This is a genomic window from Arthrobacter halodurans (assembly GCF_041877255.1).
GTDB classification, from domain to species: domain Bacteria; phylum Actinomycetota; class Actinomycetes; order Actinomycetales; family Micrococcaceae; genus Arthrobacter_N; species Arthrobacter_N halodurans.
Window position 1 is genome coordinate 56,788 of record NZ_JBHDLJ010000013.1, and the last position, 45,377, is coordinate 102,164.

The 45,377-nt window shown below is 66.7% G+C and carries 46 protein-coding genes and 1 pseudogene (1 of these 47 running past the window's edge); 12 read left to right on the forward strand and 35 right to left on the reverse strand.

Annotation, left to right across the window (positions count from 1 at the left end; translation table 11 throughout):
* Nucleotides 1–1,600, reverse strand: partial view of a hypothetical protein gene (locus ACETWP_RS14030; protein ID WP_373972883.1) — the 5' portion only. The gene continues 1,832 nt to the left of window position 1, outside the view; the window shows 1,600 of its 3,432 coding nt (coding positions 1–1,600); its start codon is at nt 1,598–1,600; the stop codon falls past the left edge of the window.
* 847 nt (nt 1,601–2,447) lie between these two features.
* On the opposite strand from ACETWP_RS14030, the gene ACETWP_RS14035 reads away from it, so the two are divergent.
* Together ACETWP_RS14035 and ACETWP_RS14040 are read left to right on the forward strand one after the other, a co-directional pair.
* Complete coding sequence (locus ACETWP_RS14035) at nt 2,448–2,603, forward strand: helix-turn-helix domain-containing protein (protein ID WP_373972925.1); 156 nt, start codon at nt 2,448–2,450, stop codon at nt 2,601–2,603.
* Nucleotides 2,600–2,722, forward strand: coding sequence for a hypothetical protein (locus ACETWP_RS14040; RefSeq protein WP_373972884.1), 123 nt, complete (start codon nt 2,600–2,602; stop codon nt 2,720–2,722). Before ACETWP_RS14035 ends, ACETWP_RS14040 begins: the two co-directional genes overlap by 4 nt.
* Before the next feature lie 256 nt (nt 2,723–2,978).
* Here the strand turns inward: ACETWP_RS14040 and ACETWP_RS14045 are convergent, their stop codons facing one another.
* From ACETWP_RS14045 to ACETWP_RS14060, 4 genes are all read right to left on the reverse strand, one after another.
* Nucleotides 2,979–3,350, reverse strand: coding sequence for a hypothetical protein (locus ACETWP_RS14045; protein WP_373972885.1), 372 nt, complete (start codon nt 3,348–3,350; stop codon nt 2,979–2,981).
* A 106-nt stretch (nt 3,351–3,456) separates the two neighbouring features.
* Nucleotides 3,457–3,900: a hypothetical protein gene (locus ACETWP_RS14050; protein ID WP_373972886.1), complete on the reverse strand. Its 444-nt coding sequence runs from the start codon at nt 3,898–3,900 to the stop codon at nt 3,457–3,459.
* An 8-nt stretch (nt 3,901–3,908) separates the two neighbouring features.
* Nucleotides 3,909–4,526: a DUF433 domain-containing protein gene (locus tag ACETWP_RS14055; protein ID WP_373972887.1), complete on the reverse strand. Its 618-nt coding sequence runs from the start codon at nt 4,524–4,526 to the stop codon at nt 3,909–3,911.
* Nucleotides 4,527–4,819: 293 nt separating this feature from the next.
* The gene (locus ACETWP_RS14060) at nt 4,820–5,743 is read right to left on the reverse strand and encodes a type I-E CRISPR-associated protein Cas7/Cse4/CasC (RefSeq protein ID WP_373972888.1); all 924 of its coding nucleotides are present in this window, start codon (nt 5,741–5,743) and stop codon (nt 4,820–4,822) included.
* A gap of 1,002 nt (nt 5,744–6,745) precedes the next feature.
* Here ACETWP_RS14060 and ACETWP_RS14065 point away from each other — a divergent pair.
* Together ACETWP_RS14065 and ACETWP_RS14070 are read left to right on the forward strand one after the other, a co-directional pair.
* A pseudogene (locus ACETWP_RS14065) lies at nt 6,746–7,183 on the forward strand (zinc-ribbon domain-containing protein); the annotation flags it as partial.
* Nucleotides 7,184–7,216: 33 nt separating this feature from the next.
* Nucleotides 7,217–8,065 (forward strand): zinc-ribbon domain-containing protein, encoded by an 849-nt coding sequence (locus ACETWP_RS14070; RefSeq protein WP_373972926.1) that lies wholly within the window; start codon nt 7,217–7,219, stop codon nt 8,063–8,065.
* A 243-nt stretch (nt 8,066–8,308) separates the two neighbouring features.
* On the opposite strand, the gene ACETWP_RS14075 is transcribed toward ACETWP_RS14070, so the two are convergent.
* The 4 genes from ACETWP_RS14075 to ACETWP_RS14090 all read right to left on the reverse strand — a co-directional run bounded on the left by ACETWP_RS14075 (nt 8,309) and on the right by ACETWP_RS14090 (nt 16,470).
* A complete protein-coding gene (locus ACETWP_RS14075; protein WP_373972889.1) occupies nt 8,309–11,503 on the reverse strand; it encodes a type I restriction endonuclease subunit R in 3,195 nt (1,064 codons plus the stop codon).
* 172 nt (nt 11,504–11,675) lie between these two features.
* On the reverse strand, nt 11,676–12,794 hold the full coding sequence (locus tag ACETWP_RS14080; RefSeq protein WP_373972927.1) for a restriction endonuclease subunit S: 1,119 nt from the start codon (nt 12,792–12,794) through the stop codon (nt 11,676–11,678).
* A gap of 2 nt (nt 12,795–12,796) precedes the next feature.
* Nucleotides 12,797–14,365 (reverse strand): class I SAM-dependent DNA methyltransferase, encoded by a 1,569-nt coding sequence (locus tag ACETWP_RS14085; RefSeq protein ID WP_373972928.1) that lies wholly within the window; start codon nt 14,363–14,365, stop codon nt 12,797–12,799.
* Between the two features lie 50 nt (nt 14,366–14,415).
* Complete coding sequence (locus tag ACETWP_RS14090) at nt 14,416–16,470, reverse strand: hypothetical protein (protein ID WP_373972890.1); 2,055 nt, start codon at nt 16,468–16,470, stop codon at nt 14,416–14,418.
* Between the two features lie 241 nt (nt 16,471–16,711).
* Between ACETWP_RS14090 and ACETWP_RS14095 the strand changes: the two genes are divergently transcribed.
* Genes ACETWP_RS14095 through ACETWP_RS14105 form a run of 3 tightly spaced genes read left to right on the forward strand, consistent with a single transcriptional unit; the run spans nt 16,712 to nt 18,669 of the window.
* Complete coding sequence (locus ACETWP_RS14095; protein ID WP_373972891.1) at nt 16,712–17,233, forward strand: hypothetical protein; 522 nt, start codon at nt 16,712–16,714, stop codon at nt 17,231–17,233.
* Nucleotides 17,230–17,883 carry an Rv1352/Rv1906c domain-containing protein gene (locus tag ACETWP_RS14100; RefSeq protein ID WP_373972892.1) on the forward strand — a complete coding sequence of 218 codons (654 nt, stop codon included), beginning with the start codon at nt 17,230–17,232 and terminating at the stop codon, nt 17,881–17,883. The genes ACETWP_RS14095 and ACETWP_RS14100 overlap by 4 nt, the downstream gene beginning before the upstream one ends.
* Nucleotides 17,884–17,928: 45 nt before the next feature.
* Nucleotides 17,929–18,669 carry a TM2 domain-containing protein gene (locus ACETWP_RS14105; RefSeq protein ID WP_373972893.1) on the forward strand — a complete coding sequence of 247 codons (741 nt, stop codon included), beginning with the start codon at nt 17,929–17,931 and terminating at the stop codon, nt 18,667–18,669.
* Between the two features lie 458 nt (nt 18,670–19,127).
* On the opposite strand, the gene ACETWP_RS14110 is transcribed toward ACETWP_RS14105, so the two are convergent.
* From ACETWP_RS14110 to ACETWP_RS14130, 5 genes are all read right to left on the reverse strand, one after another.
* Nucleotides 19,128–20,345 (reverse strand): site-specific integrase, encoded by a 1,218-nt coding sequence (locus ACETWP_RS14110; protein ID WP_373972894.1) that lies wholly within the window; start codon nt 20,343–20,345, stop codon nt 19,128–19,130.
* Nucleotides 20,333–20,542 (reverse strand): helix-turn-helix transcriptional regulator, encoded by a 210-nt coding sequence (locus ACETWP_RS14115; protein ID WP_373972895.1) that lies wholly within the window; start codon nt 20,540–20,542, stop codon nt 20,333–20,335. Before ACETWP_RS14115 ends, ACETWP_RS14110 begins: the two co-directional genes overlap by 13 nt.
* 865 nt (nt 20,543–21,407) lie before the next feature.
* Nucleotides 21,408–25,193 carry a hypothetical protein gene (locus ACETWP_RS14120; RefSeq protein ID WP_373972896.1) on the reverse strand — a complete coding sequence of 1,262 codons (3,786 nt, stop codon included), beginning with the start codon at nt 25,191–25,193 and terminating at the stop codon, nt 21,408–21,410.
* A 122-nt stretch (nt 25,194–25,315) separates the two neighbouring features.
* Nucleotides 25,316–25,903: a hypothetical protein gene (locus tag ACETWP_RS14125; RefSeq protein ID WP_373972897.1), complete on the reverse strand. Its 588-nt coding sequence runs from the start codon at nt 25,901–25,903 to the stop codon at nt 25,316–25,318.
* The gene (locus ACETWP_RS14130; RefSeq protein ID WP_373972898.1) at nt 25,900–26,364 is read right to left on the reverse strand and encodes a hypothetical protein; all 465 of its coding nucleotides are present in this window, start codon (nt 26,362–26,364) and stop codon (nt 25,900–25,902) included. Before ACETWP_RS14130 ends, ACETWP_RS14125 begins: the two co-directional genes overlap by 4 nt.
* An 807-nt stretch (nt 26,365–27,171) precedes the next feature.
* Between ACETWP_RS14130 and ACETWP_RS14135 the strand changes: the two genes are divergently transcribed.
* Nucleotides 27,172–27,441 (forward strand): hypothetical protein, encoded by a 270-nt coding sequence (locus ACETWP_RS14135; protein ID WP_373972899.1) that lies wholly within the window; start codon nt 27,172–27,174, stop codon nt 27,439–27,441.
* A 115-nt stretch (nt 27,442–27,556) separates the two neighbouring features.
* Here ACETWP_RS14135 and ACETWP_RS14140 read toward each other — a convergent pair whose 3' ends face one another.
* The 11 genes from ACETWP_RS14140 to ACETWP_RS14190 all read right to left on the reverse strand — a co-directional run bounded on the left by ACETWP_RS14140 (nt 27,557) and on the right by ACETWP_RS14190 (nt 33,894).
* A complete protein-coding gene (locus ACETWP_RS14140; RefSeq protein ID WP_373972900.1) occupies nt 27,557–28,075 on the reverse strand; it encodes a hypothetical protein in 519 nt (172 codons plus the stop codon).
* 61 nt (nt 28,076–28,136) lie between these two features.
* Nucleotides 28,137–28,775, reverse strand: a complete 639-nt coding sequence (locus ACETWP_RS14145) for a hypothetical protein (protein ID WP_373972901.1) — start codon at nt 28,773–28,775, stop codon at nt 28,137–28,139.
* A gap of 96 nt (nt 28,776–28,871) precedes the next feature.
* Complete coding sequence (locus ACETWP_RS14150; RefSeq protein ID WP_373972902.1) at nt 28,872–29,606, reverse strand: hypothetical protein; 735 nt, start codon at nt 29,604–29,606, stop codon at nt 28,872–28,874.
* Nucleotides 29,599–30,009, reverse strand: a complete 411-nt coding sequence (locus ACETWP_RS14155; protein WP_373972903.1) for a hypothetical protein — start codon at nt 30,007–30,009, stop codon at nt 29,599–29,601. The genes ACETWP_RS14150 and ACETWP_RS14155 overlap by 8 nt, the downstream gene beginning before the upstream one ends.
* 97 nt (nt 30,010–30,106) lie before the next feature.
* Entirely contained in the window at nt 30,107–30,568 is a 462-nt protein-coding gene (locus ACETWP_RS14160) for a hypothetical protein (RefSeq protein WP_373972904.1), read from the reverse strand.
* Nucleotides 30,565–31,122 carry a hypothetical protein gene (locus ACETWP_RS14165; protein ID WP_373972905.1) on the reverse strand — a complete coding sequence of 186 codons (558 nt, stop codon included), beginning with the start codon at nt 31,120–31,122 and terminating at the stop codon, nt 30,565–30,567. The genes ACETWP_RS14160 and ACETWP_RS14165 overlap by 4 nt, the downstream gene beginning before the upstream one ends.
* Nucleotides 31,123–31,157: 35 nt before the next feature.
* On the reverse strand, nt 31,158–32,342 hold the full coding sequence (locus ACETWP_RS14170) for a type II toxin-antitoxin system HipA family toxin (protein WP_373972906.1): 1,185 nt from the start codon (nt 32,340–32,342) through the stop codon (nt 31,158–31,160).
* Nucleotides 32,342–32,539, reverse strand: a complete 198-nt coding sequence (locus ACETWP_RS14175) for a helix-turn-helix transcriptional regulator (protein WP_373972907.1) — start codon at nt 32,537–32,539, stop codon at nt 32,342–32,344. Before ACETWP_RS14175 ends, ACETWP_RS14170 begins: the two co-directional genes overlap by 1 nt.
* A 167-nt stretch (nt 32,540–32,706) precedes the next feature.
* Complete coding sequence (locus ACETWP_RS14180) at nt 32,707–32,973, reverse strand: hypothetical protein (RefSeq protein WP_373972908.1); 267 nt, start codon at nt 32,971–32,973, stop codon at nt 32,707–32,709.
* A gap of 64 nt (nt 32,974–33,037) precedes the next feature.
* On the reverse strand, nt 33,038–33,217 hold the full coding sequence (locus ACETWP_RS14185; RefSeq protein WP_373972909.1) for a hypothetical protein: 180 nt from the start codon (nt 33,215–33,217) through the stop codon (nt 33,038–33,040).
* A gap of 101 nt (nt 33,218–33,318) precedes the next feature.
* Nucleotides 33,319–33,894 (reverse strand): hypothetical protein, encoded by a 576-nt coding sequence (locus ACETWP_RS14190; RefSeq protein ID WP_373972910.1) that lies wholly within the window; start codon nt 33,892–33,894, stop codon nt 33,319–33,321.
* A gap of 95 nt (nt 33,895–33,989) precedes the next feature.
* On the opposite strand from ACETWP_RS14190, the gene ACETWP_RS14195 reads away from it, so the two are divergent.
* Complete coding sequence (locus tag ACETWP_RS14195; protein WP_373972911.1) at nt 33,990–34,265, forward strand: hypothetical protein; 276 nt, start codon at nt 33,990–33,992, stop codon at nt 34,263–34,265.
* 306 nt (nt 34,266–34,571) lie between these two features.
* Nucleotides 34,572–34,760, forward strand: a complete 189-nt coding sequence (locus tag ACETWP_RS14200; protein WP_373972912.1) for a hypothetical protein — start codon at nt 34,572–34,574, stop codon at nt 34,758–34,760.
* A gap of 305 nt (nt 34,761–35,065) precedes the next feature.
* Here ACETWP_RS14200 and ACETWP_RS14205 read toward each other — a convergent pair whose 3' ends face one another.
* Both ACETWP_RS14205 and ACETWP_RS14210 read right to left on the reverse strand, forming a co-directional pair.
* Nucleotides 35,066–35,230, reverse strand: coding sequence for a hypothetical protein (locus ACETWP_RS14205; protein ID WP_373972913.1), 165 nt, complete (start codon nt 35,228–35,230; stop codon nt 35,066–35,068).
* Nucleotides 35,231–35,325: 95 nt separating this feature from the next.
* Entirely contained in the window at nt 35,326–35,574 is a 249-nt protein-coding gene (locus tag ACETWP_RS14210; protein ID WP_373972914.1) for a hypothetical protein, read from the reverse strand.
* A 360-nt stretch (nt 35,575–35,934) separates the two neighbouring features.
* Between ACETWP_RS14210 and ACETWP_RS14215 the strand changes: the two genes are divergently transcribed.
* Complete coding sequence (locus ACETWP_RS14215; protein WP_373972915.1) at nt 35,935–37,596, forward strand: catalase; 1,662 nt, start codon at nt 35,935–35,937, stop codon at nt 37,594–37,596.
* A 75-nt stretch (nt 37,597–37,671) separates the two neighbouring features.
* Here the strand turns inward: ACETWP_RS14215 and ACETWP_RS14220 are convergent, their stop codons facing one another.
* The 8 genes from ACETWP_RS14220 to ACETWP_RS14255 all read right to left on the reverse strand — a co-directional run bounded on the left by ACETWP_RS14220 (nt 37,672) and on the right by ACETWP_RS14255 (nt 43,677).
* Nucleotides 37,672–37,923: a hypothetical protein gene (locus ACETWP_RS14220; RefSeq protein WP_373972916.1), complete on the reverse strand. Its 252-nt coding sequence runs from the start codon at nt 37,921–37,923 to the stop codon at nt 37,672–37,674.
* A gap of 24 nt (nt 37,924–37,947) precedes the next feature.
* A complete protein-coding gene (locus ACETWP_RS14225; protein ID WP_373972917.1) occupies nt 37,948–38,286 on the reverse strand; it encodes a hypothetical protein in 339 nt (112 codons plus the stop codon).
* A gap of 214 nt (nt 38,287–38,500) precedes the next feature.
* Entirely contained in the window at nt 38,501–39,067 is a 567-nt protein-coding gene (locus ACETWP_RS14230) for a hypothetical protein (RefSeq protein WP_373972918.1), read from the reverse strand.
* A 215-nt stretch (nt 39,068–39,282) separates the two neighbouring features.
* The gene (locus tag ACETWP_RS14235; RefSeq protein ID WP_373972919.1) at nt 39,283–40,470 is read right to left on the reverse strand and encodes a glycoside hydrolase family 26 protein; all 1,188 of its coding nucleotides are present in this window, start codon (nt 40,468–40,470) and stop codon (nt 39,283–39,285) included.
* A 131-nt stretch (nt 40,471–40,601) separates the two neighbouring features.
* Nucleotides 40,602–41,675 (reverse strand): alkene reductase, encoded by a 1,074-nt coding sequence (locus tag ACETWP_RS14240; RefSeq protein WP_373972920.1) that lies wholly within the window; start codon nt 41,673–41,675, stop codon nt 40,602–40,604.
* A gap of 127 nt (nt 41,676–41,802) precedes the next feature.
* Entirely contained in the window at nt 41,803–42,252 is a 450-nt protein-coding gene (locus ACETWP_RS14245) for a hypothetical protein (RefSeq protein ID WP_373972921.1), read from the reverse strand.
* 103 nt (nt 42,253–42,355) lie between these two features.
* Entirely contained in the window at nt 42,356–43,264 is a 909-nt protein-coding gene (locus ACETWP_RS14250) for a hypothetical protein (protein ID WP_373972922.1), read from the reverse strand.
* A complete protein-coding gene (locus tag ACETWP_RS14255) occupies nt 43,261–43,677 on the reverse strand; it encodes a hypothetical protein (RefSeq protein WP_373972923.1) in 417 nt (138 codons plus the stop codon). The genes ACETWP_RS14250 and ACETWP_RS14255 overlap by 4 nt, the downstream gene beginning before the upstream one ends.
* Nucleotides 43,678–44,045: 368 nt before the next feature.
* On the opposite strand from ACETWP_RS14255, the gene ACETWP_RS14260 reads away from it, so the two are divergent.
* The coding region (locus ACETWP_RS14260; RefSeq protein WP_373972924.1) for an SH3 domain-containing protein at nt 44,046–45,377 on the forward strand (1,332 nt) is incomplete at its 3' end.

A 45,377-nucleotide genomic window follows, 5' to 3' on the forward strand; every position in this document is an offset into this window, starting at 1 on the left:
CGCGGAACGTGGCGGAGCGGACGAAGAAACTGCCGTCCGTACGGTACACCCGCCAGGACGCGGTGCCGGAGATGTGCTTCGTCCGCGGGACTCCGGGGTACGGGGAGGAGACGACGCTGACCTCCTCGATGGCGACCGCGGCTTCGGCGAGGGCCTGGTACTCGTGCGAGCCGTCGGGCAGCTTTGCCCGCCTGTACGTCAGGCCCTGGTCCAGGTCCACGTCCGCGACGCGGATGCGGGCGACGCTGACCCCGGCGGGCGCGGCGGGCATCGCCCCGAGCAGCCCCACGATTCCGGACCAGGAGCCGCCGGCGGAGAGGTAGTCGTCGATCCCGGTCTTGTCGTCCTTGCCCTCGGTGGGCAGGGTCAGGATCCTCACCGCGGCAGCCTTCTTGGGGCCCGAGAGGAAGACGCGGAGCTTCTCCGCCTCGTTCCACACGGCGCGGTTCGTGGAGATGTCCCCGTCGAGGGCGACCCACGCCTCGCGGCCCGCGAGGCGGATCGAGTTCCACTCCGGGTGGGCGTGCCAGGTGCCGCAGCTCACCGAGGAGAGGATGAGCACGCGCTCCTCGGCGGGGATGGCGGCCAGCTCCTCGGCCAGGGCGGCACGGGCCGCGGCCGGGTTGCCGCCGTGCTCGGCAGAGAGCACCTCGACGGTCACGCCCTTAGCGGCAAGGTACGCGGAGAAAGCGGCGTCGGCCTTCAGCATGCCCTCGCACAACATGTACACCGGGGCGGTCACGAACCAGTTGGCCGGGGTCGCCGGGTGCACGCCCAAGACGGTCGGCAGGTCGGCCGGGTTCATGTACTTCTGGGTCTTGCCCTTCGCGTTCACCGGGGCGACCGCGGGGCGCAGCTGGTAAGACTCGGCGACGAGGTCCCCGCCCTCGGCGACGGTGGAGATCGAGTACCAGGGCATCACCATCGCGTCCCCGTCGGTCACCGCGGTCTTCAGCTGGCGGCCGCGCACCGCGTTGAGTTTGGTGCCCAGCGCCTCGGCCTCCGCCTTCAGCGTGGCGGGGGTGGCGGTGCGGTATCCGCGGGCGGCGGCGACGACCGGCGCGACGGCCGAGGCGGCGAGCTTCTTGGCGCCCGAACCGGGGGCGATGTAACCGTACGCGTCTTCGCCCCAGACCGGCGCGGGGACGTCGGCGGCGGCATCGGCCGTTGCTTCGGAGGTGAAGTCGGGGATCGTGAAGCCGGACACGACGGGCGACCCGGATACCGTCGTGAGTGCCACATCGGGATCGGTGTCGGAAAACACCCAGATCTGGGGGGCGCCGAGGTAGACGAGCAGCGCGGCGAGCTCGTCCACCCGTTCGGCGGGCGTCTCCGTGCCGGGGCGGATGACGAGGTGGGTTGTGACTCTGAAGCATCGAGCGATGGCCGCGCTTTCCTCATCGGTCAGTTGTGCGGCGTGGGGAACGAGCGAGAGCCGGTGAGGCAGCATCCCGCCTCCCTCTTCCTTCGTGGCGTCCGCGGTGGCGCGGTCCATGGCGAAGGTCATGATGCGGTGGCCAGAGGCGACGGCCGCGGCTCTCTTGGCCGGCCCGAACGGCAGGAGCACTATGGTGCTGAGGGTGGATGTGGCGGGGTTCATGGGTTCCTTGGTTCGGTTGTTCGAATACGGAGCGATCACCTGGTGGGTGACCTCTATGCTGGCCGTGCACCCTGAGGGCCCGGTTCGCTTCAGCAGGACTTCCCTGCCGTAGTGGAGGCCAGATGGTCGTTCGTCCGGATTCGCATGCGTTTAGCAGGCGAGCGTGGCCGTCCGACTACCGCACGTGGTCCGACGTCTGGACCGCCAACTCGGCGGTTCGTGGGTCCTCTATGCGCCCGGATCGTCGACGGGTGTCACTTCGCGGATTGGACTGCCCCGAAGCCCGTCCAATCGCCGAACTCGTCGTCTACGGTGGCCGCGTATTCGAGACCGGGTTCGTCCTCTGCGGTGGACCGTGCCGGTTCGTGCGAGCCAACGAACGAGCGCGAGGTGGTTGCTTCCATGCTGTTTCCGGCCAGCGCTAATGCGCCAGAAGCGCGCACGGGACCAGTGATCACCGGGTTTTGCACGCATGACTTCCGAGATTCCCAACCCGGCGAGATCGCTGGCGCCGTGCACGGGACGGGGCCCGCGCCTCCTCCAACTTCGTGTGGTCACTCCACAACGTGGAAAAGGGTTCCGTTATGCTTCACGTGGCGGTGCCCAGTCGCTGGCAGAATACTTTGTCCGGCCGGATTTGTTCTTGCTGGATCGTGGCGCCGTCCTGTCCCGCTGGCTGATGCCTCCGGTGAGCGTCTTGTGCAACTCGGATGGTCCGGCGCGGGCCGTGGACCACGACACCCTTCCGCGCAACGGTTCCCCCGTGATCCGTTGTCCCGAAGACCGGGGACTGCCTCGTCCCATCCCTAGGTAAACGTGGGCGCGACATGATCCTCACCTCCACCAGCTGGCCGACGGCGGGGAGTACACGCCCGCGCAGATCGGTGAGTCGCTCGGGGTCACCCGCTCCACCGTTTACCGCTACTTGGAGCGCCGCCGGCCCGCCCCGGTTGCCGGAACCGGCGTACCCGTGGGCCAGGACGCAATGGTGGCCGCCACGTGAGCTCCCAGGACGCAGCCGGCCTGGTGTGCCTGACCGCGGTCGCGTTCCTCTTCTACGCGGTCTGGGCGCCCACGCGCCGGGACCGCGATGCGCGGGACAGGAACCGGCACCGGGGCTAGGACCCACTGTCCGGATTATGGTGTCCACGGGCGATCCACCGCACGAACTCGGGAGTCTCCCGGCCCAACTGATCGTCCAGGATGATCTTCAGACGGGCAGCCGCCTGCTGCACCTGCCACCGCTGGACCTGCCGCGGCGCGGGGCATTCCCGGGGGCCTCCAAGCCCACCGGGCGGAAGATCTTCCGTGCCCCTTGCCATGCCGAGCCCCCTTACCCGTCCTGTTTTGCCCATTCTCGTCCGGGCCGGCCTGCCTGTCAGCCCGCGTAGCCGTCCAAGAACGCGCTGCAGGCGTCGGCAACGTCACCGAGGCGCCCCTCGCGGATGGCCCGGACCGGCAGCACTCCGCCGAGCTGCGCGTTGGCCGTGACCAGCCAGGACGCCGCGATCGTCACCGACATCCCGGACGCCATCTTGTCGGCCGTGTCCAGGGCGAACCGCAGACGTTCAATTGATGCTTCCGGCGGTGGGGCGGTGCCTCTGGCCCACCGGGTGACTTGGGCGGGGTCCTGCGTTCCCGCGAGCGAGGCGACAATCGCGTCTGGAAGGTACCGGCGCAACCGCTCGACGGTCTCTCGGTTGCCGGGCATTGGGGAGGACACGACGGGTGGTTCCGGGGCGTTAGACATCGAGCCCCCTTTCGCGGGATTGGGACGACGCCTTGAACAGCTGATGTGTTCGAGGGCGCCGGCCGCTGGTATCGGAGTTCGCCAAGTGCGCCTTGGTGCAACGATGCTAAGTTCTTGCCCGCCGCAATGCGTGGGTCCGAACCACGTCGCTCAGAGCGCGCGCCCTGAAGCGGTCTTGCGGAGCGCGCTGTATTCCTATGACCTTGTACATGGTGGGCTCCGTCCTCCAGTCACCCAAGATCATGGGCAAAGCCGACAGGAGCGCAGCACTCTGAAGCGCAATTGCGGTCACGCCCGCAGTCCCTTGACGGGTCTGCTTCATGCCAATCCAGTGCATGTTGTTTTCAAACAAGCTCATCGTTTCATCGGCGTCCTCCATATGACGCAAATCGTGCGTGACGATCGCGTCGATCTCAAGATTCTTGAGCTTCGGAAAAAGCTGAAGGTCCTTTTCTCCCTCTAAACCAAGCTCATTGGTCGTCAGGAACTGGTGCGAGGGCAACATGTTCTTAAGGTGCGAACTGACCTGTATTGCAAAGTTTTCGTCCATGAAGAATCTCATCGGGCTGCACGCACCATGTCGTCGAACCGAATGGCATCCTGTGCGGCTGCCGTAGTGACGGTCGGAAAGAAGTGGCTAACCTGATCAACCGTGATCGTGTCACCGTCAACGATGCCCGCGACGGCGTCGAATGCGACACGAGTGTTTGCGATCGTGGGCCAGCCGCCCATCTTGTCCGCATCTACCTCTAGGTGCGGCATCGGCCTCTGAAAGGGCACGACGTTGTCGCCATGAAGGTTGGTGAATGGGGCAAAGATCTCTCCGAAGGTGAACATCCGAAGCTGACCGGGCTGCCCGACGAGTTCGATGTGGTTTCCATCTTCATCTGCCAGAACGACGCTTCGACTATCCGCCCCGAACTTATAGGCCGAGAGGTGCTCATCGTACGAAAGCTTTCGCAGTACAGAAAGCGCCAGGCGGATGCGCTGTAGGGAGATTTTCGCGCGAAGGAAGGCGATCGTTCGCAGGGCCATCAGGTCCCTGTACGAATATTGAAGGCCACCGCCGTCCGCCGGCGGAACTTCCGGCTCGAATACGTCTTCGCGACGCCAACGGCGCAGTTGCGAAACGGTCGTGCCAGTCAGCACAGCCGCCATGCGGACATCGAATGCCATGAAGCACCCCCTCGTCATCGACATTCTGCCCCTCCTGCCGGCCGCGGCCTACTAGCCGCGCCGTGGGCGGCCTCGCCGCTTCCTCACCTGACGCAGCTCACGGCCATGGCGAAGGGTCCGGGGTGGCGGCGCCAGAGCGAGACCTCCAAGGACGACGTCCGGTGGAACGAGCGGGGGCGGACTGGCGCTCCCATGCCACGATGGCATCGCCCCGCCCGGATCCCACCGGACGGGGCGCTGGGACAGAGTGGCCCGAGATCGTGCCCTCCACAACCTGAGGGACCTCGTGCCAGCTAGTGCTTGAGGATCCCGTCGACTACGGTGTCCACCAGGCTCTGGAGGGGTCCTTCGGTGGCCTGCAGGTGTGCGAGTCCGTCGGCGGTGCCGGCGACGGCGGCCAGGCCGAAGTTGTGGCTGCGGAGGCGCAGGGCGGTCTCGCGCTGCCGGCGCAGGGACGCCAGGGTGGGGCCGCCGTAGCCGCCGAGCTCAGCGGCGCGAACCGGGGGGTCGAAGCTGTACGCGAACGGCTGGTGCTGCTCCTCGGCCAGGACGAGGAGGGGCGCGGAGGTGAAGGGGCGGTTCTCGCTCCGATCGCAGGCGGGCACGGCGTACACGAGGGCCATGACCATGGCGGCGAGCTCACCGGCGGCGTCACCGGGCCCGGCCGGGGACCAGTTGGCGTGCAGCTGCGTGCGGTCGATGGTGACCGAGCGGTAGAAGACGCCGGAGGTGAAGGTCGAGCTGAAGGTGGAGCCGCGGGGCTCCGGGTCCGGCTGGTGGGTGGACACGGCGGGGGACACGGCGATGGCCGGCACGGTGGACTGGTCGGGGGCGTCCGAGTAGGTGCGGCCGAAGGACGCGGCGGCGAGGGATCCCGTGCGCTCACCGCCGCTGAACGTTCCGGCCCGCGGTCCTGCGATCGTGGCGGCGGCCGTTTCGATGTTCGTCGCGCTGAGCGAGGTGTCCGTCGATCGTGCGTGCTTTTCGGTGTCGAACAGGTTGTCCTCGCGTGCGTTGCCCTCGTTGGCGGGGCCGACGCGTTCGCCGACGGCGGAGGCGTCCTCAAACTGCGCGCGGATACCCCGCTCGAGCGACTCGCCGGACAGGACTTCCCGGACGGCACCGGCGACCGTCTCCCGACGGGGTGCGCCCGGGTCGTTGCGGTCCAGGTCAGACCACAACGCGGGGGTGATGATGTGGAGGGTCAGGTAACGCATGGGGATTCCTTCTCTTTCGGTGTTCGCGGTCCTCGTGGGCCCGCCAGCGTGCGCGGACGGATCCTCGGGGGACCGCGGGTTGTCGACTTCTCCACTCCGGAACCGAATTGGTGGTCTTGAAGGGCGAAGCCGATGCCAGTCTGATGACCGGCCACCGTTGAGAGTGCCGGCTCCGGCGCCGTCTCACCACCTGCCTTCTCCGGTTGATCCTCTGTGCGGAAACGCGCGTATACGCACCGCCAATTCTTCTCGTCTGTGCGGATGGTCGGCCGGGCGGGTCCGTCTCATTCGGGCGTCCTTATGCGTTTGTTTTGCGCCCGAGGACAACGCGGTTAGGTGGGCGAATACGGTGCTCTGGGCACGCGGCGCCGGAACCGGCGAGCTGGGGGGACACTGCGGGATCGTGAGGCACCCACTGGCGATGGTCGGCCAGGGTCGGACCACGCGCCGAGTGCGGGGTGCCTACCGCCCGACTCGTCTTGCGCTTTTCGTCGACCCCGTGAATGAGGACGGCAAGCCCGCGAGTCAACGGATCGACCGGTGCCTCAATGTCCGTGGACATCGGCCCGCGGCTCGCGGTGCGGGCTCCGGCCCTTGCGGGACCGAACTGCCAGGTGTGAAAGACCAAGCGACTGCGAACCCGAAGGCGTCCAGCCCACGGGTTGACCGGGACCGGTCGACCGTGCCCGGGCCACGTTCCCGTCGTCGACCCCGCGGACGTGCTTGCTCCCGGTCTCCCGCTAGGCGATGCCACCTCTGGTCCGATTGTCCGGTCGAGTCTCCTTGACGATGTACCGCTACGTGCCCGCCGCGGGGCGAAGGTGCTTGCGACGGCAAAGTGGACTTGGCACTGCGGCTTCGCACGCAGGGATTGTTGGCGGGTCCGGCGGGGGCGGAACGGCGCCTTGACTGACGGTCCTAGGGAAAGTCTGCCCGCGGCCGCCGCCCAGTCGACCCACCGGCGGAGCCAAACTGTCGGCCGTCCGGATTAATCTCCCGTGTATGGGGAAAAAGAGAAGATTGATCGAGGCATGCCCGGGGGTTGCCGCCGAATGGGACGTCGAGGCCAACAGGGGATTGGCGCCAATCACGTTTGACACGGTTCTGACCCAATCACGGCTGGAAGTGCGGTGGACGTGCGCCAAGTGTGGGTTCGGGTGGCGACAGTCTCCGCGGCGCCGGTTCGAGCTGCAGCAAAGAAGCGGCTTTGACCGCGTCCGCGGGTGCCCTTGCTGCAGCAACCGCGTGGCCGTACCCGGCAAGAATACCGTCGCGGCGGTTGCTGCGTGGCTTGTGCCGGACTGGGCGACGACCAACGAGTTTGGACCGGACGAGGTCGTGCCAGGGTCCCGCCGTCGGGTTGACTGGCGCTGTCGCAAGTGTGGCCACTGCTGGACGACCGCGCTCGTGCGCCGGGCTGGGGACCGCGGCTGTCCGGTGTGCGCGGGCAGGACTGCTCCCGGGGTCAACACCTTGAGTCAGCTCTTCCCGAACATTGCCCGAGAATTCGTCGCGTCGCACAAGGGCACGCACATTCCGGACATGCTGTCCGCCACAAGTGGAGTCGAGGCCGTGTGGCGCTGCGAGCGCTGCACGCATGTGGCGCGCGGACAGAGTGTCGCTGATCGGGTGCGCGTCGGATGCAAACAGTGCGCGGGCCGCATACTGCAGCCGGAGTCGTCGGCCGGAATGGTCGAGGCCTTCCGACTGCGTTGGGACTGGGCACGCAACGACAAGTCTCCCTGGGAGTACTCGCCCGGCAGTGGGCAGAAAGCCCACTTGCTTTGCGCGGACGGGCACAGCCATCGCTCCCAGATCGCGGCCGCAGTGAAAGGCTCCGGGTGCCCGCACTGCCGCCGCAGGTCGTCCAAGGCTCAGGAGGAGCTGGCAGTCGCCCTTCGAGACGTGCTCGACGATGTGCGAGTTGAAGCCATCCTGCCGATACAGATCGCGGTCAGGCACCCCACGCTCTCCTTAGACATCCTGGCGGGGTTGGGCGCATATCGGATCGGCATTGAGTACGACGGCTGGTACAGGCACCACTGGGACGACGCGATGCGGCTGGACCGGCGGAAAAGCAGGCTCATCGTCGACGGCGATGCTGTCGACGTGCTCGTCCGGGTCCGGGAGCATCCGCTCGCGTTACTCGACATGGACGATCGGCGAATTGTGGAGATCCACCACCGGCATCCCTATTCGGGTCCCCAATCCGCAAGAGAGCAGGCACTAGGGGACACAGCCGCGAAGATCTTCGCGGAACTGACCCGTCGCCTCCGCGAGGACCCTGCAGGCAATCCCGAACCTTGCGGAGAAGCCACCTAAAAGAAGGGGCACAGCCAGAACTCCCGGAGCCGCTTGGTTTCTGGAGGCTGACTTTCACCGCGCGCCGGAGGAGCGGCGCAGACCAAGAGTGGAGGACCAGCCTTCCACTCTCAGGACGTAAACGTGCTGACCTTCTTGTCAATCGAAGAGACTGTCGTCAGGTAATCGCTCGACGACCTGTCTGGTTACAAGGTTATCGAGCGCGACGCTGTGTTCCCCCATCCTGAACTGAAGCTCTCGAGCTCAGGCCGCCTTCATGGCCATCGATTCCATCTGTTCGATGACCAGCTTGATCGCCTCGGGTTGCTTGTCCGGCGGGTACCCGTTGAGGACCAGCAGCCGCTTGATTGAGGACCGGAGCTTGGCCCGCACGTCCTCGCGGACCGTCCAGTCCGTTCGGACGTCGCGGCGCATGATCGTCACCAGCTGGCGTGCGATTTCGGCCAGGATTCCCTCGCCCTGCTGCTCCACCGCTGATTCGTTCTGCGCCACGGCGTCGTAGAACGCCAGCTCGTCCTCGTTTAGCGGCGGCGTGAAGCGCGCCCCGCGCTCAGCTTCCGCGGCGACCTCCTTCGCCAGCTCGACGAGCTCCGCGATCACCTCGGCCGAGCTCAGCTGCTGGTTCGTGTACTTGTTCATCAGTTCGGTGATCCGTTCGGAGAATGCCCGTTGCCGGATGGTGTTGTGCCGGGTCGACTTCGCGGACTCCTCGGCGACCAGTTTGCGCAGCGCCTCGATTGCCAACTGAGGGTTCTTGGCTTTCTTCGTCTTGGTGATGAACTCGGGCGTCAGGTCATTCAGCGACGGCTTCGGCATGCCGGCGGCCTCGTAGATGTCCAGGACCTCGCCGGTCGCGTCCGTTGCCGTCGCGATGAGCCGGCCGAGCATTCGCTGGATCTCCTCCGGCACGGGCTCACCGCGGGACTGCCGGTCCGCGGCGTCGTACTTGCCCATCCAGACGCGGATCTCCTCGTACACCTGGATCTCGGGGCGCAGGTCCTCCAGTGCGCCGGAACCGGAGCACAGGGCCCACGCCCGGGCGAGCTGCCCGGAAGCCTGACGGTACCGGACAGCCAGCGTTGGAGCCTCGCCGTCGGGCTCGTTCCCAGGGGTGGCCGGGCTGCGCAAGTGGTTGACCGCGCCGCTCACCGCGTTGAGGAACGACTTGGGCCCGGGTTTGGCGAGCTCGGCCCGCCAGTCATAGCCGGCCAGCAGCCCGCGCACCTGGTCCACGAGCTCCCGCGCCAGCGCCGCCGCCTCGTCCAGGTTCTTGCCGACGGGTTTCTTCTCCTGGTCCGTGGACGTGTACTCGGCCAGCGCCTTCGCCAGGTTTTCCGCCAGCGGGGCGTAGGCCACCAGCAGGCCGTCCGCCTTTCCGCGGAACGTCCGGTTCACTCGGGCGAGGGTCTGCATGAGCAGCGCGCCCTTGAGCGGCCGGTCCAGGTACAGGGTGTGTAGCGGCGGGGCGTCGAACCCGGTGAGCATCATGTCCTTGACGATCACCAGCTCCAGCTCGTCGCCCGGGTCCTTAAGCCGCTCCTTGATCGCGTTGTTCGCCGAGTCGCGTCGCACGTGGTCGGCGACCGGCGGTACGTCGGAGGCGGTCCCGGAGTAGACGACCTTGATCTTGCCCTTGTCCAACTCATCCGAGTGCCAGTCCGGCCGCAGCGCGACGATCGCCGAGTACAGGTTGGCGCAGATCTCGCGGGTCCCGCCGACGATCATGGCCTTGCCAAACGTCGGGGCACCCGCGGTGTCGCCGATGAACGGAGCGACGACGCCGCTGCGCTTCTCCCAGTGCCCCACCAGGTCCTTCGCGAGTTCCTCGAGCCGCTCCGGCGCGCCGTAGACGGCGTTCACGACGGCGACGGACTGCTCGATCCGCGCACGCTCCGTGTCGTCCAGCCCGGCCGTGGCCTCGTCGGCTGCGGCGTCCAGGTCCTCCTGCGTGACGCCGTCGGCAAGCTGCACCTTGATGAGCCGTGGCTCGAAGTACACGGGCACGGTGGCGCCGTCCTCGACGGCCCGCGAAAGGTCGTAGATGTCGATGTACTCGCCGAACACGTCGCGCGTGTTGCGGTCGTCGAAGGAGATCGGTGTCCCGGTGAACGCGATGAGCGTGGCGTTCGGCAGGGCGTCGCGCAGGTGGCGGGCGTAGCCGTCGAGGTCGTCGTAGTGGCTGCGGTGTGCCTCGTCGACGATGACGATGATGTTCCTCCGGTCGCTAAGCAGCGGGTGCTCGGCGCCGGAGTCCTTCTCCTCCTGGGTTCGTCCGAACTTCTGCAAGGTGCTGAAGTAGATCCCGCCGGTGATCCGGCCGGAGAGTTCCTCGCGCAGCTCGCTGCGCCGGCGGATCTGCTTCGGCGTGTCCGGCAACAGCTGCGAGCGGGAGAACCCGGAGAACAGCTGGCCGTCGAGCTCGTTGCGGTCGGTGATGACGACGACGGTCGGGTTCTTCAGCGCCGGGTGGCGCATGACCCGGTTGGTGTAAAGCTCCATCTCCATGGACTTGCCGGAGCCCTGGGTGTGCCACACGACGCCGGCCTTGCCGTTGGTGCGCACCGCGTCGATGGTGCTCCCCACGGCCTTGGTGACGGCGAAGTACTGGTGGGGTTTGGCGATGCGCTTGAGCAGGCCGTCGGCCCCGGCGTCGAACGCGGTGAAGGACTCCACGAGTTGCAGGAACCGGGTGGGGTTGTAGAGTCCGGAGAGGGCGGTTTCGATAGGCAGGACGGCCTCGCCGTCGAAGGTGGCGTCGGCCGAGACGGGTTTGCCGTCGTCGTCCACGTTCCACGGCGAGAAGTGGTTCAGCGGCGTGAACGGCGTCCCGTACTTCGCCTCAAGCCCATCAGATGCGAACGTGAACACACAGAAGCGAAACGCCATCGGGAACTCCCGCAGGTACGTCTGCAGCTGGGCGTGCGCGGCCGCGACGTCGGCAGTCTTCGAGCCGGCCTTCTTCAGCTCCAGGATGCTCACGGGCATGCCGTTGCAGTAGAGCACCACGTCGAAGCGGCGTCGGTAGTCGCCTGCCACGAGCGTCACCTGGTTGACGGCGAGCCAGTCGTTGTCCGTCTCGCCTGTGCCCAGGAGGCGCAGGGTCGGGTTCTGCTCGGTGCCGTCAGAGTCGTAGTAGCTCAGGCGGTAGCCGTCGACCAGCATCTTGTGGATGCGGTGGTTTTCCTCGATGGCGTCCTGCGAGGACGGCGCGGCGATCTCCGCCAACGCCTGCTGCAGGTACTGCTCGGGGACACCAGCGTTGAGGCGGCGCAGCGCAGCGAGCAGGCGGGGTCGGATAAACAACTCGCCCCACGAGTCCCGGTCACCCGTGCCAGGAGCGATTTCGTCCCCGTGCTTGGGCCGCCAACCGTTCTCACCGAGCAGGTCTAGAGCCAAGCTTTCCCAGTCGGCCTCTGTAAAGCTGGTCTGGAGTGTCATTTTCGTGGTCGTCCCCCTTGGACTAGGTCCTGACCTGAATCTATCCTCCATGGACTACGTGGGGGTGCATGTTGCAGACAGTGTATGCAACATTGTCGCCGCCAGTGTTGTAGGCGTCGCTTGCAACGCTTGGGTTGGCCAGAGTGCGAAGCATGCCATTCCGGCCACGCCTTCACACGGCTACCCTTACGAGGGCTTCGGCATCCTTGACCCGGAGCTTGCCGGACATGAGCTGCGGCAGAAGTGAATTACGGATTGATGCCAGTGTCTCGTTTTCAGTGAGCAGAGTTCGCATTGCCGCACGAATCGGATAGACGACGTCGTTGAACCGTTCTATGGCTGCCCGAGCTGGCATGTCCATGTCGATCCCGACGATGACCCTGGCGTTCATGTTCTTCTGAACGGAACCCTGCATGGCCCCCTCCGCATATGCCTCGTATTGAGGCGACCGAAGAAAGTGATAAATGAAGAGTGCATTGGTGGGATCGAGCGCTTTCAGTCGAACCAAATAGGAAGCAAACACGGCTGCTGGGTCTCCAACATCCACGAACGCGGCTTTGCCAGGGTCCGCCATACGAGCGACCAGAATGTCGCCAGAGTTTGTCCGGTATTTGTTCCACTCGTCCGCAGTGGGGGAGCAATATGGAGCTGTACTCCATTGGACCCATGGTTTCTTATTGATGTCTGTAACGCGCAAGAATTTCGGTCCAGGGCCATTGCTGGCGGATGTGGTCAAGCCATACTGAGTTTGCACGAGCTGGCTCAGGGGAACTGTTGCGTGCGGTTCCTCCGCTAAGAGCTTGTATTGCAGTTCGGCCATGGTGGCGAGCGCTTCCGCGAGCTTCGTGTTAGCGGCGATCTTCTCGTCGAGGGAGCCGAGGACTTCGCAGATGGCGTCCTGAGCGAAATGAGGAGGCACGACGATGGGAACCTTGGCAATGTAATTCCGGTTGAGCATTGGCTGAACCGATCCCGAGTTGAAGCCCGCGAGGTCCGTGTTCTCAAAAAGGTGGAATACCCATCGCGGGTTATTGCCCTTGAAGTCCTTAACGAACAACGTGGTGTTGTGCGGCCAGAAATCTCCGCCCGACCACTTGGGTCTACCAAGATTTGTCGCTCGGCCGATGGTGACACCTGGCCCCTTGATCGGACCTTCATCATGAAAGCCACCTGTATCACCGGAAGTCAGCACTGGGTAAGGCCCGGGACGCCGTGCGTGATGTGGCAGGTCGAACCCGCGCTGTATCTCCACGACATCACTCAGGTGCTTCATGGTCCAACCCACTGGCATTTTCACGACACCCTCCCCAGCTGCTGGCGCACAACTTGCGCCAGGAGTTCGGATTCACTGAACTGCGTAAACAGTTCAGCCTTGAGCCGCTCGATCTTCTCCTCGACGGGCTCGCCGTCGTCCTCGACGTCGGCCGCGCCAACGTAGCGGCCAGGGGTGAGCGCGTAGTCCGCGGCCCTAATCTCCGCGAGGGTGGCCGAATAGCAGAACCCAGCCTCGTCTTCGTACTTGCCGTCGGTCAACGCCGTGCCCCGCCAGGCATGGAAGGCGCCCGCGATCTTCGCGATGTCCGCATCGCTCAAGGCGCGTTCGGCCCGGTCGACCATGTGGCCGAGGTTCCGGGCGTCGATGAACAGCACCTGGCCGGTGCGGTCCACGGAGCCGTGTTCGCTGGCCGTCTTGTCCTTAGAGAAGAACCACGTGCACACGGGGATGCCGGTAGAGCGGAACAGCTGGGTCGGCAGAGCGACCATGCAGGAGACCAGGTCCGCCTCAATCAGCTCGGCGCGGATCTGCCCTTCGCCGCCGGAATTTGAGGACATGGAGCCGTTCGCCATGACCACGCCGGCCGACCCTCCCGGGGCTAGTTTGGCGACGATGTGCTGGATCCACGCGTAGTTGGCGTTGTTCGCCGGCGGGACGCCGTAGCGCCAGCGCGGATCGGACTCGTTGCGGGCCCAGTCCTTGATGTTGAATGGCGGGTTGGCCATCACGAAGTCGGCCTGCAGCTCGGGGTGCTGGTCCCGGGCGAACGTGTCGCCCCAGCGCGGCGCCAGGTTGGCGTTCAACCCATGGATGGCCAGATTCATCTTCGCCATCCGCCACGTGCGCTCGTTGAGTTCCTGCCCATAGACAGAAATCGCTGTCCTGTCCTCGTGGTGGGCGTCCAGGAACTTCTCAGTCTGCACGAACATGCCCCCGGACCCGCAGCAGGGGTCGTACACCCGCCCGTGCGTCGGCTCCAGGACCTCCACCAGCACGCGGACCACGCCGGCGGGGGTGTAGAACTCCCCGCCGCGCTTGCCCTCGGCCTTGGCGAACTTCTCCAAGAAGTACTCATACACCTCGCCCAGCAGGTCGCGGGCACGGCCCGTGCCCTGACCGGTGAAACGGGCGGAGTTGAACAGGTCCAGCAGTTCGCCGAGCCGGCGCTGGTCCACATTGTCCCGGTTGAAGATCCGCGGCAGCGTGCTGGCCAGCGACGGGTTGGCGGCCATGACGGCCTCCATCGCCCCGTCGATGAGCTCGCCGATGCTCTTAGGCGCCTGCCCGTCCATCGCGGGCAGGCCCTTGGCGTTCTGGGCGAGGTAGTCCCAGCGCGCGTGTTCGGAGACCCAGAAGACCCCGCGGCCGGTGTACTCGTCGGTGTCGTCGATCAGTTGCGCGACCTGGCCCTCGGACATCCCGTCCGCGGCGAGCTCGGCGGCGATCTGCGTGCGGCGCTCGGTGAACGCGTCGGACACGTATTTCAGGAACACCAGGCCCAGGATGACGTCCTTGTACTGGGAGGCGTCCATGGAGCCGCGCAGCTTGTCCGCGGCCTTCCACAGGGTGTCCTTGAGCTCCTTCATGGTGCTCGGCAGGGCGTCCTGCTTCACTGCGGGCTTCTTCGATGCTGGCACTAGGGCCGTCCTTCCGTCTGGGTGTCGGTCTCAATGATCTCAAGGTCCTGGGCGGCGACGCCGCCAGCGAGCCGCGCGGCGAGTTCCGCGAGGCGGGTGAGCCGTTCGGCGGCCGCCTGCTGCTCCTCGACGAGCTCGGCCAGCGCGGATGCGAGCGCCGCGGCCTGGTCCGGCGGCACGGTGCGCACCGGCCAGCGCCGCCAGTTCCCGGGTGGCGCCGCGCCGATGTCCGCGGCGACGACGGCGGCCAGCAGGCCTCCGGGGTCCGCGGCGTTGATCCGCAGCGTTCGCGCCGGAGAGCGCACGACGGCGGAGCCCTCCGTATCGACGACTGCCGCCGGCTGTGGCCCCGAACGGAAGACGATGTCCCCGGGCTCGGTCAGCCGGGCGCGGGGGTAGCGGGCGGCTAGCACCAGCGCCGGGATCCCGGCGCTCGGGGCCGGCACACCGAAGCCGCGTTCCAGGTCCCCGGGCCCCCAGACGCGGACCCCGCCGGCGTTCCCGTGAGCGAGATCCGCGGTGTCGATGCGCGTCCCGGGATGGTCGCGCACGTGGCCTGCGTCCCGCAACGCGCCCAGTGGGCGTGCCGCGGTAGCCGGGACCGTAGGGACGCTGCGGGCGCCGGCGGCTGTGTTCGAGGCGCGCGCTGCCACGCTAAACGTTGTGTGGGGTCGGGCGCCGGACGTTGCTTGGACGGCGGCGATCGCCTGTTCCGTGCGCAGGACCGTCTCTGCCCTGGATCGCGTGGGAGCGGTGGCCGAGGGCCCGTCGTCGGGCACGAGCCCCGCGCGCGCCGCCAACAGGCTGGCCGTGCGCACAAGGCGCGAGAAGCGGAAGGCGTGGCGGCGTACGGACTCGAGTCCGCGGAGCGAAGCTGCCAGGTCCGTGGAGAGGTCCTGCACGGCTGCCCGGTCCAGACGGGTGTCCAGCAAGTCCGCGACCATGACCCGGCGCTCTCCGAGTGGAACGCCTTGCGGCTCCGGGCCGAGGACCCAGAGCGCCATCGCTTGGCGGGGCTTGGCGGGCAAGAGGCCTCTCGGTAGCCGCACGACGGCGCGGACCCGGCCGGCGCGCAGGGTGGAGGACCGGGTGTTGTCCATTTCGGTGCTGTCGAGTCGGTCCACGAGCACGGACGCCGGGCCGATGACGACAGCCCGTTCGGTGCGGTTCAGCCCGAGGACGATCTCGTCGACGCCATCCAGCACCGCACGGGTGTCCGGGTCCGGCTGGCCGGGACCGGGGAACTGCGCCAGATGCACGGTTCCCGCGGCGGCGCGGTCTCGCCGCACGACAGTGAGATTGTCGCTGCCCGCGGCGTGGGCGTGCAACCGGCGCAGCGCCGGACGCCCGGACGGGGCGGCGCCGGAATCCGACGGAAGCACCTGCAGGGTCCCGTCGGCGTCCTCGCCCAGGAGCTTGGCGACGGCGAGGAGCAGGTCCGTGCCGCCAGCTGTCGTCTCCGTAAAGAGACGGGAACCGGCTCCGACCTCCAGCGCCGCGGCAGCCACGAGGTCCAGCGCGGTCCCGGAAAGCGTCGCGGCGGCTTTGTTGCCCAGTCCGGAGCGGAAACGGTCGGCGAGCAGGCTTTCGAAGGCCGCGGGAACGCCGTAGGAGGCGTCGACCAGACGGTCCGTGTAGGCGGCAAGCGGCACGAGTTCGTCGCCGATAGCCTCGAGCTCCGCGTAGAGGTACTCGTCGTCGGGATCCGCGGCGTCGGCGGCGTCCAGCAGCCCGTGCGCGTCGAGGCCCACCAAGGGTGAGCCCATCTCCGCGCGCAGGGCCAGCAGCGCCGAAACGGCATGGAAATTGTTCCTGCCGTCGACGACGTGGGCGGCGGCATCCTCGGCAGCGTCCGGGTTGTTGCCGCGTCCGGTCGCCCGGAGCCACTCGACCACGCTGGCGGCCTCGAACAGTTCCTGGGCACCCTCGCGGTGCGACGCGGCGGGAAAGGGGAGCAGGGTGCCGCGGCTCCGGGAGCGCCACATGGTGACCACGGGACGCTGGACGCCGGCCATGCGTGCGACGTCGGAGAGGGTCATGAGATTCGTCGTCATGTCCTTTTCTCCTTCGGTTGGTCGAGCCGTCCCTCTGACTCTAGGGCCACCGACCGGTGTTTTCGGGACGAGACTGATAAGCCCCCTTATCGGTTGTCGGGAACGTCGATGGTGACGACCATCCGTAGCTTCGTAGATGTCGGCAGGAGACGAGCCGGCGAGCGGATCGGACGGTGGAGTGTTGGGGGTTTCGCCGTCCGGTCCGCCACCCGCACCTTCAGCGAACGATCGAGGAGAGACCATGACAGACCCGCACACGACACCGCCGGCGCCCCTGGAAGGATCCAGCGGATCCAGCGGCGTCAAGGCTCCGCGGCACCTATCCCGCGACGCGTGGATCTTTGGGCTGGGCGGCCTCTGCCTCGGCTTGGCCGCGGGCCTGGTCCTCGGCACCCTGGCGTCCGCGCCGTATTCCCAGAGCACGGCAACGGTCACCGGCGCTGAGGCACCGGACAGCCGCCCGATAACCGACGCCGCCGCGGAATGCGGCGTCACAGACGTCCAAGGCGTCGACGTCCTCGACGAGGGCCGCAGCATCCAACTGGCCACCGCCGGCAAGGAATCCTCGGGGGCGACCTACGTACAGGTGATGTGCGTCCTCGACGCCCTGGGAATCCCGGAGTCCACGGTCTCCCGTATGGACAGCACCCGGGCACTCGACGGGCGGCAGGCGGCCAGTTGGGGAGACTACTCGGCCACCTGGGGCTACCACCCCGACAACGGCCTGGACATCGTCGTCGAAACCGTCACGGAGGAATCATGAGCACCGAACAACTGGACGCGGTCCCACCGGCGGCCGACGCGCCCCGCGCGGGACCGAACCGGAAGACCCTGGCGGTCATCGCTGCGGCCATGGCCGCCGTCGTCCTCTTCGGCGCCGGAATGGCAACCGGCTCTGCGACCGTTGACCCGACCGCAAGCGAGGAATACCGGGCGCTGGTGGGGGAGCGGACCTCTGCGGCGGGCGAACGGGATGCCGTCGGAACCAAGTACGACGAACTGGTGGGCGACTACAACTCGCTCGTGTCCGGCATGGAGGAGCGGGAGGCCGGCCTAGACGAGCGGGAGACAGACATCGAGGAGCGCGAGAGTGCGCTGGAAACCCGTGAGGGCGAACTCAGGTCCGTCGAGGCGGCCGTCGCGAAGCGGGAAAAAGCCGTGACGGGGGCGGAGGAGGAAAAGGCCACCAACGCCATCGGCAACGGAACCTGGACCGTTGGCATGGACATCGCCGCGGGAACCTACCGCACCGACAGCCCGGTCGATTCCGACTGCTACTGGGCCATTCTGCGAACGGGCACGAACGGCGACATTGAGGAGAACGACATCCCCGGCGGAGGCCGCCCATCCGTGCGCCTGTCCGAGGGACAGGACTTCAAATCCAACCGCTGCGGCACCTGGACTAAGCGCTAGCCTTCGTCGGCAGCTCGAACAATCACTTCACCGAAAGGCATCATCATGACGCACACAATGCAGACTCCCTATCCGGCTCCTGCCGCCGTACCGGCTGGCAAGTCCTTCATCACGGCCTGGCTGCTGTCCCTGTTCCTCGGTATCTTCGGCGTCGACCGCTTCTACCTTGGAAAGGTCGGGACCGGCTTGCTCAAGCTGTTCACGATCGGCGGCTTGGGCGTCTGGGTGCTCGTGGACCTGGTAATCATCTTGGCCGGCGGGATGCGCGACAAGCGGGGGCTTCCGCTGCAGGGAACCCCGAAGCAGCGGATGGTGGCGTGGATCGTCACTGGGGTCCTCGTGGTGCTCGGTGCGGTGAACGGGGCCACGACCGCCGGCAATCCACCGAGCGCCGCTCCCGTCACCGCTGCAACGACGGCCGGCCAATCCGAGGCGCCCGCGAAGCCGGCAGCGGCCGATGAATCCGCCGCCGAGCCGTCGACGACTTGGACCGAAGTCGCCACGATCGAGGGACGCTCCGACGCCGCAAGCCCGGCCTTCGAGCTCACCGGCGCGGAAGCCCGCATGTCCTACACGTTCGAGGGCGACCCGGACATGTCGATCGGCAGCATCTACCTGCTGACCGAGGGCACCGATCTCCAGGCCGACGGCGGCATCCCGATGGTCATGCTGACGGAGCCCGAATCCGCCACGACCGCCCTTCACAAGAACGCCGGCAGCTACTACCTCGACGTGCGCGCGGCGAACATGACCGGCTGGAGCGTCACGATCGAAGAGAAGCGCTAGATCGGAAATCGAGAGGGGGGCTGTCGCGATCACCGCGGCGGCCCCACTTGTCGTGGACCGACTAGACACTCTGGACTCGTCGTAGGGCAGTGTGGCGGCGTAGTGTTGCTCGCCTTCTCGGTTCACCGCGATGGCGTGGTGGCCGCCCTTGCCACGGCCAACCCGATAAGAACACCTCAACCGCGTGTTCGCTGATCGTATTCAGTCCTCCCAACCAAGGAACGGTCCCCGTTCTGGCCGCTGGGCGTTGTCGGGACCCGGCATTCACAACTTGCATGGCTTGCCGACTGTTGGCCTTGCCTCCATCAGCGACTGGCCGGCGCCTCCCGGCTCCTGACTGGCCGCAACCCAAGGATCGACTTCGGTCGGAAATGCGCCTCTGTGGAAACTGGCTACGCCCACCTGCCACCCTGGATGCCAATGTGGGCGGAGACTGCCAGCGCTCGGTTGGACCAGACTCACCAGGGGGAAAGCCGTTCCAGTGCGCGCGTGTAATCGGGGACAAGAGTCGGCCGTTCGATATAGGACTCCCGCGTTGTGCGTTCGTCCGAGTGGCCGAGTTGCCTCATGGCGGCGGCGTCCCCGAGATCTTCGCTCAACAGTGTCGCGACGGTCTTTCGGAAAGCGTGCGGGTTCACGGACTCTACGTCGGCCAACTGCAGAATGCTCCGAATCGACCGCCGGACCGCGGACGGTGCGGTGAAACGTCCAGTACGCGTTGGAAAGACCGGGTCGGTGGGTGCCGTGCCTGTTCGGAGGTCATGCAGCTCCAAGAGCAGCTTCCGGTTCCAGCTAGGGACGCGGATGCTTCGGTTGGAAGCCCGTGTCTTGAGCCAGGGTTGCCGGAACAGGCTTCCCTTTTCACACAGCGTGCCATTGAAGGCGACGACGCCGACATCCAGATCAACGTCGCACCAGCGCAGGGCCATCACCTCGCCAATCCGGCCCCCCGTCCCTACGAGGAGTTCGAAGATGTCGCGTACCCGCCGACTCGGCTTGGGCCCGGGCCGGCCGGCGAGATTCCACCTGGAATCGAAGGCCTCGCGGATCTCGCTAAGGACCTGAACGTCGGGGGCGTATGTCTCCACACGCCTCGCCGGAATCTTGACGGTCTTGGCGTGGTTGACACGGCACCATCCGCGCTGCATCGCGTGATCGAGGCTCTTGGTCAGCACGGCACGGCATATGCGTGCCGTAGAGACGCCGCTGGAGGCGTCGGCGCTGATGAGCCCCAGGAGAAAGGTGGCGCAGTTGTCGTATGTCAGCCTCCTGACTTCGATATTGCCGAGGGCGCGGATGATTTTTTGACCATGGTCCGCGTATTGGGAATACGTTTGCCACGTCAGCCCGTTGGTCACCCTGTAACCCACTGCGCCGGTCGCCGAGAGTTGTGGACGGTTCACGGCGACTGCCTGCAGATAGCCCTGTACGGCGGCTGCGACCTTCGGGTTCTCTCCTTCCGTGGGACCACCGACAGTGTTCCGCAGGCCTGCTTCGGCCTTGACGGCAGTCTCAGCCATGGCCTTGGTCCTCCGGATCCGGGCGATGGGCGGGCTCAACCGGCCGTCGTGACCCTTGTAGCGAGCGGTCGCGCGCCAGCGGCCATCGTCCATCTCGATAGTGTTGATCTTCCCCAGCTGCCCGTCAGGAATCTTGGACGCCATCAGGCGGCGCACCGCAGCTTGATGGCGTTGACCCACTCCACGAGAGTGGCCTTGGGGTAGAAGACCCGCCGACCGATCTTGTAGTGGGGCGGTCCGATGCCAGCGGAGCGCCAGTTCGCCAGGGTCTTGGGCGACTGCTCCAGAAGCCGGGCAGTCGCCTCCGCGCCGAGGGCGTCGAGCGACAGAATGTTGTCTTTTTCGTTTTCCATACCTCTGTGGAGTGCGGCAGGCTTTCCCGTCTCACCGCTGCTCAGACACGACAGACAACACGACAGATCCACCGGGAATGATCTGGTTTGAGCGGGTGCTTGCGGGAACTTGAGGGCAAGGCTACAGAGAAACTCAAGCGCAAGGATCCCCGGAATTACGCACAAGTGACCGTCTTGGTACCCATTCGGGCACCTGTCCTTCTGACAGGGGGTCACCGGTTCGAATCCGGTAGGGGGCTCTGACTAAAGGCCCTAGATCTGCGGGATGCCGCGCATCTAGGGCTTTCGTCTGTTCTCGATCGTTAGGGTTATTTCGGCTGTGTACCCCCTGTTTCCGCCACGTTTTCTGCGTGGTGGTGAGTAAATGGTGACCGCTATTCAAAGATCGCATCGTTCCCTTTAGAGACTTCCGGTAGGCCCCCCGGCTTGAGGACATCCGGACTCTTGGGCATGGATCGTAGACTGCGTGCTACTCGTTCGCAATGAAAAGGTCAGGGGTTCGACTCCCCTAGGCTCCACCATCGACAGACCCCCTGCCTTCTTTGCAAATAAAGGGAAGCAGGGGTTTCTTTCGCGCTCTCAACGCACCTGCTTGACAGGTGGTGCAACGCATGCATGATCAATAATTGAGGCTGTTTACCGGCGCTGTAGTCACTTTTTAGTCACTCCATTCGGGCGCTTCGCGGCGGATCTCAGCGCCCTAGGCGTTCAGACGGGCGCTGGATCTACGGCGGCGAAGCGTTTGCTGACGATGCTGAGCCGTCTGAGGCATCTTGCGTCGGCATCGCGCGAGGGAATCGACTTGTGAGATGCGCACGGCGCAACGTGTTGGCGGCCGGCGCCACTACGAAGGCGGGTGCTAGGGCTAGTCCCTGAGGCCTTGGCGCCAAGCTTCCGCGGAAAGTTCCTCTCGCCGGGCTTGACCCTCGTAGGACTCGGCCACAGCCTCCAGCAACTTGCGTACTCTTGGCCATGCCTTTGCCCCATCGGCCCAGGCTCGAAACTTTCCTGCAAGTTCCATTTCTTGTGCACCACCTTCGCCGAGGCTGCGGCTCGTGACACCACGTGAGTTCACTATGCCCAAGTAGATGCCTTGCTCAAGGTCGCGACTCCGGACGCGCTCGATCAGATCGCGAACGGAGTCTTGCAAAGGTGCCCCTGACGCGCGCGCCGGTGCATTCGCCAGTAGTTCACCAATCTGTTGATCGCCGATGATCTTCATGTCGCTCTCTGACAGGCGTTCGCGTGCGTCTGTCACCCAAGCCGTGAGCGCCTCCGCATCTACAACGCCGTCAGCGTCAAAGCCAGGACAGCGCTTGCATGTGCGCAAAACCTCGAAGGCCCTCGCTGCGACTGCACGCTCCTGCTCAGTTCTCTCCTTAGCTTCCTCACCTGCAGCGCGGAAACACATCTTGATCAGGTCCGCGAAGAAGTCGGCGCCCGTAACAACGGCATGGTGCAGTGATGGAGCCGCAGCATCGAAACCTAGGGCTTGGAAGAAGTTCCACTCCAAGCGAATCACTCGCACGCGCCCGAGGTCCTCGCGATGGTTGGCTAGGAGAGAGAAAATTCGCTCCAGGTCTGACTCTCGAAAGGCACTCTTCTCATTGTCTGGAATCTCTGCCAGCTCAAGCAGTCGGTCCAGGGCTGCCGCGACAAGTTTTGCCTCTTCTAAGCCCATATCCTTCGATTGCTGGATATAGAGAGAAACGAGCATCACGGCAGAAGCGGGCCTATCCACGGCAAGTAGACTCCAGCCCACCTTAGTTACGTCTTGAAAATCATGCCCCAAGCCGTAAATCGGAAACTCCGACCAATAGGACTGGGTTACTTCATCGTCAGACAGAGCAACAAGACGTGAGGACGCTAGGTCGAGGTCGGGAAGCATGCGCAGCAATCTCGCCTTAGCTTTCGCCTCCGGAGTTAGAGCGATCAACGAGTCGACAAGGTCGATATGGCCGGCCGTCCTTATTCTGCCGGCGAAGTAACCATGCGCCATCTTGTATTCGTTACCATCCGTGGCCAGATGAGGCAGCAAAGCCTCAGCCACATCCTCCCCGCTATTCGCGAGAGCGCTACCCACAAGTTCCGGCGTTCCGACGCGTACAGCGAAGCCAAGCACGCCGTCCAATCCAGTTGCAGTGAAAATGTCCTCAACAACTTCAGTTCGCAGTCGCAGGACCTCCGCTGCATATGCTGCATAGTCATCGCGTCGTCTGAAGCTTCCTATGTCAATCCAGTCGTTCTCGAACATCCAAGAGTTAAGATCGAAAGTGTCATGCGGAGCGATCTCATGCATCACTTCCTCGACCTCGGCGATGACATCATGCGGCAGCGCCCAAGAGGCGTCGGGATATTCTTTGTGGCGGGCAACGAACTCACGCAACCCGTGAAAGAGCTGAGTCAGGTCGTCTGACTCTCCACCTCCATTTGAACCCGCACTACGGATAGCGCTCAGCAGCTCAGTTCTCATTGCAGCGTCGACTGCCGCGAGCTTGTCGACGGCCATGAGTGCTACCGCCGCGTTGTTAGCGGCCAAAGCACTCAGCTCGTTAACCACGACCCTCAGGACTTCACGCATCTCTTCAGCGCTGGTGCGTTTCAGGCGGCCCCATTCCCGAAAGCGGGGCGAACTGTGAATCATCTGCATCTCGCGGTATTTCGGGATGAGCGAAGTCAACAACCGGGCTCCAGTGGCGGGGTGTCGCCGAGCGACGTTGCGAATACATCGGATCCGATCGTTGACGTCCGCGGAGGTATTCGGGACCCACGCGTTTAATATTCCGCGGAGTGAGTTAAGCGGCCTATTAGTCGTTCTGCCGCCTGGATCGATGTCTGCAAGACCCGCAAGAGCTTCGACAGCTTCATCGATGTAGTCAGGGGACCAGGCAAGTCGCTCCAATGCCCAGAGAAAGTACGTGTGTGAGGACGTTGGTGCGCCGAACTGATTATCAGCTGGCTCGACGAACATCTTCTGGTGTGAAGCGGCGCCCTCACCAAATCCGGCGGCTACAGCATTCAAGAACTCCTCAGGGGAAGCTTCCGCGAGATCGCTCATCACGTCTCCGAGTGAATGCCACTTTCGGTATGTGGCATCTTCGCTCGCCGCATCCACCAGCTCTCTTACGACGGAGCGAGCGAACGAAGCCGTTGTGGCCGACCCACCGCCCGACACGGGGACAGCCAATGAGCCCAATAGTGCCAATCCCTGTGCGATGCCCTCGCGAAGAACACCGGAGTATTTGCGTCCGATCCCGCGAATGCCGGCAAGGTGCCGCTCGTCATCAGGCATGGCGAGAACCGGATCTTCTTCTCCCAGGACGGCGAGCGCGGCCGCGCGGAACGCCACTAGGTCGTCAGCAGTGATCTCTTGACTCTTGAGTGACCATGCATCCTCCAGCGTCACCACGTGCCAAATGTCGTTGACCTGAGACATGAAGGGTGGAATGACTGCACTGGACAATGTGCGAACTCGTGCATCAACATTTTCGTAGCTCGAACCCATTAGATCAGCCAAGACTTGGCGATCGTCCGTATTTCCCGCGCGCCACTTTCCGACGAGGAGCAACCGTCTGAGAATCGAGTCCCCTTCTGAGGCCCACGTGGGAATCAATAGTTCGGGGTGATGGGCTAGTCGTCGACGCAGAGCGAGCAAGCTGCGACGACCCAGTGCGGCAAGGGCGTGTATGGAATCCTCGTCGACCTTGTTTTTCAACTCCGCGGAAATTTTCTCGCTATCGAGCCGTGGTACTTCTACGGAAGCGGTGCCCTGCGTAACCGTGAGAATGACCTGATGGCGAGACGCAGACGGCAGGTCACGCGTCAGTGTTGCATCAAGAAGGATAAAGATCATGGGCTGCGGCAGTGCCATCAACTGCGCTAGAGAGGCCGCATCCGAAATCAGGAGTGCGCGGCTAGATCGACTCAGCCCTTCAGGCGTTGCGTCATCGAGGATCGCGGCAGCGATGAAGGCTGGCGCCTCGTCGGGAGGCAGTCCACCGCCCAAGCTAATTACTCGCCGGCCGCTCTCAATGTCCTCTAGTAGACGCTTAGCCGCCGTCTCTCTACCGGCAAGAACGATCCCGCGACCGAGCTCCACTCGTGTAGACGGAAGCCAGGACTCTGACCACCAGGTCTTTAGGTCGCGTACTCCGGGGAGGGCCTTGCCGAGGTATGCGGCCAACCAAGCCGTCGTGCTGGGGGCCTGTTCGAGCCAAGTAGTCACTCTGTCCAAGTTGTATCCCTCAACCCGGTGCCACTTCGCTTCACTACTCTTGGCGGCAGCCCAAGACCGTGCCTTGGTCCAGGGCTCGAGGATGACCTGCACATAGGTGACATCCGCCATCTTCGTTCCCGGAGGACCGTTTAGGCGCTTGGTGTAATCATCCTCTGCCTTACCTTGCCCGCCCCCGACTGACAATTCCCACACTGATATTCCGTCCGGAACGAACGCGTTGCTCGATGTCGCTTCGACAATCCCGTCGAAACCCCCAGCCGCGATACCGCTACCGCTTGGCATGTCGAGACTTGTCAATCCATCCGCAGTCTCGGCTATAAGCCTTCGAATCAACTCGGGGAACATTACGTCGAAAGCCGCGGTCTTGGCGGCAGCCTTCAAGTCATCACGCGAGATCGGCGGCCAGTTCGTCATACAGCAACGCTACCTACACGGCGGCGACTCCACGTCGGATCGAGGATCCGTGTCTTCGCTGCTGTTCGTCAGCATTTGGGCCTGATGTTCGGCGGAACGGGGACCGTTACCGGATTGAACCGCTAACTGGTTCCGTCCACGGAACTCGACGGTCGGGAGAGGGTAGCGAGGACCGCCACGCCTTCGGATGGGATGCGGACTTCGATCTCGCCCTTGTCCGTCGCCAGCGCAAGCACCGGCCACGACTTCGGGACACCGGCCTCCTTCGTCGGCACGTCCCGCACCCCGAGGCGAGACACGTCCTTATAGGTTGTGGGTCGGCCGAGCTCGGGTCCGTCCGCTTCGGTGCGCAGCTGGAACACCAGGGTGTCGCCGTCGAGCCGGAACGTCCCGTACGCCCAGCGGCGGCGCAGGGAGTCCGGGAGCGCGTTCGGGTGCCGCAGCCACCCCTCGAAGGTGCCGTTCGCCGCGGCCGCGCGCCCGAGCCGGTCCCGGCGCTGCCGGTTTCTGGCACGCCACAGCAGCGTCCCGCAGACGGCAACGAGGGGAATGACCACCGCGGCGCCAAGCCAGGGCCCGAAGAGGCTCTGGATCACCGGGTTGATGATCAGAACGAGGAAGAAGAACAAGACCCAAGAGTCGAAGAGGCGCTCCCACACGCCCTTGCGTTCCGCCGCGGCGGCGCCGGGCGGCGACAGAGGGCCGGTCACGGCTGGTTCCGGCGGGGCTGGGTGCGCCGGGCCCGGATCGTCCACGGGTCCCCGGGAGCGAGGACGTACTGCCGCCACACGTGGCCCCACGGGATCACCGCCAGGACGATCGCAGCGAACGCGCAGCTGGTGATGACCGCGATCAGGTCCGGGCCCAGCTCGCCGGCCCGCAGTTTCGGGACGGCGACCGCGCCGAGCCACGCGAGCTTCCACAGGGCATCGAAGAGCAGCAGCGGGATCATCCTCAGCGGGTAGCGGAGCCCCAAGACCGCCAGCAGTGAGACGGCCAGGAGCATGTACTCGGTCACCCCCTCGTGCAGGGGCCAGTCGGGCCCGTTGGCCACCAGAGGCGCCCACCGGAAGAAGACCAGCCCCCCGACCATGATCAGGTACGCGAGGCGCAGGATGTTCAGCCTGCCGACGGGCACGCCGGTGCGCGCCTCGAGTGTCATGGTGGCCATCGGGTCCCCTCCGCTGCGGGACCCTCGCCCGCGCCGTCGAGCCGATCGTAACGGGCCGCACGGCGCCGGAACACCCCCGGGATCAGTTGCCCGAGGACACGGCGGACAGGTGTTATTTCGTGAGACGGAAGTCATGCAAACGGGCCGGATCGATGGCCCGAATGAACACTCAGACCTCGGTGCAGGTACAGGCTTTCGTCCGCGGCGAGGATCCCGCGGGCGTGGACGGCCGACCCTTGAGCTATGTCGAAGGCACGTCTGGTCATCACTGCCGTTGTCACCGCAAAGCGAACCGTCCGGGAGGCGTCTGTCGCCTACGGAGTGTCCCGATCCTGGGTCTACGAGCTGCTTGCCCGTTGCCGGCTCGAGGGCGACGCCGCGTACGAGCCCCCGTTCCACACGCCCGCCCACCCACCTCACGGCGGCCTTCGAGGCCACCGTCGCGCTGATCACGGCCATCCGGTCCCGACTCGCCGCGGTGGGGCTGGACGCCAGCCCGGAGGCATTTGGTCCACCCACGCGGCATCCTCCCGGTGCTCGATGAACGTCCGCTGAAACCGCGCGCGGGCGCCGCTGCTTGCCGACGTTCCTCCTTTCAGTAGTCCCCAGGTTTTGCGGTGGGGCTCCGTCCGAAATCCCGAGAGCATGCCAGATCATGTACTTTGACGAGCACCCTCCGTTGGCTGGCATCAGGATCACCGGAGGCCCCGCCGCTTTCTAGGCCCGCGTCGCGTCCGTGGCCGCACTTGTGCGCCGGTCGTGTCCGGTGGATGATCGGCGACACGATCAACAGTCTGGGGGGCCGGCATGTTGCCGAAGAGGGGTCAGCAGTGGAGTTACCTGGACCGCGGGAGGGCCCTCGCAGTCTCGATGGCGCTGCCAGCTCTGGGTGGGATCGCCGTGGGCTTCTACGTGCTCATCACCAAGGGGGACTGGTTCCTGTTGGTCCTCGGACTCGTCACCCTCGCCCTCGCCGGGCTGTTCGCGTGGGAGAACGAACGCCACAACCGGGTGCCCGTCTTCGACGAGGAGCCCGAGGAGAGCGAAGAAGCCACTCGGCAGGGCCTGCTCAACTAAGCGATGAGGGCCCGGATGACGTCCTGTTCGCCAGCATCCCGCGGGTAATCCAGTGCGTTGAACCGGCGTGTGTGTCCGACGTCATTGGGGTGGTGACGGCTTTCGACCGTGCCGATCAGCCGAGCTTGTCCTCGAAAAGAGGCACCTTAAAGTGCTCGCGGGCCTCGGCCAGCAGCCGGTCGTAGGCTGCCTCGTCGAACGAGAAGGACGCGTTGTAGCGGGCTGGCTCCTCGTCCTCCGTGACGTAGTCGGTGTCCCACCCGAAGTTCGACCAGGTCACGCGGCCGCCGGCACGTGAGATGTCGGCGGTCAGGCCGCCGCAGCCCTCGTCGAAGCACACCTTGCAGAACAGCAGCCAGGCTCGGTCCCCGAACTGGTTCGGCTTGTCGCCGAGCAGCCGGTCGAGCTGCTCAACGGCCAACTCCGGGTCGAAAGCGCTCAGCAACGTGGATTCCTCCGGCGGCTCGTCGACGCCTTCCCATTCGCGAACCCACTCGCGCAACGGCCGCCCGTCGATGGCGGGCTCCAGGAAGGTGTGCTCTGCCTCGACGAACCGGGACAGGAAGAACCACCGGCGCTCCCACGAGGTCGTGCGCACCTGGCGTTCAACGAATGACAGGGTGTTCACTGGCATGGGACCAGTATTCCCCACCGCGCGGGGTGCATCCGGCGTCGGGATTGCATGAAGGCCCGGCTCACGCCGCGGGGCCGGGCGCGTTCCCTTCCACAGGACGCGTCTCCTCCAGGAATCGGCCGGCCCGCCGGTACTGCCACACCCCATACGCGATCGTCCCAACCAGCATCGCGAGCACGGGGATCCACACGGCGAACAACCAGGTCACCGGTGGCCGCGCGATGATCAGTTGGCCGATGCCCAGCATGACCATGGCCGGGAAGGTGACGAGCATGCGGGCGAGTGAGAGACGGCTCTGCGCGGCGGCGGCCCGCGCCACGTGCAGGTGCTCGGGGACCGGCGGGGCTTTGAGGAGGATCTGGCGTTCGATGGCCTTCTTCTCCGGCTTGTCCAGCCACAGGATGGCGCTGGCACGTTCGGGACGCACGAGCGGGGCCAGGCGCTTGTTCGTGTAGACGTGACCTCCCACCAGAGTGCCGACCGCGGCGAGCATGAGGCCGAACACCGCGTCCAGGGCCGTCGTGGAGGTGGGGTCGTTGAACAGCAGGCTTGAGGCCAGGTAGCCGACACCAATAAGGGCAAGACAGCCCAGTGGCCAGAGGACAGTGAAGTAGGTCCGCAACGCGGGCCCGGTGCCGTGGTCGACGACGTCGGCGCATCGAGCCGCCTTCTGCCAACGGGTTGCGTCGGTGTCCGCCATCTGCCCTGCCCTTCCGGCGGCCCGCGTTGACCCCCGAGCCAAGAGTGCAGGTCAAGCCGGGTTCCTGTCCAGAGCGGAGGCGGGCTCGCCTGCAACCTAGATCAGCTCGACGGCCATGGTCGAGCTGTCACGCAGCTGCGGGACGTCGAACCCTGCGTCGGCGAGGGCGTGGGCGATGGTGTGGTCGTCGACGGCGTCGAGGATCGGCTGTGGTCCGTCGCCGGGACGGCCCAGGATCTCGACCCCGAGGACCCGGCGCTCGGAGTCCACGTCGACGATGACCTCGAGGTGGGTCGAGACCTTGTCGATGGGCCACGATGCGTGGATCGCCCGGGTGGCGAGCCGGATGTACGCGGCGCCGGCCGCCCGGTCGTGGGTCATGGTCACGGAGCGGGTCTTCCGGGCTTTCGCGCGGCGTAGCCATCCCGGGAGTGGGATCAGCCCGGTCGGCGCGCTGTACGTGGTTGTCTCGATGACCGTCCCGTCGTCCAGCTCGACCTCGAGGTGCTTGCGCCCGGGCGCGCTGTACTGGTTCCACCGTCCGGCGAACACGGCGCCGGCGACATTCTCGATGAATGCGACCCCCTCCTCGTCCCAGTCCAACTCCCACTGGTTCGTCCCGTCGCCGAAAGACAAGAGCAGCTCGACCTCGTCGAGGCCGAGGACCTGCAACTGGGGGCCGTTGCCGTCCGGGACGCGGAACACCGCCTCCGCGAACACCGTCTTCGCGCTGTCGGTCTGCCGGTGCGTCTCCACGACGGAGGCCTTGCCGTCCATGGTTTTGCTCAGGCGGGCCAGAAGCGCGTCCCACGTGGACGCAATCTCATCCATGATGGGCCTCCATGCCGCGGATCTCGTATCGACGGGTTTTGAAGCGGGCGAACGCGGCCGGGACTCCGGCTGCCGCACCAACCATAAGGGCGCTTCCCAGGTTGCCGGACGGCTCGGGGAACGCGAGCGACCAGACGCCGTAGGCCAGGAGGAAAAACACGGCGCCGAAGGCGGGCACGTGCCACACCGCCGGCACGCGACGGAGCAGCAGTGCGAGCAGCGCGGCGACCGCCATGAAGGGCAGGAGCAGGATCGCCCACGCGAGAAGCAAGATCAGCCAGATGGCGACGACAGTCGGATCACCGTCGCTAACCGCCATCACGGCCATGGCCAACAGCGTCAGGGGAGCGTACGCGACGAAGGACCACCCACCGGCTGCCACGAACGCCTCGATGGGCAGCACGACGGGTGGCCTAGGCGGGGCCGGGGTTGTCATTTCTCCGTCCTCTCTCGGTTCGATTGCGGAGCCCACGTAGCTGGGCCCCGGGGCGCATCGCCGCTCATTCGGATGCTTCACGTCCCGCGACGATGAGCGCCCGGATGGCGGGCGCTGCCCAGAACGCGTAGGGGACGAGCCCAAAGATCCACACCGTCGGCTCGATCGACCAGGCACCGTCGGCGATGCCGCCAACGACGAGCGACGCCGGATAGATGAGCAGCCACGCCAAGGTGGCTCCCCAGAGGTGGGCAATGCCCGCCCACGTCCGGGGTGGCATGAGAGTGAGTGCGCGCCAGTGCGCAACCACCATGGAGATCGTCATGGCCATCGCCCCGAACACGACGCCGAGGCCCGCCATGGTGATCGCCTCGAGCGGAACCTGGACGTACGCCGCCGCGCACGCGGCCAGATAGAGGCCGAACGCCCAGGCGTGCAGTCTCCACCACGCCGTGCGGAACGCCGGGGTGATGCCCTCGGGCGCGGCGTCGTTCGTGGGCGGTCGGGTTGGCTGCGTTTCGTTCATTGTTGCCCCGTTGCAGGTTCGGCGATGTCGACGATGGTCGCGTTGCGGATGATGGCCGCGCGGCTGATTGCCGAGCACACCCCGATGAGCGACCCAAGCATCAGACCGCCCGGGAAGCCCCCACCAAAGAGGAACCCGAGCGGCCAAGCGAACAACAGGGCAGGGACCGCGAAGAACGCCCCGACGTGAATCCACTGATTGCGGACTGGCCGGAGCAGGCGCGCGAGAAGCAGCCCGAGCGGTAGGCCGATCGCGATGGCCGCCGCGACGCTGACGATCGCGAACACCGGCCAGATCGAGACGTTGTCGATGTAAAGCGTTCCCGGCTCCTTGACGGTGGACGCGTCAAGCCCCAAGAAGAGGAGCAGTGCGCCAACGAGCCACACGACCACGGCGATGAACCAGCCCTTGGCGATCGCGTAGGAATCGAGGACCACGATCCGCCGGCTGCACACCAGCGGTGGGTGGCGGTCATCCACGGGGTCTTCGGCGTTGGCGACCCCATGGCGCTGCCCGGCGCCCTCCGTGCCATTCGGCTTGTCCTTCGTGACCATCGTTCCCCCTGTGCCTTGCGCGGTTGTGGACAATGTCAGGGTTCGAGCTCTGACCGGCGGAACCTCAGTTCCCGTTGCGTGCCCGCGAGTGGAGATCCTTCGAAGGGCAGCGTCGACAGGTCCGCTCGGGCCGCCGCGGCCAGGGCCATGCGGTTCGCGGCCGTGGCGGCGCGTTCTGGGAGGCCGACGGTTTGGGCGAACCCGGCCCAGTGGCGGGCCCGCAGTTTCTTGAGTTTCCCGGATACCGGGAGGGCCATGGTTCCGTCACCGTAGAGCAGGGTGCACAGCACGTCGTAGACGGGTGCCACAGTTGCGCTTCCCATCGGGCCGAGAACAGAGGCGTTCTTGGCGTGCAGGTCCCCGTTGCCGGTCAGCCAGGCGAACACGAACTGCAGGTACAGGTTTCGTGTGGCCACGGCGGGGGCTTTGGTGGCCGCCGCCAAGGCTGTCACGACAGTCTCGGCATCGACGTTGTACTTGGCTGCCGGCGGCAGGCCCAGGACCTGGGTGGCGTCCTCAAGCGGCAGGGCGCTCCATCCGGTGGCCGTCGGCACGCGGTCGAACCGTTCGACGAGCAGGCCGGCCAACCCGTTGCGGTCCCTGACAACGGTCGCCGTGGCCACCGGGATTTTCAGGGCCTTGGCCGCGGCAAGGTGAAGTGCCTCGTTCTCCACGAGGTGAGGGTGCCGTGGAGGGTTCAGCTTGAGGATGTACCGGTGCCCACGCAGAGCCACCGGGGCCGTGAGCATCGAGGCGCTGGCCTTGTCCTGCACACCGGGCAGCCCGTGGAGGTCCACCGCTTCGGCGAGCACGGCGAAGTCCAGCTGTCCAGGGTCGGTGGTGTCGGCGAGCGGCTCGGGCTCGGCCGGGTCCTCGCCGGCGGGGACGACCTGTACGTCGCCGGGGACGTCCGCGCCCACCGCGAGCAGCAGGCTCAGTTCGTCGTTGAGACTGGTCTTGATCGCGTCCTTCAGGACCGTGAGGCGGTGCCCCTCGGGGAGGAGGCCGGTGAAGAACGGCGGCAGGGAGCCGGCGGGGGAGTGGACCGGCGACGGGGACAGGGGGAGCGTCCGGGCTATCGGCTGGCAGCCGCTTGCAAGGTAGCCGTCGTCGTAGGTGAAGGTGGTCCCGCCTTCGACGCGCTCGAGGCGCCCGGCGAGCCGGCTGGCCTTGTGGACGTCGGCCGCGGCCACGAACCGCAGCCGGTGCAGGTCGGCCACTAGGAGGCCGCCAGGCGCAGGCCGAGCGTGTTGGCCGCGGCGGCCACGGCCGCGAGCGCGGGGTTGCCGGTGCCGGTCTCGATGGCGCGGACGGTCCGTTCGGAGATCCCCGACAGATCCGCCAGATCCCGCTGGGTCAGTCCGGCGGCCGTCCGGGCGTCCCGTATAGTGCGCCCCACGTTGTGGATGTCGCCCACGACCACTCCCTACCGGCAGAATCCTGCCGCTTGTATTAACTCTGAGACCATTCTGCCCCATGAATAGCCGAATCGGCAATATGTTGCCGGTTGTAGATCCAGGGTGGCCGTTGAAGAGGGGGCAGTGCCGATTCGGCAGGATGCTGCCGGTCGGCATAAGACGCCCGTCATTCGTCGGGGGCGTCTTTGCAGATGCCGTCCGGCCGGCTTCGGCGGTTCTTGCGGAGGAGGACCGTGGTCAGGATGGCGAGTGTCGCGACGACCAGCCCGACCATGATCCAGATCGCCGGCACGAAGCCGAAGGCGTCCGAGAGCATTCGCATGAGGATCGCACCACCTACCGGGTACGCGAACGCAGCGAGGATCGCACCGTTGCTCGGGGTGCCGCCGCCCGAACCGTCGGGAACAATGCCTGGCGGGGTGCTGTTCAGCATGCCTTCCTCCTCCCTCGGAACGATCCAACCGTCGCTGTCGGCCGGACGAAACCGGATTGGATCATCACCGCCAGTCGGTTCGTCGACGCATGAGAATCCCCGCGACCAGCAGGACCGCGCCGCAGCATCCGAGCGAGACCGCCCAGTACGGCGTGTGGTCGGACGCCGCCGCCAGACCAACGCCCAGGAGAGCCAGGAACGCACCAACGGCCGCGAGGAGGGTTCCCATGAAGCGCGGTGTCACGGCTGCTCCTGTTTGGCGCGTCTGTTGTCCCGGTGGGTGATGCGTTTGCGGAGGACGAACCAGCCCAACCCGATGGCCATCATGAACACTCCGAGCTGCACTCAGCGCCCACCGCTCGCAGGCTCCAATGTGCCCAACACGTCCAGCCCTTCCGCAGAGGAGGCGGCGACGTCGACGTCGCCACGGTCGGTCCGCAGCGCGACGATCCGCCACGACTTCGGCACACCCCGCCGTTCGCGTGCCGGGACGGTCCTGCGGGCCAGATGGACCGGCTGACCGAAGACGATGGGCTTGCCGGACGGTGGCTCGTCCGGACCGAGTTGCCGCTCGAACAGGAGGGCGCCTTCCGCCAGCCGTGCGGTGCCGAAGTCCCAGCGCCGTCGGATCGAGTCCGGCAAGGCGTTGGGGTCGCGGATCCAGCACTCGAACTCCGCGCGGGTGGCCGCCCGGCGGGCCAGCCGTTCGTTGCGGCGTCGCCTCGCCGTCAGCTCCATGAGAAGCATGAGTGGAATGCCTGTGATCGCCATGATGACGAGTGACGCGGTGAACCCGAACCCGAAGCTTTCGCTGAGCACGATGGCGAGACCGACCATGACGGGCGCCAACCACCAGACCGACGTGTCGTTGAGCTTCTCCCACCGGCTTTTCGACTCCGTGGCTTCCCGCGTGCTCCCCATAGTCGGAGCCTAGGAGACCGTGCATCTTCTGACTAGCATCAACGGGCTCGAGGGTGGTCTTTCTCCGCAAGTCGACGTCGCCTAGGGTGACGATCATGGGGAATCTTCGGCTGTGGTGGCAGATCCAGACCGATCGCATGGGTCTGACGGATCCCGAGAGACCGGCTCCGACGATGAATCCCCGCGCCGCCGTCGGGTTCGCGACGCTGTTCGGGATAGTGGGGACAAGCCAGTTGGCGGTCGCGGTGGCTAATGCTTCCACCGGCCAAGCGTGGGGACTCATCGGACTGCTGGGCGCGATCAACGTTCTCGTGTCCGCCATTTATCTTCGGGAGCGGCGCCGCGCCAAGAAGCTCGCCCATGAGTCCTGACGTCCTCCACGTTCTTGTGGCCGTCGTCGTGGGCGGACTGCTAGGCCTCGCATTGGAAGTCGTCCGGAGCCGGTCCAACCCGTCGAGGTTGCTTTTGCAGTACGCCATCATGGTGGCCTTCCTGCAGGTGACGTTGGTTCCATACCTTTACCTGGGCTTGGCCTTCTGGCCACCGCTGATTGCTGCCACCGCGTCCGCATACGCAGCTGGCTTCGGACTGCGTTGGGTGCGCCGCGACCGGCCCCGGCACCGCGCCTCCCGACACGATCGCCGCGCACAATCGCCAACGTCCGATCCGGTCCGGAAATGACCGGGGGAGACAGACGCGCGGCTCTGGGCCCGTCGACGCCCCAGATCGTGTTCCTGGTCCTGCTGGCCAGCGTCCTGTGGTTCACCGAGCCCGCCCCGGCGCGCCTCGTCGTCGTCCTGCCGCTCGTCGCGGTGGCTGGCTGGGGGGTCGTGCGGAAGATGCGACGCAGAGGCAGCGGCGGTTAGCCGTTCCCGCTACCGGGTGGGCAACGTCAGGCGGAGGAACCGTTCGAGGACCGGTTCCAGGGTCGCTTCGTACTGGGGGCGGTCGAACGTATACACCGGCGGGAGGTCCGGCCAGCTCGCGCCCATGAACCGGAAGTTGCTGCCCCTCGAGGCCGGAGTCGAGGGCGACGCCGGACCGCACTGCCGTCTCGTCCCCGACAGACACCTCGGCGTTGCGGTGCGGGATCCGGGAAGCCTGCTTTCGCCCACGAGCAGGTCCGCGCGCGCGCCCGGCAGATGCCCGCTGCGCAACCGGTCCAGCAGTTCTACGGCTTCCTGGGGCCGCGCGTAGGTGAGCCCTTGATGCGCTGTCCCGGGACGGTCACCTGGGCCAGCGAGAGCGTGTTCACCGAGGACTCGCGACGCGTCCATTCGACGCGGAGGGCCACGAGCTGCAGGCGCAGCGGGGTGCGGGCGGGTCGGACGGGCATGGCGCTCCTCGGTCGGCAATGGTGTGCCTGGCCGAGTCGCCGGGACGCCGTCCGGTTCAGGCGCGCCCCGACCCGGACGCCCGCGCTGCGGGCGCCTACGTCGTAGGCAACGGTGACCGCGGCTCCGCCGGCGCGGTCTCCGGTATCGGGGCATCTTTGCCTGCCGCCTGCAGGATCGCGGCGCCGGACTGGACCGCCGCGGCCAGCGCGAGGACCCGCGCGGCTACGTCCACCCAGGAGAAGCCGCCGAGCGGACCGCTGACCGTCACGGCCAACAGGGTGAAGATCCCGGCGAGGATCCACAATCCGATGCTCAGCTGGAACGGGCGGGTGATGGTAGGCATGGGTTCCCTCGGGGATGGTGTGACGTGTGGTGCCCCAAGGATATCGCGGTCCACTGCCCGCGCGCTTCCTCCGAGGACACGTCCCCGGGTAGGAGGTCCGGATCCACCACGAAGGGGCCGGGTCCGCGCCCCCACGAATTGGACAGGGCGGAGTGTGACTCTTGGGCGAAGGCCCTCCGGCACAGCCAGTGGTTCCGGGAAGCGCCGGGCGCCGTCCGGAGGCGGGCAGAGACATGCGGCGGAGCACCGCCGGGATGTCCGTGATTCCTCTTGACCGCCACAGCGGGCAGGAACAGAGTGGCAAGGGGGCCAATGGCCTGGTTCAGGCCGCCTTGCGCAATACCCAGGAGAGAAAAGACCATGTCCGATGAAGCCAGCGAATCCCCTGCCGCGGGAGATGACCGCTCCGTCCTGACCAACCGGCAGGGCCACCAGGTGTATGACAACCAGAACCAGCGGACGGTGGGGCCGAGAGGGCCCGCCACCCTCGAGAACTATCAGTTCCTCGAGAAGATCAGCCACTTCGACCGGGAACGCATCCCCGAGCGGGTCGTGCATGCGCGCGGCTTCGTGGCCTACGGCCATTTCGAGGCGACCGGGAAGTGGGGCGACGAGCCGGTTTCCCGGTACACGCGGGCCCGGCTGTTCCAGGAACCCGGACAGCGAACACCAGTGGCCATCCGGTTCTCCACGGTGATCGGGGGACACGACTCGTCAGAGGCCGCGCGCGATCCTCGTGGTTTCGCGGTCAAGTTCTACACCGAGGACGGCAACTGGGATCTGGTCGGCAACAATTTGGCCGTCTTTTTCATCCGGGACGCGCTCAAGTTCCCGGACGTGATCCACTCGCTCAAGCCGGATCCGATCACCTTCCGGCAGGAGCCCGGGCGCATCTTCGACTTCATGTCGCAGACCCCCGAGTCCATGCACATGCTGGTCAACCTCTTCAGCCCCCGAGGCATCCCGGCGGACTACCGCCACATGCAGGGCTTCGGGGTGAACACCTACAAGTGGTGCAACATGGACGGCGAGACCCAGCTCGTGAAGTACACGTGGATGCCCCGCCAGGGCGTGAAATCGCTGACCGCCCAGGACGCGGCGAACATCCAAGCCACGGACACCGGCCACGCCTCGAAGGACCTCTACGAGGCGATCGAACGCGGCGACTACCCTCGGTGGGACCTCTATGTGCAGATGATGAGCGACGACGAACATCCGGAACTGGACTGGGATCCGCTGGACGACACCAAGACCTGGCCGGAGCAGGACTTCGAGCCCAAGCTCGTCGGCACCATGACGCTGGACCGGAATGTGTCCGACCACCACAACGAGAACGAGCAGATCGCCTTCGGGACCGGAGTGCTGGTGGACGGGCTTGATTTCTCCGACGACAAGATGCTGGTGGGCAGGACCTTCAGCTACAGCGACACGCAGCGCTACCGGGTGGGCCCGAATTACCTGCAGCTGCCGATCAACTCGCCGCAACGCGTCCCCGTCGCCACAAACCAGTCCGGCGGGCAGATGTCCTACGGGCGGGACCTGGGTCTGGAGCAGAACCCGCACGTGAACTACGAGCCCTCGATCACCGGGGGCCTCCGCGAGGGTCGGTACCAGACCGAGGACATCGAGGGCCCGGAGCTCACCGGACGGCTGACCCGCGCCCGCATACCGCGGACCAACGACTATCTTCAGGCGGGACAGCGCTACCGGCTTCTGGAACCGTGGGAAAAGGACGACCTCGTGCTCAACTTCTGCACACTCATCTCACAGGCGGACCGCAAGGTGCAGGAGCGCATGCTCTGGCATTTCTACATGTGCGACGACGAGCTCGGCGCCCGCGTCGGCGAGGGACTCGGCATCGGGCTGGCGGAGGTCAAGGACCTCGGCCCGCTGGCATCGCAGGCGTTGACCGAAACCGAACTGGCGAGGATGGGGAACCTGGGCCACAACGGCCCGCGCGACGTGGAGGGACTGACCATGACCCACTGCGTCCCGAACGAGCACGTGACCGTGGAGCGGTAGGCCACGGTCGCGGCTCAGGATCGCCGGCGTGTCCGGGAACTCGAGTTCGCCACCGACAATGTCGACTGGTCGCACCTAGTCGCAGCCGTGGGGCTCCATTTCGTAGGAGAGGTTGGTGGTCTCCGCGTACTGCTTGCCGTTTAGCGCGTAGCGCACCATCAACTGGTACGCGCCCGCGGCTCGTGAGGGGTCCTCGATGTCGACCATGGCGGCGACGCCCACGGTCGCCCCGGGCTCGACGACGTAGCCGGACGCCGGCGAAAGCGCTCCGGTGAGGTGCGCGGTGTCCACGTCGCCCGCTGCCTGGGCTTCGGACCAGTAGTACATCAGGCCCAGGCTTCCGCCCAGCGTCTAGGCGCCCGTGTCCACCAGTTCGAGGTTGCGCGGCTGCACCAGTTCGATGGACAGGAGCTCCGCCGGATCCTGGCCCGGGTTGCTCACCACGTCTCCGAGACCAATGGTTCCTGCCTGTGGGTCGAGCGGGGCGCAGTAGGTGTTCTCGGGAACTTCGGCGGAGGTTCCGACGGTCAGCGGCCCCGACTGGTCGGTGACGTCCCCCGAGCAGGCCGCCAGCAACCCCGCCAGGAACAGCGCGGCCGCCACGGGACGGACGCGCCGGATCGCGGAGTGCTTGCCCCGCGACCGAGCGGGGTTCCGACAACCCAGAAACAGCATGGTTTCCCCGCTCATCACTTCCCCCCGAGTGGCTACGCGTCACCGTTGGCGCGGGCACCAATATGCGGAACGTATCGCAGAAACTTCAACCTGACAAGGGATATCTCCTACGGCGGCTACCCGTCGATGGCGCGTATCCGTGGGTGTGAACGACGTCGACCCGTGTGGAGGACAACGATCGCCGGACTTTCCAGCCCCGGGTTCATGGTGCCGGCGGTACGGGCTCCGGCTACCGTTGCGGTGTCTCCAGCCTGCCCAGCACTTCCAGTCCTTCGGTCGAGGTGGCGACCTCGATGTCGCCGCGGTCTGTCCGCAGTGCGACGATCTGCCACGCCTTCGGCATGCCCCGGCGTTCGCGCGCCGGGACAGCCCTGTGGGCCAAATGAACCGGCTGGTCGAAGACGCAGGGCCTGCCGGACGGTGGCTCGTCCGGGCCCAACTGGCGCTCGAACAGGAGCGTGCCGTCTGCCAGCCGCGCCGTGCCGAAGTCCCAGCGCCGCCGGAGCGAGTCCGGCAGCGCGTTGGGGTAGCGGATCCAACACTCGAACACGCCACGGACGGCAGCGCGGCGACCCATACGCTCGTTGCGGCTTTCCCGCGCCATCAGCGCCATCACCAGCATGGCGGGGACGGCAACGGCAGCCATGACGGCATACGCGGAGGTCGACCCAAGCCGGAACCCCGCGCGCAGCACGGTGGAGATCATCAGCATGGCGGGCACAAACCACCAGATGGCCGAGTCGTTGAGCTTCTCCCACCAGTCCTTTGGCTCGCCGGCTTTCCCTGTGTCCCCCATGGTCGGAGCCTAGGAGCGCGCGACGGTATTGGCTAGGGCCCACGGGCCGGGCAGGGTGGGGTGGCCTGCGCACTAAACCGGCGCCCCGTGCGACGGCACGGCGAACCTCGGTGATGGTGGCAGATCCGAACCGATCGCAGGGGGCTGGCCGATCCTGAGGTGGCTGTGCTCCACGGACGTCTCGCCGTCGTCGGGGGCGGATCGCCGCGCTGCCCTCAGCCGTCGGCCGCGCAGGGCTCGCGCTCGCCGGCGAAGAGGTACCACTCGGGCAGGTCCGCGGTGAAGGCCTCGGCGGTGCGCGGATTTCCGGCGGCCCGCCAGTCCACGGGGGCCCCGACCTCGACCTCGTGCTTGTCCCACTCGAACCAGTTGACCATCTTCAGCTGCGGGTAGTCCCGCGGCAGCCCGGCGTCGAAGAGCTGTCGCCACCAGGCGCGCTTGATGGCCAGCTCGCCCGCGCCCCCTTCGCCCGCGGCGACGAGGGCGGCGGTCTCGGGGATGGCGACGGGCTTGTCCCTGGCCCGACCGTACTCGTCGTAGAAGTCCGGGACGGCCAGGTCGTTGCCGCCGGCGCCGTCGTAGCGCCCGGTGAGCTGCTGGAGGAACTTGCCGGGTTCCGGGACGACGTTCTCGCCCCACGGGTACGTGTTGCCCCAATGGTAGAGGGACATGCCGACCCAGTCGACGGCGTCGTCGCCCGGGTAGTACGGCGCGTAGGGGTCGTCCGCGCCGGTCAGCGCGCCGTCGTTGTCGGTGTCCAGGGCGGCGAAGTCCGCGGTGCCCGGGAGCGCCTGGTGCCGGCCCCCGGCAAACGGGTAGCCACCGCCGTAGTTCGGCGCCCACATCGTGGCGCTGCCCGGCGCCAGGCGGTGGACCGAATCCGCCACCCGCCGGAACGCCGCCCGGTACGCTGCCGGCTGCTGGCCCCAGGCGTACCAGGAACCGTTCATCTCGTGGGCGAAGCGGACGATCACGGGCACCCCGGCCCGGTTGAAGCGGTCCAGCATCGCGGCCAGACCGTCCGTGGCGTCCCGGGTGACGTCGTCCAGCCCGCCGGCCGGCTCGAGGGTCAGCAGCAGAATGCCGCCGTTGTCGCGGACCTGTGCGTGGGCCGCTTCGAGGTTCGCTGTGTCCGTGGCCGCGAGCGGGAAGTGCGAGAAGCTCACGGTCACGGCGGGGCGGCCGCCCAGGGCGGCGGCGTATTCCGCCAGCGTCTGGCGCCCCCAGTCGAGGTTCACGCCGGCGAGGATCCCGGACTCCGGGGCGAGGGCCGCCCCGTCCGCCACCACGCACGCGGCGGGGGTGGGCCGCAGCTCGGTGCCGCCCGTCGGCTCGGATCCGCACGAGGACAGGAGGGCGGCGCCCGCGACGGCGCTGGCGATGAGGGCGTTGCGTCGAGTCACCACACCAATCTACCCACGTCGCCCCGCATGGCGTGGGGGACACGGGCCGCGGCCCGCAACCGCCGCGTGCGTGGTGGAGGGCGGCGCGACCGGCCGCGGGTGGAGCCGTCGCCGCGCCGCCGCCCGGGCCGCTAGTTCTGCCAGAAGGGGTAGTCGGTGTACCCGGCGGCCCCGTCGCTGTAGAAGGTGCCGGCGTCGGGCTCGTTGAGCGGCAACCCGTCGCGCCAGCGCAGCGCCAGGTCCGGGTTCGCGATGGCCGGCCGGCCGACGACGACGCCGTCCGCGGTCCCGTCGCCCGCGAGCGCCTCGGCCTCCTCGCGGGTGGTGACCGTGCCGAAGCCCGAGTTCAGCAGCACCGGTCCGCCGAAGCGGCCGCGCAGGTGCTGCACCAGTGTGCCGGCGGGATCGCGGTGCAGGATGCTCAGGCTGGAAAGGCCCAGCGGCGCCAGTCCGTCGACGAGGGCGGTGTAGGTGGCGCGGACGTCGTCGGCGTCGGTCTCGAGGGCGCCCTGGATGTTGTGCTCGGGCGAGATGCGCAGGCTCGTCCGCCCCGCTCCGATCGCTTCGGCGACGGCGGTGGCGAGCTCCACGACGAACCGCGCCCGGTTCTCCGGGCTGCCCCCGTAGGAGTCGGTGCGCCGGTTGGAGGCCGCGCTCAGGAACTCGTGCAGCAGGTAGCCGTTGGCCCCGTGGAGTTCGACGCCGTCGAATCCCGCCGCGATCGCGTTGCGGGAGGCCTGCACGAACTCCTCGATGACGCCGGACAGCTCGTCCGCCTCCAGCGCGCGCGGCACCGGGTAGGGGTGCTTCCCGGTGTAGGTGTGGCTCTGGCCGTCGATCGCCAGCGCGCTGGGTGCGACGACCTCCCGGCCCCCGGTGGTCTCGGGGTGGGTGACCCGGCCCGCGTGCATGACCTGCGCGATGATCCGGCCGCCGGCGTCGTGCACGGCGTCGGTCACGCGGCGCCAGCCGGCCACCTGCTCCTCGGTCACCAGACCGGGCTGGCGCACGAAGCCCTGCCCGGCGAAGCTGGGGTAGGTGCCCTCGCTGACGATCAGGCCCATCGACGCGCGCTGCCGGTAGTACTCGGCGACGAGCTCGGTGGGGACTCCGTCCACCCCGGAGCGCGAACGGGTGAGCGGTGCCATGACCAAACGGTTGGGTAGGTCGATGGCGCCGAGGGTCAGGGGGGTGAACAGCTGCACGGGGTCTCCTGGGGTTGCTGCGGGTACAGTCCGGCACAACCGCCGGACCCCGCCCCGCTATTCCCGGGCCGCCGCCCGCCCTGTTATTCCCGGGGCCGCACCCGGGCCCGATCTCCGCGGTCCCGGGCTACGCGTCGCGGGTGCGCAGTTCCTCGTCCAGCATGCTGATGATCGAGCGGAGGCTGTCGGCGTCGAGGTTCTCCAGGCGTCGGGCGGCGAACTCCTTGACCTCGTTGGCGCGCAGCGTCTGCAGCAGCTCCAGCTGGGCCGCGACGCGCTCCGGGACCTCGCCATCCTCGTAGAGGAGGTAGTCGGGGGACACCTTGAAGAAGTGCGCCAGATTGCTCAGCAGCGGGCGGTCCTGGGGGTCCGGCCCCGTGCCTTGGCGGAAGTAGTACCAACGGCCGCGCGAGAGCGGGGTGCCCAAGTGGTCCATGGCGGCAGCGACATCCTTGTACTGCTGCTCGTGCCCGGTTTCGGCCGTGCTCACGTCCAGGAGGATGTTGAGGCGCTTGGCGAGCGTCGCCCTCCCGATGGTGATGGGCCTGACGCCTCGCCCGATGGGCCGGTCGCTCATGGGCACCTCCCTTCCGCGCCCCGGGAGGCGGGGCGCCCGCGCGTTTGAACATGGTCAATGAGCCTTTAGGGAAGCGTAGCAGGAACGCGGTGCCGGCCCCCCGCTAGTGCGTTCGGCCGTGCGCGAACTTGCTTTCCACCCGCAGGAGGTACGACTCTTCGGCCTCCGTCAGCAGCGGATGGTTCCCGCGCCAGCCGGCGCGGAAGTCCCACAGTTCCACGAGCATCCGGTGCAGCATCGCCGCGGGGAGGAGGCTCACGCGGGGGAGGACGGACGCGGTGCCGGCCACCGCGCGGGTCCGGCGCCAGATCCGGTGGACCCGGAGCAGCGGACAGAGGCTGCCGGCGCGCAGACACACCTGGCGCAGCACCGGCAGGGAGGCGCCGAGGTAGGCGAGTCCCAGGCCCGCGAAGACCGTGCGGACCACCGGGGGGAGCGGCCCGTTGAGCTCGACGGCGAACCGGGACTCGGCGACGGCGGTGCCGAGGGCCACCACGGCGCCCGCCACGGACACCAGCGAACCGACGGCGGTGAGCGCCAGTGCGCCCCGATAGACGCCGGTGGTCCGGCCGGCGCCGCGCGCGGCGAGGGTCCCGACGTAGGTCATGGACGCCACAACGATCGCGTGGTGGTAGAGCCCGTAGGTGGTGGTTCCGGCGGCGATGCTGAACGGCATGAACGCGGACCCGGTGGGGGAGAACATCACGGCGCAGGAGAAGGCCGCGAGGTTGGCGGCCAGCACGGCGGCGAGGGGAACGCGCAGGCGGCCGGCGTGGCCCGTGGCCCGTTGGACAACATTGAGCAGCATCCAGATCCCCGTGGTGACGAGGACTGAGGACGAGAAGGACAGGAGGCCCATCTCCGTGTCGTCCCGCGCGACTAGGGTCGCGCGGATCGCGAATCCCGCGGTCAGCAGGACGCCGGTCAGTGCCAGCATGTCGCGCGCCGAATGGTGGATGGCGCGCAGCGCGACCAGAAAGGCGAGCAGGACGGTCAACGCAGCAGAGGTCAACCGAGCACTTCCGAGCAGACGGACCCGTCGGAGAAGGGGCGGGTGGTCCGGATGGCGCGGGCCAGGCGGTCGGCGAGCATCTCGGCGGCGAGCTCCTCCACGTTGTCGTACGTGCTCCGGGCCGCCAGATTGCTCACGACCGTGCCGGGATCCAGGTCCTCGAACAGCGCCGACGGGACGGGGTCCGTCGGGACGTCGCCGCGCTCGCGGAGGATGATGTGTGCGAACTCGTGCAGGATGATCTGCTGGCGGTGCAGCGCCGAGCGGGCGGGGGCGTGGAAGACCAGGTCGCGGTCCTCGACGGCGATCCAGAGCCCGCAGATGCCGGTGGCCGCCGCCCGGGGCATCTCGCGGACGACGATGGGCCGGCCGCGGATCGCCTCGAGTCTCGTCTGGACGGATTCGAGTGTCACGGGCCCCCTCAAGTGCAGGCTTCGTGCCGCGGCGCGTGCGCCGAGTGCAGCGGTGAGGTTCTGCATCCTCTGGAGTCCTAGCGTGTGCGTGGGGGTCCTCGGTCCCAGCCGCCTGGGGCGACTGGAATAGGGCTACCGTATCAGATTGAACATGTGTAATCTCGTTCCCAAGAGAAACAATTATCACTCTGGTTTCTCTAGTACCGGTCGGTTTCGCCTTCGGATGATTCGTAACCCTCGATTGAACATGTTCAATACAGGGTGCGTCCATCGACGGTGGCGGACGTCCGCGGCGGGGGAGAGCAGTGGTTTCCGCGCCGGCGGCCGGATCGACCCACCCCATCGACACCTTGAACGGCGCGTGAAACATGAAGCGAACCAGCCACTCCCTGTGGTCCACCCTGTCCATTGCGGCCCTCCTGGCGGGCGGAATGGCGGCCGGACCGGTCGCCGAGCCGGCCTTCGCCGCCTCGGATCGGGTGGCGCTCCCGCTGGACCCGAAGACCTACCGCTATTCATCCACCCACGGACCTCGCTGCATCCCCGTGATGAACGGAACGACCGCCCACCAGGGGCAGGACCTCGCCGCAAGCGACGGCAACAACATCTACGCCGTGGCGGATGGCGTCGTCACGCAGACCCGCAAGGGCACGCGCGGCGGCGTGTCCGGTTACGTCGTGGTCCGCCACTTCCTGGGCGGGAAGACCTACTACACGGCCTACATCCACATGTGGGACGGCAACGAGTTCGCCCGCGTGGGACAGAGCGTCAGGGCCGGGCAGAAGATCGGCGAGGTCGGCAACTCCGGACCGTCGACGGCGGCGCACCTGCACTTCGAGGTGTGGGGCGCGGCCGGCTGGATGCGCGGCAGCTCGCTCGACCCGATGAAGTGGCTGTTGGACCGCGGAGTGGACGTGAAGAAGAACGCCTCCGTCGTCTACAACTTCACCCTCCCGACGTCCTGCACCTACTGGGCTGCGACGGACCTGAACCTTCGCGCGACCGCCTCGGCCAGCGCGAAGAACCTGAAGCTGGTCAAAAAGGGCGCGAAGATGACCTCGGTGCCCGGCGCCCAGCTGAACGGCTACATCCGCGTCACCACGGGCGGCACCACGGGATGGGCGATCCACGGTGCTGTCGCGCCGTTCGTGGTGCACCCGGTGCCGGAGAAGATCGATGTGCAACCGCTCTCGACCATCTACTACACGGCCACCGCGAACGTGAACCTCCGCGAGGGGCCCTCCACGGCCTACCGGTCCCTGGGCACGATCAGCAAGGACACCAAAGTGAAGGTCACCGGCAAGGCCGGATCCTGGCTGCGTGTGGTCCACGGATCGAAGACCGGCTTCGTCTCCGCCTCCTACCTGAAGATCTCCGCCCCGGCCGCGCCGAAGCCCCCCGTCGTCACGAAGCCGAAGGTCGTCGATGTCAAGGACAAGACGATGCAGGTCGTGGCGAACCACAATATGCGTGTGTCGGCCACTTCCACGGGCAAGGTCGTCGCGTCGGTGAAGCAGGGGGCCAAGGTCACCGTGACCCACACGTTCCGTTCCTGGTCCAAGGTTGCCTACGCGGGCCGGGTTGGTTGGATGGCCTCCTACGCCCTGAAGACCCCGGTCGCCCCGCCGAAGCCGAAGGTCGTCGACGTCAGGGACAAGACGATGCAGGTCGTGGGCAACCAGAGCATGCGCTCCTCGGCG

Bases quoted from the DNA above. Each gene is read 5' to 3' on its own strand.
- ACETWP_RS14085 (WP_373972928.1), bottom strand. From the start codon at position 14,365: ATGAAGGAGCTCAAGGACACCCTGTGGAAGGCCGCGGACAAGCTGCGC.
- ACETWP_RS14210 (WP_373972914.1), bottom strand. From the start codon at position 35,574: ATGCCTACCATCACCCGCCCGTTCCAGCTGAGCATCGGATTGTGGATC.
- ACETWP_RS14080 (WP_373972927.1), bottom strand. From the start codon at position 12,794: ATGCCAGTGGGTTGGACCATGAAGCACCTGAGTGATGTCGTGGAGATA.
- ACETWP_RS14230 (WP_373972918.1), bottom strand. From the start codon at position 39,067: ATGGGGGACACAGGGAAAGCCGGCGAGCCAAAGGACTGGTGGGAGAAG.
- ACETWP_RS14045 (WP_373972885.1), bottom strand. From the start codon at position 3,350: ATGTCTAACGCCCCGGAACCACCCGTCGTGTCCTCCCCAATGCCCGGC.
- ACETWP_RS14090 (WP_373972890.1), bottom strand. From the start codon at position 16,470: ATGACGACGAATCTCATGACCCTCTCCGACGTCGCACGCATGGCCGGC.
- ACETWP_RS14205 (WP_373972913.1), bottom strand. From the start codon at position 35,230: ATGCCCGTCCGACCCGCCCGCACCCCGCTGCGCCTGCAGCTCGTGGCC.
- ACETWP_RS14180 (WP_373972908.1), bottom strand. From the start codon at position 32,973: ATGCTGAACAGCACCCCGCCAGGCATTGTTCCCGACGGTTCGGGCGGC.
- ACETWP_RS14100 (WP_373972892.1), top strand. From the start codon at position 17,230: ATGAGCACCGAACAACTGGACGCGGTCCCACCGGCGGCCGACGCGCCC.
- ACETWP_RS14165 (WP_373972905.1), bottom strand. From the start codon at position 31,122: ATGGTCACGAAGGACAAGCCGAATGGCACGGAGGGCGCCGGGCAGCGC.
- ACETWP_RS14160 (WP_373972904.1), bottom strand. From the start codon at position 30,568: ATGAACGAAACGCAGCCAACCCGACCGCCCACGAACGACGCCGCGCCC.
- ACETWP_RS14050 (WP_373972886.1), bottom strand. From the start codon at position 3,900: ATGGACGAAAACTTTGCAATACAGGTCAGTTCGCACCTTAAGAACATG.
- ACETWP_RS14115 (WP_373972895.1), bottom strand. From the start codon at position 20,542: ATGGAAAACGAAAAAGACAACATTCTGTCGCTCGACGCCCTCGGCGCG.
- ACETWP_RS14150 (WP_373972902.1), bottom strand. From the start codon at position 29,606: ATGGATGAGATTGCGTCCACGTGGGACGCGCTTCTGGCCCGCCTGAGC.
- ACETWP_RS14200 (WP_373972912.1), top strand. From the start codon at position 34,572: ATGACCGGGGGAGACAGACGCGCGGCTCTGGGCCCGTCGACGCCCCAG.
- ACETWP_RS14215 (WP_373972915.1), top strand. From the start codon at position 35,935: ATGTCCGATGAAGCCAGCGAATCCCCTGCCGCGGGAGATGACCGCTCC.
- ACETWP_RS14135 (WP_373972899.1), top strand. From the start codon at position 27,172: ATGTTGCCGAAGAGGGGTCAGCAGTGGAGTTACCTGGACCGCGGGAGG.
- ACETWP_RS14220 (WP_373972916.1), bottom strand. From the start codon at position 37,923: ATGTACTACTGGTCCGAAGCCCAGGCAGCGGGCGACGTGGACACCGCG.
- ACETWP_RS14145 (WP_373972901.1), bottom strand. From the start codon at position 28,775: ATGGCGGACACCGACGCAACCCGTTGGCAGAAGGCGGCTCGATGCGCC.
- ACETWP_RS14055 (WP_373972887.1), bottom strand. From the start codon at position 4,526: ATGGCATTCGATGTCCGCATGGCGGCTGTGCTGACTGGCACGACCGTT.
- ACETWP_RS14140 (WP_373972900.1), bottom strand. From the start codon at position 28,075: ATGCCAGTGAACACCCTGTCATTCGTTGAACGCCAGGTGCGCACGACC.
- ACETWP_RS14225 (WP_373972917.1), bottom strand. From the start codon at position 38,286: ATGAGCGGGGAAACCATGCTGTTTCTGGGTTGTCGGAACCCCGCTCGG.
- ACETWP_RS14120 (WP_373972896.1), bottom strand. From the start codon at position 25,193: ATGACGAACTGGCCGCCGATCTCGCGTGATGACTTGAAGGCTGCCGCC.
- ACETWP_RS14195 (WP_373972911.1), top strand. From the start codon at position 33,990: ATGGGGAATCTTCGGCTGTGGTGGCAGATCCAGACCGATCGCATGGGT.
- ACETWP_RS14095 (WP_373972891.1), top strand. From the start codon at position 16,712: ATGACAGACCCGCACACGACACCGCCGGCGCCCCTGGAAGGATCCAGC.
- ACETWP_RS14105 (WP_373972893.1), top strand. From the start codon at position 17,929: ATGACGCACACAATGCAGACTCCCTATCCGGCTCCTGCCGCCGTACCG.
- ACETWP_RS14245 (WP_373972921.1), bottom strand. From the start codon at position 42,252: ATGAGCGACCGGCCCATCGGGCGAGGCGTCAGGCCCATCACCATCGGG.
- ACETWP_RS14130 (WP_373972898.1), bottom strand. From the start codon at position 26,364: ATGGCCACCATGACACTCGAGGCGCGCACCGGCGTGCCCGTCGGCAGG.
- ACETWP_RS14075 (WP_373972889.1), bottom strand. From the start codon at position 11,503: ATGACACTCCAGACCAGCTTTACAGAGGCCGACTGGGAAAGCTTGGCT.
- ACETWP_RS14060 (WP_373972888.1), bottom strand. From the start codon at position 5,743: ATGCGTTACCTGACCCTCCACATCATCACCCCCGCGTTGTGGTCTGAC.
- ACETWP_RS14190 (WP_373972910.1), bottom strand. From the start codon at position 33,894: ATGGGGAGCACGCGGGAAGCCACGGAGTCGAAAAGCCGGTGGGAGAAG.